Genomic DNA, 57,025 nt, shown 5'->3' with positions numbered 1-57,025 from the left:
TCGATGGTGGCATTCAGGGCCAGAAGATTGGTCTGACTGGCGATATCAGAGATCAACCCCGCGACATCACCGATCTTCCGCACGGCGTTGGACAGCCCCTCGATCACCCGACCGGTCTCCTCCGCCTGCCCCACCGCCTGCGCGCTGACGTCACTGGCCTGCGTCACCTGCCGGGAGATTTCAGAGATCGACGCCGACAGCTCTTCCGACGCTGCCGCCACGGTCTGCACATTGCCGGTGGCCTGCGTCGCGGCACTGGCGGCATCCCCACCCTGCCGGGTCACTTCCGCCGTGCTGCCGCTCATCGCCTCGGCATTGGCCTGCATCTGCACCGCCGCAGCCGAGACGGATTCCACCACTGCCTTGACCTTGTTTTCAAAGTCATACGCCATCCGGTGCATCAGGGCCCGCTTTTCCTGCTCCGCCCGGTGGCTGGCCGCTTCCTGCTCCGCCTCCATCGCCCGGGCCCGCAGGGCGTTGGCCTTAAAGACCGACAGACTGCGCGCCATGCCGCCCACTTCATCCCGGCGCTCCTCGCCTTCGACGGCAACGTCAAGATCACCGGCGGCAAGACGGTCCATGGTCGCGGACAGACGGACCAGCGGCGAAGAGATGTAGTACCGGGCGAGCGCATACCCCCCCAGTACCCCGATCAATACCGCCAGACCGCCGCCGATCACCCCCCGGTAGGTTTCTGCCCGGACATCCTGAGACACCTGCCCAGACCGCTGCGCAGAGGCCTTGGACACCGCATCCCGTATGCTGATGACCTTCTGACGGAGGTCGACCGCAACAGGATAAAAGCTGGTCGCCGCAGTGGCATTGGCTTCGACGTTCTCGTTTCTGGACGACAGCTCAAACACCCGGCCTGCGATCTGGTAAGCAGACCGATAGCTGGCCGCAATCGCATCAATGTCTGCCTTTTTATCCGGAACGGCAGCCACAGCGTCCTCAAGAAGCTTATAAAACGGCTTCTCCATCTCCAAAAATTCGGCCCGCATCTGCTCAACCTTGGCCAGATCGGTTTCCGCTATACCCCGGAAGACCATCATCCCCAAAGATACAACCTGCACATTGGCCCGGGTCAGGTAAACCTCTGCCTTTGCCTCCCCGGTCAGCAGGTCATTATAGGTCGCCTCGGTCCGGGTCAGGGCCGCAATCATTGAGGCCAGAAGACCAATCGCAACCGCCCCCAGAAGAAACAATACCGTGACGATTTTTGTACTGATACGCACATTTACGAATGACATATCCCCATCCCTGTTTTCTGGCGGCCTTTAGCGCAATGGCCGCGCATCCATCCCGTCCGTCCTGTAAACACCGTCCGCAGTGGATCCGGAACACCGACTTGAAGGGGCAGCCCCAATGGAAGATGATGCGGAGTTGGACTGACCCATATCGCCGGACGCAAACGATTATCAACCACAGGTAAACAATAGGAGACACCCTTCGGGGTCCTTTCCCCAGTCGGCTGCCCTGCATCAGGACCTAACGCCCGATGGCCACGCGACGCAGATCGGCACGGGGATAGCTTTTCAGAACCGCGAAAGCCCCCCTTATCCCGGGCCAACTCCGCTCAGGTACCCTGATCCAGACTTCCAGAGCAATCCCCCCCTCGGGACCTGACCAGATCTAGAACGAGCAAGATCATGAACAACTTTCTACCCACAGTCTACCCAAAAAAGAGAATAAAACGCCCCTTTCCACACATTACTATTGGAAATGGGAATGATTAACCTCATTTATAGAGTCCGCATTTATACGGCACTCCCTGCGGCAGGGAGTCTGCCATGACCGACAGCCTGAAGATCCGCCTGCGGAGAATCCGCCACCAAGCCGGGCTCAGCGCATCAGAAATGGCCAGACATGTCGGCCTGAAAGACCGGAAGTCCTGGGAAAATTACGAACGGGGCCAGACAACACCCAAGGCCGACGTCCTGACCCGGCTGGCCCAACTGGGTATTGATATCAACTGGCTATTGACCGGAACCATGGCAGACAGTCAGACGGAAAATCCATCCCCCCCTGCCGCAGGACCGTATCCTTCCCCTGAATCCGGCCCTGCTGGCCCACATTGGGGAAGAAATTACTCTTCTGCTTCAGGCAGAGCAGCAGGACGCCACCCCCGGACAGGTCGCCCCCCTACAGGCGCAGGCTTATGCGGATCTGGTCTCAACCTACGATACGGATCAGGAGCGCGCCGTAGGGCTGCGGCTGATCCTGCAACAGATCCGCCAGCGGCTGCGCAGCCGCCCGCCTGACGCCTGACGGCAAAAGGGGCCGCCCCATGGGAACGGCCCCTGCCCATCCCGACCGGTCGATCCGGTCAACCCGCCCGGATCTCGGCAATAAAGGTATCCACTTCCTGACTGAGGTAGGCCGACTGGCGGGCCAGCTCCGCCGACGCATCCAGAACCTGCGAGGCGATCTCGTTGGCCTCCCGCGAGGTGCGGGCGATCACATTGACACTGTTGGTGACCTGCTCGGTTCCGGTAGCGGCCTGTTCGGCATTGCGGGCAATTTCCTGCGTTGCCGCCCCCTGTTCCTCCACCGCGCTGGCGATGGTGGTGGAAATTTCGTTCATCTGCACAATGGTGCTGCTGATATCGCCAAGGGCCCCCACGGCTTCCTGTGTCGCCGCCTGCACCATACCGATCTGGCTGGTGATCTCACTGGTGGCGCGGGCGGTCTGGGTGGCAAGGCTTTTCACTTCATTCGCCACCACCGCGAACCCTTTCCCGGCATCCCCGGCCCGCGCTGCCTCGATAGTGGCATTCAGGGCCAGCAGGTTGGTCTGGCTGGCAATGTCGGAAATCAGGCCGACCACATCGCCGATTTTCTGCACCGCCCCCGACAGGCCCTGCACGACACCACCGGTTTTCTCAGCCTGCTCGACGGCCCGGCCGGTGATGCTGGTTGCCTGCGTCACCTGACGGGAAATTTCGAGGATCGAGGACGACAGTTCTTCCGACGCCGCCGCCACCGTCTGCACGTTGGAGGTGGCCTGACCGGCGGCGGCGGAGGCATCCACCCCCTGACGGTTGGCTTCATCGGAAACTGAGGTCATCGACCGGGCATTCGACTGCATCTGCGTCGCCGCCGCCGACACCGACTGCACCACACCCTTCACCTTGGTTTCAAAGGCATCGGCCAGACCGTGCATCAGATGGCGCTTATCGTCTTCCGCCTTCGCCTTCAGGACTTCCTGCTCACGTTCCAGCTCCAGCGCCCGCATCGCCTTGCTTTTCAGCACCTCGACACTGCGGGCCATCACTCCGACCTCGTCCTTGCGCTCCAGCCCCTGCACCGCCACCGAGAAATCATCGTTGGCCAGCCGGTCCATGATGTTGGTCAGCCCTCCCAGCGGGCGGGAGATGAAACGGCTGGCAACAAGGAAACCGACCGTAAGAGCCATCAGGATAGCAACCGCGCTGATGATCAGACTCTGCCAGTGCAGGGCCCCAACGGAGGACCGGAGCGCTGCCGCATCCCCGGTGCTTTCCTTGATCACCTCGTCAACCTTAAGGTCCATCGCCTTCTGCAAGGTTTCCATCAGCGGAACAAAATCATTCCGGGACAGATTCGTCGCTTCCTCATTTCTGTTTTGCAGAGCCAGCGCCGCCACGTCACGGGCCGCACGATAAGCCCGATCGTAGTCCGCTTGCAGGGCTTTCAGTTCCGCCGACCGCTGCGGCATCGTCCGGATTGCGTCCTGCATCATGGCGGCAAAGCGATCACGGGCCGGTTCAAACTGGTCATTCACCAGCTTCATCTCTGACTCGCTGGTTTCGGCGATCACACGGTAGGTCAGCTGGCCCAGCAGGGTAACCGCCCGGTTGGCCCGCACAACAGCAACCTGCCCGGTGCCGTTGCCCGCAATCAGGGCACCGTAATCGTCATCCACCTGTGAAATGCGGGAGGTCAGGAACAGCGCGATCCCGAAGGCAATCACTCCAAGAAGCGCGAGGACTGACAGAATTTTTGCGCTGATGCGGAGATTGGTGAATGACATGATCCTGCCCTTCCGACTGGTCTGTAGCCGGTGCGAACGCACCGTGGCGCCGGTTTCCTCTGCTGGGGGCGCCTCCTTGAGAATTTACTGTGATCCTGTCATCCAATCCGCTCAATAGTGCGTATTATTCACCGCATACAAATATCTTATGTCTTGAATAGTATTGATTTTATCGCTTCTACAATAAAGAGAGGCCATCTGCATCGCAGAATGCAAAAAGCCCTGCCGGAGATCTTCCGGCAGGGCTGATTGAGAGACGCAGGATGCGAAACACTTTGCGAAAACAGTTATCCGGCGCGGATCTCGGCGATAAAGGTATCGACCTCGCTGCTCAGATAGGCCGACTGCCGGGCCAGTTCCGCCGAGGCATCGAGAACCTGCGAGGCGATCTCGTTGGCCTCCCGCGAGGTACGGGCGATGGCATTGACGCTGGTGGTCACCTGCTCGGTTCCGGTGGCCGCCTGTTCGGCATTGCGGGCAATTTCCTGCGTTGCCGCCCCCTGTTCCTCCACCGCACTGGCGATGGTGGTGGAGATCTCGTTCATCTGCACGATGGTGCTGCTGATATCGCCCAGCGCATCCACCGCCTCCCGCGTTGCCGACTGCACCATGCCGATCTGGGTGGTGATTTCGCTGGTGGCGCGGGCAGTCTGGGTGGCAAGGCTTTTGACCTCATTCGCCACCACGGCAAAGCCCTTGCCGAGATCCCCGGCCCGCGCCGCCTCGATGGTGGCATTCAGCGCCAGCAGGTTGGTCTGGCTGGCGATATCGGAAATCAGGCCGACCACATCGCCGATCTTCTGTACCGCCCCCGACAGGCCCTGCACCACATGACCGGTTTTTTCGGCCTGCTCGACCGCCCGACCGGTGATATCCGTCGCCTGCGTCACCTGACGGGAAATTTCGAGGATGGAGGACGACAGCTCTTCCGAGGCCGCTGCCACCGTCTGCACGTTGGCGGTGGCCTGACCGGCGGCGGAAGAGGCATCCACCCCCTGACGGCTGGCCTCATCGGAGACCGAGGTCATCGACTGGGCATTCGACTGCATCTGGGTTGCCGCCGCCGAAACCGACTGCACCACGCCCTTGACCTTGGTTTCAAAGGAGTCGGCCATCGCCTGCATCATCCGGCGCTTATCCTCTTCGGCACGCTGCGCCGCTGCCGCCTGCTCCGCCTCCATCTCCCGGGTGCGGATGGCGTTGGCCTTGAACACCTCGACACTGCGGGCCATAGCGCCGACTTCGTCCTGACGCTCCAGCCCTTCAATCCGTACATCCAGATCGTTAGCGGCAAGACGGTCCATTGCATTCCCAAGCGCCCCCAGAGGCCGAGAAACAAAGCGGGTTGCAATCACGAGCCCACCAAGGACGGACGCGAGCACACCCACTCCCGCAACAACGGATGACAGGGTGATCCGTCCGGAAATCTTCTGCTCAACTTCTGCCAGAGTGGTCTTCACATTGTCGGCAGACTGCTCCCGGAGCCCGACCAGCTGTTTACGATAATCTTCCATTGCCGGGGTGAACTGCGTCGATGCCATATCATTGGCTTCAATATTCTGGTTCTTGCTGGCAAACGCATAAACATCCCGGGCAGCTTTCAGCACCTTGCCGTAACCCTCCTCCAATTGACGGGCTTTCTGAACCTCGTCAGGGGCGGCGTACTTATAATCATTTAACGCATTAAGAAAATTGTCTTTTTCCCGATCAAAGTCTTTCGCGATTGCGGCCAGCTTGGCATCATCCGTTTCCGCGATACTACGATAGGTTACGACGCCGAGGCTCAACAGGCGCGCGTTCATCAGGGTCAACGACAGCTGCTCACCAATCTCCCCATCGATGACCTGCCGGAAAATCGCATTCTCTTCCCTCAAGGCCTGCACCAGAAGAGCCACAAGACCCAAGGCAATCACGCCCAGAACGATCAATACCGATAAGATTTTTGTCCGGATACGGAGATTGGTGAATGACATGACTTACCCCCAGAGTGCCCAATCACGGGATGTCACCGCCTGCCCCGACGCAGCCAGCCCTGACACCATTAGTGGAAATACCGTGCCAAGGCATATGTATTTTTTCAATAGTACAGAAGTACTCATACAATGAGAATCAAGGCCCCACGAGGGTTAAAACTCTAGATTTTCTCATTTTGCAAAAAAATAATTACTTAAAATAAAAATGGATTCTGCATAATTATGCATAAATGAAAATAATAAAGGCACCCTTTACCGGGCAGGCTGGACTGTCCCATATGTCTTAAACTTCTCCAGAACCCGCTGCATTTCCTCCTCCGGCAGCACCGGCGGCTCCCCGATCTGCAAGGCCTGCCAGTAGACCTGCGCCAGTTCCTCCACCTCCACCGTCAGCTTCAGGGCTTTGGTCAGCGTCTCTCCGGCGGCAATCATCCCATGCTGCCCCAGCAGACAGGCCTTGCGGCCGTGCATGGCCTCCACCGCCCCGGCCGACAGCTCCGGGGTGCCGAAGGTGGCATAGGGGGCGCAGCGGATGTCACTGCCGCCCGCCACCGCGATCATATAATGGAAAGCCGGGATCCCCCGCCCCATCACCGCCAGCGTGGTACAGAACGGCGCATGGGTGTGAATCACCGCCCCCAGATCATCCCGCCCGATCAGAAGATCGTGGTGGAACCGCCATTCCGACGATGGCGCCCGGGTGCCTTCCACCCGGCCATCAAACCCGATCCAGACAATATCCTGCGGGGCCAGTGCCGCCGCCGGCATGCCAGACGGCGTCACCAGAAAGCCGTCGTCACAGCGCACGGAGACATTTCCGGCGGTGCCCTTGTTCAGGCCGAGATCGGTCAGGGAGCGGGCGGTCTTGATAACCTCCGCCCGCAGATGCGCTTCATTTTCCATTACACACCTTCAGGATACAGGCCCCGCAGCCCGGCCTCGCTGGCCGGACAGACGCCGCGTTCGGTGATCAGTCCGGTCACCAGACGGGCCGGAGTGACATCAAAACCCCAGTTGCCCGCCGGGCTGCCAGCGGGGGTGATGGTCACGGTTTCCACCCGGCCATCGGCGGTGCGGCCGGTCATCTGCGTCACCTCCAGCGCCGAACGTTCCTCGATGGGGATCTCCGCCACCCCGTCGGCCAGCGCCCAGTCGATGGTCGGGCCGGGCAGCGCCACGTAGAACGGCACCCCGGTGTCATGGGCCGCCAGCGCCTTCAGATAGGTGCCGATCTTATTGCAGACATCCCCTTGCCGGGTGGTACGGTCGGTACCGACGATACAGACATCAACCATGCCATGCTGCATCAGGTGGCCGCCGACGTTATCGGGGATCACCGTATGCGGCACGCCGTGGCTGTTCAGTTCCCACGCCGTCAGGCTGGCCCCCTGATTGCGCGGCCGGGTCTCATCCACCCAGACATGAACCGGCAGCCCCAGATCATGGAACCGGTAGATCGGTGCCAGAGCGGTGCCCCAGTCCACGGTCGCCAGCCACCCGGCATTGCAGTGGGTCAGCACGTTCAGGCGCTCCGCCCCTGCCGCCCGCCGCTGGTCCCACAACGTGCGGAACACCTCCAGCCCGTGGCCGCCGATGGCATAATTCATCGCCACGTCTTCATCGCACAACGCCGCCGCCTCGGCATAGGCCGCCGCCCGCCGCTGTGCCTGCGGCAGCGGCCGCAGCACCGCCAGCATGCGGTCCAGCGCCCACATCAGGTTGACCGCCGTCGGCCGGGTGCCGCGCAGCACCGCCGCCGCCAGCTCCAGCCCGGAATCGGAAGCATCGGTCTGCATCGCCAGCGCCAGACCATAGGCCGCCGTCGCCCCGATCAGCGGCGCGCCACGGACCCACATCTCTTTGATCGCCGTTGCCGCCTGCTGCCAGCTTGACAGGGTGATCACCTCAAACGCATGCGGCAGTCTGGTCTGATCGATGATGCAGACCGAGGCCCCATCGGCGGCCAGCCAGATCGTGCGGGTCGGGGTGCCGTTCACCTTCATCGCCGTCAGCCCCCCAGAACCCGGCCCGCGACAGCGCGCAGACGGGCCAGAACCTCGGGATCCCGGGCCTCCGGGGCGGTGATGATGGCGTGCTCCAGCGCGGTGTGGCAGCCCTTTTCACAGGGGGCCGCCCGGTCGCGGACCTTCGGGGCCACCGCCTTGACCAGCGCCCGCCCCTTGTCGGCATTCTCCAGCAGCACCTTGATCACCGCATCGACGGTGACGTGGTCATGATCCGGGTGCCAGCAGTCATAATCGGTGACCATGGCGACGGTGGCGTAGCACATCTCCGCCTCGCGGGCGAGTTTGGCTTCCGGCATATTGGTCATGCCGATCACATCACAGCCCCACGAGCGGTACAGCTTGCTTTCCGCCTGCGTCGAGAACTGCGGCCCTTCCATCACCAGATAGGTGCCGCCGCGCTGATACGGAATCGCCAGCTCCTTCAGCGCCGCCTCACAGGCATCCCCCAGACGGGAACACACCGGGTGGCCCAGTGCCACATGGGCGACGCAGCCGGTGGTGAAAAAGCTTTTGCTGCGGGCAAATGTGCGGTCGATAAACTGATCGACGATCACGAAAGTGCCCGGCGGCAGCTCTTCCTTCAGCGACCCCACCGCCGACACCGACAGGATTTCGGTGACCCCGGCCCGCTTCAGGGCATCAATGTTGGCACGGTAGTTCAGTTCACTCGGCGGAATGCGGTGGCCCCGGCCATGGCGCGGCAGGAACACCAGCGTCTGGCCGTCCAGTTCGCCGAACAGCAGCTGATCCGACGGCGCGCCGAACGGGCTTTCCACCGTCCGCCATTCGGTGTTGGTCAGGCCATCAATGCCATAGATGCCGCTGCCGCCGATAATCCCCAGAACCGGGGTCGCGTGCCCGTCCGCCATGCCGTTCTCTCCGCCGGAAGGTCAATGATCTGCCCGATCAATACGGGAGGACACCCGGCGGATCAAGGAGAGGATTGCCCCAGACCGCCGCCTCTGGCACCCTATGACGCAAACGTCACCCTTTTTACTTTTACGGAAAATCCGATGAAGGCCAGCACATTCCGCCGTCTGATCAATCTGTGGCCGCCGCTGCTGTGCGCCGGGATCCGCGCCGATCATATCAGCGGTGACTTCCGGCAGGTGGAGGTCAGCCTGACCCTGCGCTGGTTCAACCGCAACATCAACGGTGCCCATTACGGCGGCAGCCTGTTTTCGATGACCGACCCGTGGTACGGCCTGATGCTGCTGAAAGTGCTGGGAGAACGGGACTATATGGTCTGGACCAAGAACGCGTCGATTGACTACCTTGCCCCCGGGCGCGGCGTGGTCCGTGCCCGCTTCACCCTGACCGACAGCCTTCTGGCCGAAGCGCGGGACCATCTGTCGCGGGAGGATAAGCTGATCCGCCCCTTTGAGATCGACATCACCGACGCCGCCGGAACCGTGGTGGCGCGGGTGCTCAACACGGTTTATATCCGGCGGCGGGTGCCGCTGGCTGACGGAAACGCCGCCGCCGCTACTGGATGATGCCGTAACTCTGCACCAGCGAGCCGACCAGCAGGTGCCAGCCATCCACCAGCACAAAGAAAATCAGCTTGAACGGCAAGGCCAGCATCATTGGTGGTAACATCATCATCCCCATGCTCATCAGCACGCTGGCGATGGTCATGTCGATGATGATGAACGGCAGATAGATCAGGAAGCCGATCTCAAAGGCCCGCAGCAGTTCGGAAATCATGAAGGCCGGAATCAGGGCCCGCAGCGGCGTTTCCTCCGGGGCATCCACCGCCGGCAGCTTGGCCATATCCATGAACAGTTGCAGATCCTTCGGGCGGGTATGTTCCAGCATGAACATGCGGAACGGCATCATCGCCCGCTCAAAGGCCTCCATTTCGCCGATCTGCTCGTTGATCAGCGGCTCAACCCCCTGCTTCCACGACGCTTCCATGGTCGGCTGCATGATGAAGATGGTCATGAACAGCGCCAGACTGACCACCACCTGATTGGGCGGGGTGGTGCCGGTGCCCAGCGCATTGCGCAGCACCGAGAACACGATCAGCAGCCGGGTGAAGCTGGTGACCATCAGAATGAACGACGGTGCCAGCGTCAGCACCGTCATCAGCACGATCAGCTGAATGATGGTCGAGGTGGTGGACCCGCTGCCGCCCGGCCCGAGATCAAGGGAAAACTGCTGCGCCGAGGCCGCCGAGGCCGTCAGCAGAAACAGGCTGGCCAGACTGGCGGCGGGGAGCAGGCGGCGGCTCAGAGTGCGGATCATCAGACAGTCGCTCCGGACGCGGGCTGAGAAGCGGAAGAAGGGGCGGACGGAGCATCAGCCATCCGCACCGGCGGTGCCTGATCCTCCGGCGGCAAAGTAAAACGCGGCACCGGGCGGCCGGAATGAACCACGATATCGTGCGCCCCGCCCAGCAGCAGCAGGTGTTCCTGATCATCCTGCCGGACCAGCAGCAGCTTGCGGCGCGGATCCAGTTGCAGGACCTCCTGTACCGACAGGCGGGGGGCCGCCCCCCGTGGCCCGCGTGCCGTCAGCAGGCGGCCACCGAGCTTCCGCAGCAGGGCAGCGGTGCCGAAGATCAGCCCCAGAACCAGCGACAGCGACAGAAACAGGCGGATGTAGGTATCAAATTCCATGGAACCCCTGACGGCCACAGCCCGACGACATGCCCCGCATACTTGCCATGTTGCCGCGCCCCCCGCAACCGCCGAGGCAGCCTTGCCACAACCGCGTCAGGGGATCACCGGTCAAAGCGGCCTCCGGCCCGGCCCTTAAACCTCGTCGCTGGTCACCGGCGGACGGCGCAGGGGCTGCCGCCGGTAGGGGTCGGTGCTGCGCGGCGGGCCCTCCCCGCCATCCGTCACCGGCAGCAGTAACGCCGGATCCGGGGCTGAAAAGGCTTCCAGCAGGCCATCGTCGGCCAAAGGCACCTCCGGCGGGGCGCAGGCATCCGACGCCTCCGGGCGCAGGGCCAGCCCGCCGAACCGGGTGGTCAGATCCACTGTCAGCACATCCAGATCATACAGGACCGTTTCCAGATCATTGGCGGCCTCGTGCCGGTATTCCACCGGCAGATCCTGCGCAATCCGGCAGGCCCGGCGCACCACCTGATCCATCTCGTGCAGATTCGGCATACGGTCGGCATTCAGGGCCCGGCGGGCCTGAAGGATCACCGCCGCCACCTCACGCATGGCAACCCGCACCTGCGCCACCGTGGTCGGCGGCGGCACCGGCACATCGGGGTCCGGCCCCAGCAGGTCGGACAGGGATACATCAACAGTCTGTTCTGTACCGCCATCCCCCGTCAGCGGGCGGGGACGGCCCCTCTTCAGGATATCGTTCATCTCACACCGTCTCCGTGATACCGCACCCGGCGGCGCTGAGCCCCCTGCCTTAAAACGTTGCCCATCCCCTGTTTCAGGCGGCCCCCTTTCCGCCCCGGCAGCCCTCCGGCCCCTCCGATGCTACCCCCGGACTGTGACCGGATCATGGCGCGTCCTTGCCGGACAGGATCGGCGGGCTGAGCGGCCCGCCCGGATCCACCGCCGGGGCGGCGGCATTGGCGCGGTAAACATACACCAGAATTTCCGCAACGGCGGCAAAGGCCTCCGGCGGAATATCACTGTCCAGATCCAGCACCGCCAGAATCTGCGCCAGATCGGCATCCTGACGGACCTTGATGCCGTGGGCGAAGGCCAGTTCCAGAATCTGCTCCGCCACAAAGCCCCGGCCTGAGGCCACCACCTTCGGTGCTCCGCCCGCCGCCGGATCGTGCTCGATAGCGACAGCAACCGGCTTACCGCCGGGTGGGGCGACAGCAACCGGCTTACCGCCGGGTGGGGCGACAGCAACCGGCTTGCCGCCGGATGGCGCGACAGCAACCGCCTTCCCGCCGGGTGGCACCGCCTCGACGGGCTTGCCACCGGATGACCGGCCCGGCGTTCCACCGGCTGGCGTATCCCCCGGCTTTTTCATGACGACACCACTCCGCGCTCCGGCCCGGCAATTATTTCCTCTCAACTTTGCCAGAGAGTGGATTTAAGAATACTTAAGGGCAGCAGCCCCGATGCCAGCGCAGGCTTTACGTTTCCTTAAGCCGACTCTGGCAGAGTAGTGTTGTGTCACAAGGGTTTTTCACCCCCAACCCCGTGCCGTTTCAACCGACAGGACCCAACCGCAATGGATACGAGCAATCTGACCCTGTTTCAGATGGCGAAGACCAAGATGGACTGGATCGCACAGCGCCAGAAGGTGCTGTCGGAGAATATCGCCAACGCCGACACCCCGAACTACCGGGCCAAGGACCTGCGGGAAGTCAACTTCAGCCGCATGGCCGCCGATGCCATCGAACGCCCGGTCCGCCCGACCCTGACGCAGGCCGGGCACCAGACCACCACCCTGCCCCACGCCGGGCCGTTCCGCGAGGATACCACCCGCAAGACGTGGGAAACCTCAATCGACCAGAACCCGGTGGTGCTGGAAGAACAGGTGGAGAAGATGGCGCGGGGCCGGTCACAGTACGATCTGGCGCTGAACCTGATCCGTAAGAACATGTCGATGATCAAGCTGGCTCTGGGCAGCCGCGGGTAACGGAACGAGGACGCAGCAGCGATGGATGATCTTTCCAAGGCGACACGCATTGCTTCCAGCGGCCTGAAGGCGCAGGCCAAGCGCGTCCGGGTCATTTCCGAGAACATGGCGAACTCCGATTCGATCGCCAAGACCCCGGGCGGGGAACCCTACCGGCGCAAGCTGGTGGTGTTCCGCAACCAGCTCAGCCGGGAACTGGACGCCAAAACCGTCCGCGCCGACCGCACCACCCGCGACATGACCGATTTCGGCCGCAAATTCATGCCGGGTCACCCCGGTGCCGACGAAAGCGGCTATGTGATGACCCCGAACGTCAACCCGCTGATCGAAATGATGGACATGCGGGAAGCCCAGCGGTCCTACGAAGCCAACCTTCAGGTCATCAGCACCTCACGCGACCTGATGAGCAAAACCATTGAAATGCTGCGCTGAGGCCAGCCCTGACGTCTAACGGAGTCCGCCGCCATGGCCATTAACGTTTCCAGCGCCATCAACGCCTACCGCTCTGCGGCGGCTTCGGCGACGGAGTCGATGCAGTCCTCCTCCTCGCCCAAGCTGGCGGGAACCACCCAGAGCGGCGGCACCGGCTTCAGTGACCTGATCAAGGATTCCCTGAAGGAAGCGGTCTCCGTCCAGCGCAACGCGGAAGAGATCAGCCTGAAGGGCATCGCCGGGGATGCCGACATGCGTGATGTGGTGCTGGCGGTCAACAACGCCGAAAACACCCTGAACACCGTGGTCGCCATCCGCGACAAGGTGCTGAACGCCTATCAGGAAATTCTGAAGATGCCGATCTAAGGGGCGACGGGGCCAGCGCACCCAATCCCTGACCGCCGGTTGTCCCGGCAGGTACCAAAAAGCGGGTTGACCGGACGGAACAGGCGGATCACAACAGGGCAGCCATGGTCCGGCCCCCTTTATCCCCTGATGCGAGACACGGCCCCGATGGAAGAAGCACAGATCCTCGACGTCGCCCGCGACAGTATCATGGTGATGATCATTATCTCCGCCCCGATCCTGATCATCGGGCTGGTGATCGGGGTGGCGGTCTCGCTGTTTCAGGCCCTGACCTCGATTCAGGAAGCGACGCTGGTGTTCGTGCCGAAAATGCTGATCACCTTTGCTTCCATTGTCCTTCTGCTGCCGTTCATGCTGCGCCACCTGACGGACTTCACCCGCCAGATCATGGACACGATTATCGGCCTGCCATAGGGCGGCATGCGATGCTTTCAGAAATCCTCAGCCTCAACGTCTTCCATGTGCTGCTGGTGTTCGTCCGCCTCAGCGCGGCGTTCATGCTGCTGCCCGGATTCTCGGCCCACTACATCAACGTCAAGTCCCGGCTGCTGCTGGCGGTGGCAATCACACTGGTGATCACCCCGCTGCTGTCCCCCAATCTGCCCGCAGCCCCACAGCAGATGTCGGTTCTGGTGATGCTGATCGTTCTGGAAACCTTCTACGGGGTATTCTTCGGCCTGATCACCCAGGCGGTGATGGGGGCCATGCATCTGGCCGGGACCAACATCGGCCAGATGACCGGGCTGATGAACGCCATGGTGTTTGACCCGATCACCGAACAGCAGGGGGCGATGGTGGTCGGTGCCCTGTCCAACGTTATTCTGGTCAGCCTGTTCGTGATGGACCTGCATCACCTGATGATCGAGGCACTGATTGCCACCTACTCCCTGTTTCCGGTCGGCAGCATGCCGATTGCCGATGATCACCTGACCAGTTTTCTCGATATCTTTGCCCGCAGCTTTGCCATCGGGTTACAGATGTCTGCCCCCTTTGTGGTGGCGGGGATCGTGTTTCAGGTCGCCCTTGGCCTGATGGCGCGCCTGTCGCCGCAGATGAACGTCTTTTTTGTCGCCATGCCGTTGCAGATCCTGCTGGGGCTGGCGATGTTGTGGGTGGCGCTGCCCGGGCTGATTCTGATATTCCTGCATTACTTTGAGGGCACCTTGACCGCCTTCGTATACGGATAGCGCGATGGCGGACGAGGATCAGGACTCCAAGACAGAAGACCCGTCTGACCGAAAACTGGAACGGGCGCGGGAAGACGGCCAGATTCCGATGTCGCAGGAAATTAAAAGCCTGCTGATGATCGCCGGGATTCTGGCCTCCGTCATGGTAATGGCCCCGTGGATCATGGGTCAGATGACATCCCTCCTGAAGGGGTTCCTACAGAACATCCACCTGATACGGCTGGATGTTGACGGCTTCCGCGGGGTTCTGGTGCGGTTGATGCTGGATGTCGGCATTCTCCTGCTGCCGCTGGCCGGGCTGCTGTACGTGATGGCCCTGCTGAGCGGGATCGTGCAGGCAGGATTGATCTTCACCCCGAAAAAGCTGGAACCCAAGCTCAGCAACATCAGCCCGATCAGCGGATTCAAGCGGGTTTTCTCGAAGAATCAGCTGATGGAGCTGGCCAAAAGTGTCATCAAGATCGCGGTGGTCGGGGTGGTGCTGAGTTTTCTGGTCGTCCCCAAACTGAAGCACCCGGAACTTTATTCGGCGCTCGATTTCCGCTCGACCCTGCGTGACCTGTACGACCTGGTCCTGCTGGTGTTGTTCGGCACCCTGCTCAGTTTCGGCGCTGTGGCGGCGGCGGACTGGTGGTGGCAGCGCCACCGGCACCGCAGCCAGCTGAAAATGACCAAGCAGGAAGTGAAGGACGAACACAAGGAGACCGAAGGGAATCCGGAGATCAAGGCCAAGATCCGCAGCCTGCGCATTCAGAAATCCCGTCAGCGCATGATGCAGAATGTGCCCAAGGCCAGCGTGATCGTCACCAACCCGACCCACTACGCCGTCGCCCTGCAATACGACATGGACGATATGGCCGCCCCCAAACTGGTCGCCAAAGGGGTGGACAGTCTGGCCCGCAAGATCAGGGAAGTGGCGGAACAGCACGAGATCCCGATTGTCGAAAACCCGCCGCTGGCCCGCGCCCTGTACGCCTCGGTGGAGCTTGACCGCGAAATTCCGCCCGATCATTACAAGGCGGTGGCCGAAGTGATCGGCTTTGTGATGCGGATGAAAAAATCCGGTGGCCGGATCCCCAAACCCCGCCGCTGGGAAGAAACTCCGCCGGATCCTGACGGCGGCTGATCCATCCCCCGATGCCCCGCCAGTTTCCGTTTTTCTTCCGGCCCGACGAGGACCCCTGCCCATGTTGTTTGCCGACGGCCTCGTCGCCCTGAACGGAATTACGCTGACCCTGCCGCAGGCGCTGGCTCTGGCCTTCGGATCCGGCGTGGCAGTGGCCGCCGGGGGGGCCGCCCTGTATTTCCGGCAGCGGGCGCGCAGCCTGCACCAGAAGGCGGCGCTGGCGCTGGCCCTGACCGAGCAGGACGGCACCGCCCGGGCCATCACCGGCAGTGACGGAACGGTGCTGGCCGCCAATGCCGCCGCCCGCCAGCGCTGGCCCAATGCCTCCCCCCTGACCTATCTGGAACGGCTGACCCAGACCACCTCGCCGCTGGCGACCGATCTGGGGACGGACCTCGGCACCGGTCTGGAGGACGGCACCAGCCTGCCCCCGGAGACCGCCGCCGATTCCCTCGCCCGGCTGCTGGCGGCCGTCCACTCCGGCACCACCGAAAAAGTCGAACTGCCGGTGCAGGATGACGGCGGTGCCGAATGGCTGCTGGTGGAAACCCGCCCGGCGGAACCGGCCGGAGCCCCCGCCGGCCGCCTGTGGACCGCCACCGACATTTCCGCCCGCCGGATCATTGACGACATTCTGCGGCAGGAACGCGATGATCTCGCCGAATTCCTGTACCTGCTGCCGGTCGGGGTCTATTCCGCCGACTCAGCCGGACGCCTGCGCAGCGTCAACCAGCGCTTTTCCGAATGGCTGGGCTACACCCCGAAAGACCTGACCGGTCAGCCGCTGTCGGCCCTGCTGCATGACGGCGAGGTCCCCGACATTGAAGGAGCATGGCGGGGAGACCTGAACTTTGTCGACAGCCACGGCCGCCAGTTTCCGGCACTGGTGTTCCAGACCACCTATGACGATGGCGGAGAAACCCTGACCCGCAGTGTGGTGGTGCGCGAGGCGCTGACCCCGTCCCTGAGCGGCGGCGAAGAGGATCACCGCTACCGCAGCCTGTTTGACAATGCTCCGGTCGGCCTGTGTGTGCTGGACCCCGACGGGGTGATCACCGACTGCAATTCCACCTTCGAGAGCCTGTGCGGCAAAAGCCGCGCCGATGTGATCGACGGAACCCTGCTGGATCTGCTGACGGAAGAGGACCGGGCTGACGGTCAGGCCCTGTTTGACAAGACCCTGCTGGAACAGGGCCCTGCCGCCCAGCGGGAAGTCCGCTTTTCCGGCAACCCCGACAATGCCGCCATGCTGCGGTTCAGCCTGCTGGGCGGCGACGCGGTGGTGGCCTATCTGATCGACACCACTGCCCAGCGCAATCTGGAGGCCCAGTTCGCGCAGGCCCAGAAGATGCAGGCCATGGGGCAGCTGGCCGGGGGGGTCGCCCACGACTTCAACAACCTGCTGACCGCAATGATCGGGTACTGCGACCTGCTGCTGCAACGGCACGGTGCCGGAGACCCTTCCTTCGCCGATATCATGCAGGTGAAGCAGAATGCCAACCGCGCCGCCAATCTGGTGCGGCAGCTTCTGGCCTTCTCGCGCAAGCAACCCCTGAAGCCACGCCGCCTGACCGTCACTGATGCCCTGTCGGAACTCAGTCACCTGCTGCGCCGCCTGCTGGGGGAAAGCGTGCGGCTGGATCTGCGCCATGGCCGCGATGTCGGGCAGGTGCGGGTGGATCCCGGGCAGTTCGATCAGGTGATCATCAATCTGGCCGTCAATGCCCGTGATGCCATGCCCGGCGGCGGTTGCCTGACCATCTCCACCCGGCAGGAACAGCTGGAAGCGCCGCTGGAACGCGGGGCGGAGGTCATTCCGCCCGGCCCCTATGCCGTCATCACCGCCATTGATACCGGTGTCGGCATCCCGCGCGAAAATCTGGGCCGGATCTTTGAACCGTTCTTCTCCACCAAAACCGGGACTGTCGGGGCCGGGACCGGCCTTGGCCTGTCCACCGTCTATGGCATCATCCGCCAGACCGGCGGGTTCGTCTTTGTCGACTCGCGGATCGGGGACGGCACCACCTTCACCATCTACCTGCCGCGCCTGAACGACATGACCGACGCCACCGAGCCGGTGGTGCGCGCCATTGATGACCCGGCCCTGTCGGCGGCCCCGCCCCCGGCGGACAGCGCCGACCTGACCGGCGGCGGGACTATTCTGCTGGTGGAGGATGAAGACCCGGTCCGGGTGTTCGCCGCCCGCGCCCTGCGCAACAAGGGTTATACTGTGACCGAAGCCCGCACCGGGGAACAGGCGCTGGATCTGCTGGCCGAAAACCCGGCGATTGACCTGCTGATCACCGATATGGTGATGCCGGGGATCGACGGGGCGACGCTGGCCCGCACGGTGCGGGCCGACCGCCCCGGGCTACAGGTGATCCTGATTTCCGGGTATTCTGAAGAAGCGGCACGGGGGGAAATCGCTGATTCCACCGATTTCCACTTCCTGCCCAAACCGTTCAGCCTGACCCAGCTGGCCGCCCGGGTGAAGGCCCTGCTGGCGCAGGGGGGTGGCGAGGCAGGATCAAACCAGCCAGAAGCCTGACTCCCCATCACCATCGCAGCAGCCGGGCCGGAATCCGCACCAGCCCCAGCACCAACGCGCAGCCGGATACGATCACCGCCGCACCGGCCACCTGCATCAACGACAACTGTTCGCCCAGATGCAAAGCCCCGACCAGCACCGCCACCACCGTCACCGCAAATTCCACGCTGATGGCCCGGGTCGGGCCGATGGTCGAGACCAGACGGAAATACAGCACATAGGTCATGGCGCTCATCACGCAGCCCAGCACCAGCAGATAGGCGATATCGACCGCCATAATCTGCGGCGGCAGCGGCGAGATCAGACCCAGCGGCAGGGTCATCACCCCACCGGACAGGAACGCCCCGATGGTGACTTCCCAGCTGCCGGTCCCCTTGAGCGACCGGCTGGCATACAGGCTGCCGCAGGCGGCACAGACACAGCCGAACATCGCCGCCGCGCAGCCGAGCAGAAAGGTGGAGTCCACCGGCTGGGACGGAAAGCCGACCAGCATGACGATCCCGGCCACCCCCAACACCAGACCGACCACCCCATTGGGGGAAATCCGCTCGATCCCGGCAATGCGGCCAATCACCATCGACAGCAGGGGAATCGAAGCCACCAGAATCGCCGTCATCGCCGTCCCGATCATCGGGGTGGCGTAGGACAGGCCGATCAGCTGTCCGGCAACGGTGGTGGCCCCGACCACCACGAACGGCAGCCAGCGGCCCCCAAACCGCAGACGGCGGCGGGTGACGGCCGACAGCAGCAGCAGGGTCACCGCCGCGATCAGCGAACGGTAGGAAATGGTCCCGGCCAGCCCGAAGGTGTTCAGCACCCGCAGCAGGACGAGAAAGGACAACCCCCAGGCGAGGGCGAGAAAAGCGTAGGACGCCAGATCTTTGGGTTTCATCACACACCGGCTGCGCGTATGAGGGGGGAGTCCCCGCGACCGGCCCCGCGCATACCGGCCAGCCTCAGGCGGCGCGGATTGGACCACAGGCCCCCGGCGCTGGCAATCAGCGATCCGGCCCACCGGACCCAGCGTTTGTTCTTCCTATGTTCCAACCCCTCTTGCGCAGAAGAACAAATCATGTACTGTTGTGCCGGTTGCAGGTCCGCACCAGCTATGGAATAACGGGGGCATCGAATGACCCAGACCGCCTTACGACTCGTTGACAAGGACACCATGGACAAGCAGAAAGCTCTGGACGCTGCCCTCAGCCAGATTGAACGCGCCTTCGGCAAAGGCTCCATCATGCGGCTCGGCCAGCGCGAACATGCGGTGGACATCGACGCCGTCAGCACCGGCTCGCTCGGTCTGGACCTTGCCCTTGGCATCGGCGGCCTGCCCCGGGGCCGTATTGTCGAGATCTACGGCCCGGAAAGCTCCGGGAAGACCACGCTGGCCCTGCATGTGATCGCCGAGGCCCAGCGCAAGGGCGGCACCTGCGCCTTCGTCGACGCCGAACATGCCCTTGACCCGGCCTATGCCCGCAAGCTGGGCGTCAACCTCGACGAACTGCTGATCTCCCAGCCGGACGCCGGGGAACAGGCACTGGAAATCGCCGACACGCTGGTGCGGTCCGGCGCGGTTGATGTGCTGATCATCGACTCCGTCGCCGCACTGGTGCCGCGCGCCGAACTGGAAGGCGAGATGGGCGACAGCCACGTCGGCCTTCAGGCCCGCCTGATGAGTCAGGCCCTGCGCAAGCTGACCGCCTCCACCGCCCGTTCCAACACCCTGATCATCTTCATCAACCAGATCCGCATGAAGATCGGCGTGATGTTCGGCAGCCCGGAAACCACCACCGGCGGCAACGCGCTGAAGTTCTACGCCTCGGTGCGGATGGACATCCGCCGCGTCGGCCAGATCAAGGACCGGGACGAAGTGGTCGGCAACCAGACCCGCGTCAAGGTGGTGAAAAACAAGGTGGCCCCGCCGTTCAAGGTTGTCGATTTCGACATCATGTATGGCGAAGGCGTCTCCAAGATGGGCGAGCTGATCGACCTTGGCGTTAAGGCCGGGATCGTCGAAAAGTCCGGCTCGTGGTTCTCCTACAACTCCACCCGCATCGGTCAGGGCCGTGAAAACGCCAAGACCTTCCTGCGGGAAAACCCGACCATGGCCGCCGAGATCGAAAATGCGATCCGCGCCAATGCCGGCCTGATCAAGGAAGCCATGACCGCCAGCCCGGCGGAGATGGAAGACGCCGATACCGGCGACGCATAAGCCGGATCCGGTTTCTCCTTGCCGATAAGAATCGCGCGGGGCCTTCAGGTTTGCCCTGAAGGCCCCGCTGCCGTTCCGGCACAGGGCTCCGGCACAGGGCCATCAAAGCCCCCTCCCTTTTCCCATGCTGCCCCTTGCCGGACGCATACCGTCCGCCTTAGGGTCAGTCATCCCTTTCCTTGCCGAGGAACCTGCCATGTCGGTCCTGCTTCCGATGTACCAGAAGCCCCCCGCCGGTCCGCGCGCGGAATTCAGGCTGGCCTCGGACTACACCCCGGCGGGGGATCAGCCGACGGCCATCGCCACGCTGGTGGAGGGAATCGGGAGTGGGGAGCGCGATCAGGTTCTGCTGGGGGTCACCGGCTCCGGCAAGACCTTCACCGCCGCCAAGGTGATTGAGACGCTCGGCCGTCCGGCGCTGGTGATGGCCCCCAACAAGACCCTCGCCGCCCAGCTCTATGCCGAGATGAAATCCTTCTTCCCCGACAATGCGGTGGAATATTTCGTCTCCTACTACGACTACTACCAGCCGGAAGCCTACGTCCCCAAGACCGACACCTATATCGAGAAGGACGCCAGCATTAACGAACAGATCGACCGGATGCGCCATGCCGCCACCCGGGCGATTCTGGAACGGCGGGATGTGATCATCGTCGCCTCGGTGTCCTGCCTGTACGGTCTTGGCTCGGTGGAAAGCTATTCCGCCATGCGCCTGACCGTGAAGCAGGGCGACCGGCTGGACCGTGATGCCTTCCTGCGGCAGCTGGTGGACCTGCAATACCGCCGCAACGAGGCCGCCTTCCAGCGCGGGGCGTTCCGGGTGCGGGGCGACGTGATCGAAGTGTTCCCCGCCCACCAGGAAGACCGGGCGTGGCGCATTGACCTGTTCGGCGACGAAATCGACTCCCTGACCGAATTCGATCCCCTGACCGGGGAAAAGATGCTGTCGTTCACCGAGCTGACGTTCTACCCCAACAGCCACCACGTCACGCCGCGCCCGGCGCTGTCGCAGGCCATCAAGGGCATCAAGGACGAACTGAAGGTCCGGCTGGCGGAGCTGATCGAGCAGGGCAAACTGCTGGAAGAACAGCGGCTGCGCGAGCGCACCCTGTTCGATCTGGAGATGCTGGAATCCACCGGCTTCTGCAAGGGCATCGAGAACTATTCCCGCTGGCTGACCGGCCGCAGCCCCGGCGAGCCGCCGCCGACCCTGTTTGAATACCTGCCGGAAGATGCCATCCTGATCGTCGATGAAAGCCACGTCACCGTGCCGCAGGTCGGCGGGATGTTCCGGGGTGACTTCAACCGCAAGATGACCCTTGCCGACTACGGCTTCCGGCTGCCGTCGTGCGTTGACAACCGCCCGCTGAAGTTCGAGGAATGGGACACCATGCGTCCCACCACCGTCTTCGTCTCCGCCACCCCCGGTGACTGGGAAATGGAACGGACCGGCGGCGTCTTTGCCGAACAGGTGATCCGCCCGACCGGCCTGATTGATCCCACCTGCGTGATCCGCCCGGTGGAGCATCAGGTCGATGACCTGCTGGGCGAGGTCAAACAGGTTGCCGCCAAAGGACAGCGGGCCTTGGTGACGGTGCTGACCAAGCGGATGGCCGAGGACCTGACCGAATACCTGAACGAGCACGGTGTCCGGGTGCGCTACATGCATTCCGACATCGAGACGCTGGAACGGATCGAAATCATCCGCGACCTGCGGCTTGGCGCTTTTGACGTGCTGGTCGGCATCAACCTGCTGCGCGAAGGGCTGGACATCCCGGAATGTTCCCTTGTCGCCATTCTCGATGCCGACAAGGAAGGCTTCCTGCGCTCAACCCGGTCCCTGATCCAGACAATCGGCCGCGCCGCCCGCAATGTCGAAGGGCGGGTGATCCTGTATGCCGACAAGATGACCGACAGCCTGAAAAAGGCGCTGGACGAGACCGCCCGCCGCCGTGAAAAGCAGCAGGCTTACAACATCGCCAACGGCATCACCCCGGAAAGCGTCCGGTCGCGGATTGCCGATGTGCTGGGCGATGTGGCGGAACAGGATTACATGACCGTCGATACCGGCGTCAGCGGGGCCACCGAACTGGTCGGCCACAATCTGCGCAGCGTGATCGAGGATCTCGACAAGAAAATGCGCAAGGCCGCCGCCGATCTGGAATTCGAGGAAGCCGCCCGACTGCGCGACGAAATCCGCCGTCTGGAAGCCGCCGAGCTGGAGATGCCCGACGTCACCTATAAACCCCGCCTGACAGCGTCCACCGCCTCCGGCACCGCCCGCGCCGCCAAACAGGCCCGGCGCGGGGGCGGTCGCAAACGCGGGTAATGAAAACAACAAAGCCTCTTCCCGTTGCAATTCCCGACAGAAAAGGGATAAGCTGATTCTCAGATGGGAAGACGGTTGTCCACCGACCCTCCAATTCCCATCAACGGGCCTGTCGGGTGGATCAGACAGGCCCTTTCCTTTTTCAGCCCCTGACGCTCAGACGATCTTCAGCGCCCCCAGCACTCCGCCCACGGCAATCAGCCACAGCGGGTTGAGGCGGGTCCAGACCAGCACCGCCACCGCCGCCGCAAACAGGCCGATCTGGGGTATGGTCTGCACCGCCATCAGCGTCAGCGACCACGAGGTCGCCGCCATCATCCCGATCGACAGCGGCAGCACCGCCAGCCGGATCCGCGTCCCCAGACTGCGGCCAACCACCCGGTTGCCATAGCGCAGCGCCAGTACCGCCAGCAGGGCCGGTGGCCCGACCAGTGCCACCGTGGCCGCCACCGCCCCGATCACTCCGGCGGCGCGATAGCCGATGATGGTGGCAAACAGGAAGTTCGGCCCCGGCGCCACCTGTGCCAGCGTAAACGCCTCGACAAACACCTGATGGCTGACCCACTGGTGGGTCTCCGTCATAAAGCGCATCATTTCCGGGGACAGGGCAATCACCCCGCCGCCAATCGCCATCAGCGACAACAGGGCGAAATGCAACAGGATCTGCCCGGCAATACTCCACTGGCTGTCCATCACGCCTCTCCGCCACCGGGTTTCTTCTGGATCAGCACCGCCAGTCCGCCGAGCCCGAACATCACCGCCACCAGCGGCCACTTCAGCAGGGCAATGGCGGCAAACATCGCTCCGGCAAACGCCCCGGCCCGCAGGGTGCGCGGCATCCCCCGCGCCATTTTGACCGCCATCGAGCAGATCAACGCCACCGCCACCACCGACATTCCCCGCAGCACGTCGCTCACCACCGCTGTCCCGCCGTAGCGGTCATACAGCACCGCCAGCCCGAGCACACCGATCGCCGGAGGAACCACCATCCCGGTAACCGCCGCCAGCCCCCCCAGCGCCCCGCAACGGCGGTAGCCGACGATGATCGCCAGATTGCAGATGGTCGGCCCCGGCAGCAGCTGGGAAAAGGCGAAAATCTCGGCAAACTCCGCCTGCGTCAGGATCCGGCGGCGCTCCACCAGACTGCGGTGCACCCATGGCAGGACTCCGCCGAAGCCAATCATCGCCAGCGAAGAAAACAGCAGGAACAGGCCCCATGGCGTCACCGCCGCCGGAGGGGGCGGATCCCACTCCGGCAGGGTGTCCGCAACCGCAGGCAGGACGGCAGACGGGGCACCATCGGCCTCCGCCGGGATCACCGGGTCAGACAGGCCGCTGTCCGCCGGGGAAATACCGGTCTCACGGTCATCAGGGGGCATGCCGCAGCTCCTGCATCCGGAGGGCAGCGGGGATCAGGGGAGTCGTCACAGGGGGCACAGTTGGTCTCCCGACAGCAGAATGCCGGAATGGGGGTCTGGGGATCTTTCCTATGGAAGCAGACTGTCACCGATCTGTCATCCTGCGGCAGACGGTTGAGATCCGTGTTTTTTGCACGGCTGCCCCCGGGATTTACACAATGCTGCCCGAAACGCCGGAGCGCGACAGCGCCGGATCGAAGGGGTTAAGCTGGCGGCTGATCCCGGCGGCCTCGCGACGCAGGATATCAACCACCACGGTCAGCCGCTCATCGGTCAGCCGGTCCGTCGGGGTGCCGATCGACAGCGCCGCCACCGCCCGCCCCTGCCGGTCAAACACCGGCACCGCCACCCCCGACATCCCCGGCAGCAACCCGGAATGCTGGCTGGAATAGCCCTGCGCCTTCACCTTGGCGATGGCCGTCCGCAGATAGACCTCATCCAGAAAACCCATCCCCTGCATGCGCGGCAGATTGAAGCGGATCACCTCCTGCTGCTCATCCTCCGGCAGGTGGGCCAGAATGGTCAGGCTGCCCTGCCCGATGCCCAGCATCACCCGGCCGCCGATATCCCCGGTGAAGGAGCGGATCGGAAACGGCCCTTCCGCCCGGTCGAGACAGATGGCGTCAAAACCGTTGCGCACCAGCAGGAACACCGTCTCCCGCAGGGTGGCCGACAGCCGCAGCAGGATCGGGCGGGCCATGTCGCGCAGGGTGCCGCAGGATCCGGCCTGCGCCGCCAGCACGAACAAATCCAGCCCCAGCCGGTACCGTTTGCCCTGCGGGTCGTGGTCAATCATCCCTTCCGCCACCAGTGCCTTCAGCAGCCGGTGGACGGTCGGCGGTGTCATGCCCAGATCCCGCGCCAGATCGGTCAGGCGCGCCCCGGTACCACCATGGGCGGCGATAGCTCGCAGAATCGCGATCCCCCGCTGGAGACTGGTCTTGCTGCCCGCGTCGGCACCGGGGCGGCGGGGGTCATCGGCGGGCTCGGTCATCGTTTTCTCCTCCGGCAAAGGAATAGGTCATACCATTTCTCGATATTCCGTATGTTGGAATTTTTTGAAAATTTTTTCAACCATACGAAAACTGACGTTGACGCTGCCCCCGGTTCGGAAAACTCTGGATCCAACGGGCCGAAATGGCCTGCGGACCGGGTGCGGATCCCCCTTACCGCCCCGGTCCACCCCTTGGACAGACAGGCAATTTCTTTCCGCATAGCGGAATGAAAAACGGGAGACCCAGCTGTGCCCTTTCTTGAACTGGACGCCCTGAGCAAACATTACGGTCCGGTGAAGGCCGTCGATGACGTGTCCCTCAGCGTCGAGCAGGGTGAGTTCATTTCACTGCTGGGGCCGTCGGGCTGCGGCAAGACCACCACCCTGCAAATGATCGCCGGTTTCGTCGATGCCACCGCCGGGCGGATCCGCCTGCAGGGCCGCGACATCACCCACGCCCCGGCCAACAGCCGTGGTCTCGGCATCGTGTTCCAGAGCTATGCGCTGTTCCCGCATATGACCGTGGCCGACAACGTCGCCTTCGGCCTTGAGATGCAGAAGGTGGAGCGTGCCGAACGCGCCCGCCGGGTGGAACAGGCGCTGGCACTGGTGCATCTGGATGCCCACGCCGGACGGTACCCGCGCGAGCTCTCCGGCGGCCAGCGGCAGCGCGTTGCCCTTGCCCGCGCCATCGTCATCCGCCCGCCGCTGCTGCTGCTGGACGAACCGCTGTCCAACCTTGATGCCAAGCTGCGCGAGGCCATGCAGTTCGAGCTGCGGACCATCCAGCAGCAGGTCGGGACCACCACCATCATGGTCACCCACGATCAGGCCGAGGCCTTCTCGGTCTCCGACCGGGTGGTGGTGATGCAGAGTGGCCGGATCACCCAGATCGACACCCCTTACGAGGTGTATGAACATCCGGCCTCGGAGTTTATTTCCCGCTTCGTCGGCAAGACCAACCTGCTGCCCCCCGCCACCGACGGCGGCCCGCAACGCCATGTCCGCCCGGAAAAGCTGATGCTGAAGCCCGCCGGACAGGGCCGCGCCGATGCCACCATCGTTGACCGTTTCTTCCTCGGCAGTCAGTGGCTGTACCATCTGGAAAGCCCGCTGGGGCCGATGGTGGTGGTGCAGGTCAACGATGGCAGCCCGGCCCATCCCCCCGGCACCGCCGTGGCGCTGGACTGGGATGATGCCATCCTGCGGACCCTGCCGGAGGGCGGCCGATGAGCGACACCGCCTCTCCCCGGACCCGCTCGGCGGCGTGGCTGACCCTGCCGTCGCTGCTGCTGTTCGCCGTCATGCTGCTGACGCCGCTGTCCCTGACCCTGATGCTGTCGTTCAATGAATACGACGCTGCCCGTGGGGCCACCGGCGGTTTCACCCTCAGCCATTACGCCGCCATCGTCAGCGACGGCTATTACCTTGAGATCTTCCTGCGCACCCTGCGCATCGGGCTGATCACCACCCTGCTGTGCGTGGTGATCGGCGTGCCGGAGGCCTATATCCTGTCGCGGATGGCCGCGCCGTGGCGGTCGGTGTTCCTGATGATCGTGCTGACGCCGCTGCTGGTGTCGGTGGTGGTGCGCACCTTCGGCTGGTCGATGCTGCTGGGCATTGAAGGCCCGGTGAACATGCTGTTTCAGGCGATCGGCATCGGCAAAACCCGCATGCTGTATACCGAAGGGGCGGTGATCACCGCGCTGGTCCACGTCATGCTGCCGTTCATGGTGATCCCGGTGTGGACCGCCCTGCAGAAACTGGATCCGCAGGTGGAACAGGCTGCCCTGTCCTTCGGGGCCTCCCGCCTGACCGCCATTGTCCGGGTGGTGCTGCCGCAGATCATGCCGGGCATCCTGTCCGGCGGGCTGATCGTCTTCGGTCTGGCTGCCAGTTCCTTCGCCATCCCCGGTCTGCTGGGCGGACGCCGCCTGAAGATGGTGGCCACCACCGTCTATGACCAGTACCTGCACGAGCTGAACTGGCCGATGGGTGCCGCCATCGCCGTCATTCTGCTGATTGCCAACCTGATCGTGATGCTGACCTGCCACCGGGTGGTGGAACGCCAGTATCGCCGCCGACTGGGATAAGCCGCCATGCCCCGTAACGGATCCTTTGCCATCCTGTTCAACACGCTGGTGGTCATGTTCATGCTGGCCCCGCTGGTGATCGTCTGTCTGGTGGCCTTCACCCCGGAAAACACCCTATCGCTGCCGGGCTGGACCTGGTCGCTGCGCTGGTTCCGCAAGGTGTTTGAACACCCGGACTTTGTCACCTCGTTCATCAACAGCCTGTGGCTGGCCACCGTTTCCGCCTCTCTGGCGGTCGGTCTGGCGGTCCCGGCCTCGCTGGCGATCACCCGGGGCAACTTCCCCGGCCGTCAGGCGCTGGAAGGGCTGTTCCTGTCGCCGCTGGTGATCCCGCATCTGGTGCTGGGTGTGGCATTGTTGCAGATGTTCGCCCGCATCGGGGCCACCGGCAGCTTTGTCTGGCTGGCTCTGGCCCATGTGGTGGTGATCACCCCCTATGCCATGCGCCTGCTGATTGCCGCCATGACCGGTTATGACCGCTCGGTGGAACATGCGGCGCTGTCGCTGGGGGCCAGCCGGCTGACCGTGTTCCGGCGGATCACCCTGCCGATGATCCTGCCGGGTGTCAGCGGCGGCTGGCTGCTGTGCTTTATCAACAGCTTCGATGAAGTGACGATGTCGATCTTCATCACCGCGCCGTCCACCATCACCCTGCCGGTAAAAATGTACATGTACGCGACGGAATCGATTGACCCGATGATGGCCGCCGTCTCGGCCCTGATCGTCGGCCTGACCGCCGCCACCGCCCTGCTGCTGGATCGTATCTACGGGCTTGACCGGGTGCTGGTCGGCCAACGCTGACCACCCCCTTCCCTGCCTGCTGCGACCCTTTCTGAAAGGTCTGTCATGAGCCTGCTCGTCCGCTACGCGGAGCAGTCCCGCCCCCCTGTGCACTTTTTTCTGGACGGCCAGCCGCAGACGGCCCTGTCCGGGGACACGCTGCTGACCGCGATCCTGACCTGTGCCAACCGCCTGCGTCAGACTGAATTCACCGGGGAAAACCGGGCCGGGTTCTGTCTGATGGGGGCCTGTCAGGACTGCTGGATTCAGGTACGCCGGGGGACCGGGCCGGTGGAACGGCTGCGCGCCTGTTCCACCCTGCTGGAAGAGGGCATGAGCCTGTCAACCTCCGCCACCGTCCCCCCGGTGATGACGGGAGCGGCCTCATGACTGCCGCCGCAACCACCTCCCTGCGTCCGGTGATCGTCGGGGCCGGTCCCGCCGGGGTCCGCGCCGCCGTCACCCTCGCCGCCGCCGGGCTGAACCCGGTGCTGGTGGATGAAGCTGCCCGCCCCGGCGGACAGATTTACCGCCAGCCCCCCGCCGGTCTGACCCGCCCGCCGGAAGCCCTGTATGGCTTCGAGGCCGCCAAGGCCCGGGCCATCCATACCGCGCTGGCCCCCTATGCCGGGCAGATCGACCACTACACCGAAACGCTGGTGTGGAACATCGAACACGGCGCACTGGACCTGATGAACCGCGATGCCAGCGGCCAGCCGGTCAGCACCGTCCTGCCCTATGACAGCCTGATCCTTGCCACCGGGGCCACCGACCGCATCCTGCCGCTGCCGGGCTGGACCCGCCCCGGCGTCTACACCCTCGGCGGGGCCCAGATTGCCCTGAAGGCACAGGGCTGCGGCATCGGAAAGCGGGTGGTCTTCGCCGGAACCGGCCCGCTGCTGTATCTGATCGCCTATCAGTATGCCAAGGCCGGGGCCACGGTTGCCGCCGTGCTGGATACCGCCCCCTTCGTCAACCGCATCCACGCCCTGCCCGGCCTGCTCGCCTGCCCGGATACCCTGCTGAAGGGCCTGTATTACACCGCGTGGCTGAGCCTGCACGATGTACCGCTGCACAGCGGTGTCACCCTGCGCGAGATCAGCGGCCCCGACGGGACCGTCGCCGCCCTGCACTGGCGGGATGCCAAAGGCCGGGACCGGGAAACCGCCTGCGACGGCATCGGCCTCGGCTATGGTCTGCGCTCGGAAACCCAGCTGGCCGATCTGGCCGGGTGCCGCTTTGCCTTCAACGATCTGCACCGGGTCTGGCTGCCGGAGCGGGATGACGCCGGGCGTACCTCGGTCGCCGGGGTCTATGTCGCCGGGGATGGTGCCGGGATTGCCGGGGCCGACGCCGCCGAAGCCGCCGGAGAGCGGGCCGCGCTGGCCCTGTTGCAGGACCGGGGCCTGCCGGTTGACCCCACCCGTGTGACCGCGCTGGACAGACGGCTGGCCCGCTTCCGCCGCTTCAGCTCCGCCCTGTGGACCGCCTTCCCGGTTCCCGCCGGATGGGCGCACGACCTGCCGGACAGCATGACCCTGTGCCGCTGCGAGGAAATCACCGTCGGCACCCTGCGCCAGACCGTGCGGACCGACACCCCGACCGAACTGAACCGCCTGAAGGCGCTGTCGCGGATCGGCATGGGCCGCTGTCAGGGCCGGATGTGCGGGGTCGCCGCCGCTGAAGTTCTGGCCCATGAAACCGGCAGGCCGGTTTCCGCCATTGCCCGGCTGCGCCCGCAGCCCCCGATCAAACCCTTACCCGCCGCCACCCTTCCGGCGCCGGTTTCCGGGGAGGACACCCCATGACCCACCATCTGCGCGCGGATGTGGTGATCGTCGGCGGCGGGATCGTCGGCGGATCCGCGGCCCTGTTCCTGCGTCAGGCCGGGGCCTCGGTGATCCTGATGGAACGCGACCGCCCCGGCAGCCGGGCCAGTGGCGTCAACTACGGCGGGGTCCGCCGTCAGGGCCGCCCGCCGGAGCACCTGCCGCTGGCACAGCGGGCGCACGCCCTGTGGGCCAACCTGCGGTCCCTGATCGGCGAGGACGGGGAATATGTCCGCTCCGGGCATCTCAAGCTGGCCCGCTCCGCCGCCGATATGGCCTCTCTGGAAGCCTATGCCGCCCGGGTGGAAAACTTCGGCCTCGGCCTGCAACTGCTGGACACCGCCGACCTGCGCCGCCTGTATCCGATGATCGGCGACAGCGCCATCGGCGGGTCCCTGTGTCCGGAAGACGGCCACGCCAATCCGCGCCTTGTCTCCCCGGCCTTTTCACGGGCCGCGGCGGCAGCCGGGGCCACCATTCTGGACCGGGCCCCGGTCAGCGACATCCGCATCACCCCGGAAGGGTTTCACGTCACCAGTGCACAGGCCGAAATCACCGCCTCAGCCCCGGTTCTGATCAACTGCGCCGGGGCCTGGGCCGGGGAACTGGCCGCCGGAATCGGCGATCCGCTGCCGATTTCGGTGATCCATCCCCTGATGGCCGTGACCGAACCCCTGCCGCCGTTCCTGACGGTCAGCATCGGGGTGGAAGGCGGCGGCGTCTACGGGCGGCAGGTGGAACGCGGCAACTTCGTCTTCGGCGGCGGGCGCGGCTTTGCCCACCCGAAGGCCGATGCCCGCTCCGCCACCACCCCGCCTGATTTTGCCCGCCCGGAACGGCAGGCCGCCCTGCGGCTGCTGGCACAGGGCACCGGTCTGTTCCCGGCCCTTCAGGGCTGCACCATCATCCGCAGCTGGAGCGGGGTTGAAGCAGAAACCCCCGATCACGCCCCGATCATCGGGCCCAGCCGCATCCATCCCGGTCTGTTCCATGCCTGCGGATTCTCCGGGGCCGGATTCCAGATCGGTCCCGCTGTCGGCGCGGTGCTTGCCGACCTTGTGACCACCGGCCGCAGCGTGACGCCGATCGACGCGTTCCGCCCCGACCGTTTTTCCTCCCCTGCATGACCATACCGGTCTAACCATAATCTGATAACAGGAAGGATATGTGACGATGACCCTGATGAAATCCCTGATCGCCGCCACCAGCCTGCTGGCCCTGTCGGCCAGCGTCGCCACTGCCGCTGACAAGACCCTGTACGTCGGCATGAACGGCGGCACCATGGAAAAGACCTACACCGAAAAGGTGTTCCCGCTGTTTGAAAAGGAAACCGGGGTCAAGGTCGTGGTGGTGCCCGGCACCTCCACCGATATCCTCGCCAAGATGCAGGCGCAGAAGGAAGCGCCGCAGATGCACATCGCCTTCCTCGATGACGGCCTGATGTTCCGCGCCATCGGCATGGACCTGTGCGAACGCCTCCAGCCGTCTGATTCCTACCGTCAGCTGTATCCCGTCGCCCAGATCAAGGGCGGCATGGCTGCCGGGGTGAACATGGGCATGGTCGGTCTGGCCTATAACAAGAAGATGTTCGCCGAAAACAAGTGGGCCCCGCCGTCGTCGTGGCTGGACATGACCGACCCGAAGTTCAAGGGCAAGCTGGTGGTGCAGTCTGCCCCGTCCTCCAGCTTCGGCTTGCACGCCTTCCTGATGTTCAACCGTACCCAGGGCGGCAGCGAGGCTGATGTTGAGCCGGGCTTCAAGAACTGGAAGACCAAGGTCGGCACCAACGTGCTGGAATACATCCCCAGCTCGTCGAAGATCTCGGAAATGGTGCAGACCGGCGAAGCCGCCCTATTCCCGCTGACCCCGACCGGCGTCGGCGCCCTGAAGGAAAAGGGCATCGATGTTGAATACGCCCAGCCGAAGGAAGGCTCCGTGGTGCTGATGGTCGGCGAATGCGCGATCAAGAACAACAGCGAACCGGAACTGACCCAGAAGCTGGCCGCCTTCCTGCTGTCGGTCCCGGCGCAGGAAGCCGCCATGCAGTACGGCAGCCAGATTCCGTCCAACCGTCAGGCCAAGGCCACCCCGGATAAGCAGGCAGAACTGGAAACCTTCCAGGCCAACATGGCCAATGCCACGCTGGTCAACTGGGACGTGATCAACGAAAAGCGTCCGGAATGGAACGACCGCTGGAACCGTGAAGTCGAACGGTAAACAGTCCTCTGGCAACAGTCCGGAGCGTTTTCAGCAAAAGCGGACCCCGGTTCTGCAGTTGAAAACGGTCTGGCCTGTGCCTGATCTGTTTCTGACCTGTTTCTGAAAGGGCCGGTTGCCCCCTGCCGGAGGGGGGCACCGGCCTTTTTGGCGTCAGCCCCCACGCCTGCGGCCCGCGCCGGTCAGGAAGACATCAACGGCAACCCCGACCCGGTAGGCCATTTCCTGTTCCTCAATCACCGGGGCCAGTCCCAGCGTCCGGCGGACGTGAAAGTCACTGAACAGGGTGCCGATGAAAATCTGCGCCATCAGCCGGGCATCCCCGTCCATCAGCAGGCCCTCCGCCTGCCCGCGCCGGAACACGGCGGTCAACCGGTCCGTCAGCAGTTTCGGGCCTTCATCATAAAACTGCCGGGCGATATCGGGGAACCGGGTGCCCTCCGCTGCCATGATCCGGTAGACGGCAATCGACCCCGGACTCATCACCGTGCGCAGGAAATGCAGCCCGAACGCCGTTAAATCCTCACGGGTCGCCGACACCCCCGGACAGTCTTCACCATCAGCTCCCGGGTCGACGGTATCCCACACCCGGTGGCAGGCTTCCCGCACCATGGCGCGCAACAACCCTTCCTTGTTTCCAAAAGCCTCATACAATGTGCTGCGGGATCCCTTGGAATGACGCAGAATATCCGACAGACTGGTGCGTTCAAATCCCTGCTCCAGAAACAGGGTCATCGCCGCCTCCAGAATAGCCTGTCTCCGGGCTTCTCCCCGGCTCGGTTTTTCGGGCGGTTGCGGCATTTCAGTCACGGTCGGTTCCTAAAAAATCAGACGGCGTTCATCTCACGCTTGCGATTGTATCAAACTGTACAGTACAGTACAGCACTTTCGCCCCGGGCCCCCGAGTCACCCGTGGGCCTCCCCACCGGAGCTGACACCCCGATGCATGCCAAACGCCCTCTCTTTCCGGTTGCCATCCCCCTTGCCCTGGCCTCAGCCCTGATTTTGGCCGCCTGCGACGAAGCCCCGAAGCAGCAGGCCGCCGCCCCCGGTGGCGGGATGCCGCCGGTGGAAGTGGCGGTAATCACCGCCACCCCGTCCAACGTGCCGGTCACCACCGACCTGCCGGGCCGCACCACCGCTTTCCGCGTCGCTGAAGTGCGCCCGCAGGTCAGCGGCATCGTCCTGAAGCGCCTGTTTGAGGAAGGCAGCGACGTTCAGGCCGGTCAGCAGCTGTATCAGATTGACCCCGCCCCCTATCAGGCGGTGGTGCAGAGTGCGCAGGCCGATCTGGTCAAGGCCCGCGCCAGCCTGAAATCGGTGGAGGCCAAGGCTGCCCGCTACGCCGAACTGGTCAAGATCAACGCGGTTTCCCGTCAGGATTATGACGACGTGATCGCCAGCCTCGATCAGGCCAAGGCGCAGATTCAGGTGGCACAGGCGGCGATTGACACCGCCCGTATCAATCTGGACTACACCAAGGTCTATGCCCCGATCGCCGGGCGCATCGGCAAATCCGCCGTCACCGAAGGGGCGCTGGTGACCGCCAATCAGACCACCTCGATGGCGCTGATCACCCAGCTTGATCCGATTTACGTCGACCTCAACCAGTCCAGTGCCGATCTGATGCGGATGAAACAGGCTGCCGCCGCCGGATCGGTGCAGCGCAAGGACGCCGCCCCGGTGACCCTGCTGCTGGATGGGGTGTCCAAGCCCTATGCCCATACCGGCGAACTGAAGTTCTCCGACGTCACCGTTGATGAAAGCACCGGATCGGTGCAGGTCCGCGCCGTGTTCCCCAACCCGGACCGCGACCTGTTCCCCGGCCTGTTCGTCCGCGCCCGCATCGAGCAGGGTGTGCGTGACAACGTCTTCCTGATTCCGCAGCAGGCGGTGGTCCGCACCCCGGCCGGGGCCACCCAGGTGTGGGTGGTCAACGCCGACAACACCGTTGCCCCCCGTCCGGTGGAGACCACGCAGGCCGCAGGCGACTCGTGGATCGTTACCGGCGGCCTGACCGCCGGGGACAAGGTGGTCACCGCCGGTATCCAGAAAATCAAGCCCGGCGCGACGGTCCGCGTTGCCGCCCCGGCGCAGCAGCAGTAAGCGGGGACCCCTATGTCACGCTTTTTCATTGATCGCCCGATCTTTGCATGGGTGATCGCCATCGTCATCATGCTGGCGGGGGCGCTGTCCATTCTGGCGCTGCCGATCGAGCAGTATCCGCGCATTGCGCCGCCGACCATCCAGATCAGTGCGTCTTACCCCGGCGCTTCGGCGCAGACGGTGGAAAACACCGTGACGCAGGTGATCGAGCAGAAGATGAACGGCCTCGATTACCTGCGCTATATGTCCTCGACCAGTGACTCGGCGGGGAACATCTCGATCACCCTGACCTTCGAGTCCAAGGCCAACCCCGACATCGCGCAGGTGCAGGTGCAGAACAAGCTGCAACTGGCGATGCCGCTGCTGCCGCAGGAAGTGCAGGCGCAGGGTGTGCGCGTTGCCAAGGCGACCAAGAACTTTCTGGTGGTGGCGGCGCTGGTGTCCAAGGACGGCCGCTATGATCAGGCCTATCTGGCCGACCTTCTGGTTTCCAAGGTGCAGGATCAGCTCAGCCGCGTCTCCGGCGTCGGTGAAGTCACCGTGTTCGGCTCCCAGCGTGCCATGCGCATCTGGCTGAACCCGGACCGGCTGATCAGCTACAAGCTCTCCACCGCCGATGTGGTCGCCGCCGTGAAGGCGGAAAACGCGGAAGTCTCCGTCGGGCAGCTCGGCGGCCAGCCCGCCCTGCCCGGTCAGCGCCTGAACGCCACCATCATGGCCCAGAGCCGCCTCCAGACAGTGGACCAGTTCGGGGCGATCCTGCTGCGCGTCAACGCCGACGGTTCGCAGGTGCGCCTGCGCGATGTCGCCCGCCTCGAGCTGGGCTCGGAAAGTTATGAAATCGACGCCCGTTACAACGGCATGCCCGCCGGGGCGCTGGCCGTCAAGCTGGCGACCGGGGCCAACGCCCTGACCACCGCCGATCTGGTCCGGAAAGAATTCGAGGCGATGAAAGCCTTCTTCCCGGAAGGCGTCGAGGTCGTCTACCCCTATGACACCACCCCCTTCGTCCGCCTGTCGATTGAAGAAGTGGTGAAAACACTGGCCGAAGCCATCGTGCTGGTGTTTGTGGTGATGTTCGTCTTCCTCCAGAACTTCCGCGCCACGCTGATCCCGACCATAGCCGTGCCGGTGGTGTTGCTCGGCACTTTCGGCGTGCTGGCGGCCTGCGGATTCACCATCAACACCTTGACCATGTTCGCCATGGTGCTGGCCATCGGCCTGCTGGTCGATGACGCCATCGTGGTGGTGGAAAACGTCGAACGCGTGATGTCGGAAACCGGCCTGCCGCCGAAGGAAGCCACCCGCCGCTCCATGGAGCAGATCACCGGGGCCCTGATCGGCATCGCGCTGGTGCTGTCAGCGGTGTTCGTGCCGATGGCGTTCTTCACCGGATCCACCGGGGCAATTTACCGCCAGTTCTCGCTGACGCTGGTGTCGGCGATGGCCCTGTCGGTGGTGGTGGCCCTGATCCTGACCCCGGCCCTGTGCGCCACCATGCTGAAGCAGGTCCATCAGGGCCACGGCTGGTCGGACAAGGGATTCTTCGGCCTGTTCAACCGCGGCTTCAACCGCAGCCGCAGCGCCTATGTCAGCTCCGTCCGCTATGTGGTCCACCGCGCCGGGCGCATGCTGCTGATCTATGTCGCCTTCGTCGGGCTGCTGGGCTTCCTGTTCGTGCGGATGCCGACCGCCTTCCTGCCGGACGAGGATCAGGGCATCATGTTCGTGCAGGTCGCCACCCCGGCCTCCACCACCCGCGAACAGACCGCCGAGGTGATGACCCGGGTGCAGACGTATTTCCTGGAGCAGGAAACCGGCACCGTGGACAGCGTGTTCACCCTGTCGGGCTTCAACTTCTCCGGCCGGGGACAGAACGCCGGGATGGCCTTCGTCCGCATGAAGGACTGGTCCCTGCGCAAGGAGCCGTCGCAGAAGGTGCAGGCGGTTGCCGGGCGGGCCATGCGGGCGCTGTCCCAGATCAAGGAAGCGATGGTGTTCGCCTTTGTGCCGCCGTCGGTGATCGAACTGGGCAATGCCAGCGGGTTTGACTTCCAGTTGCAGGACCGGGGCGGTGTCGGCCATCAGGCCCTGATGGCGGCGCGCAACCAGCTTCTCGGCATGGCGGCACAGAATCCGGCCCTGATGGCAGTCCGTCCCAACGGTCTGGAAGACACCCCGCAGTACCGGGTGTCGGTGGACCGCGAGAAGGCGCAGGCCCTCGGCCTGTCGCTGTCGGATATCAACAGCACGCTGTCGGCGGCGTGGGGCTCGTCCTACGTCAACGACTTCATCGACAAAGGCCGCGTCAAGAAGGTCTACCTTCAGGCTGACGCCCCGTACCGCATGACCCCGGATGACCTCAACCGCTGGGAAGTGCGCAACAAGACCGGCGAGATGATCCCGTTCGCCACCTTCGCCACCGGCTCGTGGAGCTACGGGTCGCCGCAGCTGGAACGCTTCAACGGTGTGCCGTCGCGCAACATCAACGGCGCTCCGGCCCCCGGCCACAGCTCCGGCGAGGCGATGGCGGTGATGGAAGAGCTGGCCTCCAAACTGCCCGCCGGGATCGGCTTCTCGTGGAACGGCCTGTCCTATGAAGAACGGCTGGCCGGATCACAGGCCCCGGCCCTGTATGCCCTGTCGATCCTTGTGGTGTTCCTGTGTCTTGCCGCCCTGTATGAAAGCTGGTCGGTGCCGTTCGCGGTGATGCTGGTGGTGCCGCTGGGCGTGCTGGGGGCGGTCGCGGCCGTCACCGTGCGCGGGTTGACCAACGACATCTATTTTCAGGTCGGTCTGCTGACCACCATCGGTCTGGCGGCGAAAAACGCCATCCTGATCGTGGAATTTGCCAAACACCTGCACGATAACGGCCGGGCCCTGCGCGGCGCGATCATCGAGGCGGCCCAGCAGCGTCTGCGGCCGATCCTGATGACCTCGCTGGCCTTCATCCTCGGCGTGATGCCGCTGGCGATTGCCAACGGTGCCGGATCCGGGGCGCAGAATGCCATCGGGATCGGCGTGATGGGCGGGATGATCGCCTCCACCTTCCTCGCCATTTTCTTTGTGCCGGTGTTCTACGTCGTGGTGCAGCGCTGGTTCGGCAAAAAGCCGAAGCGCCTGCATCTGGTCGCGGAGGCTGAATGATGGCCGTCCGTTCCCTTCAGCCCCCTGTCCGCGAGACAACCATGACCTCTTTGCGTATGCCGCTGATGACGGCCGCCGCCGCCCTGCTGCTGGCGGGCTGCTCCCTCGTCCCGGACTATGACCGTCCGGCCGCGCCGGTCCCGGCCGCCCTGCCGCAGAACGGTGCCACCCTCGCCGGGGTCGGGCCGACTGCCGCCGATGCCCCGGTGTGGGCCGATATTCCGTGGCAGCAGTTTTTCACCGATCCCACCCTGCAAGGTTTGATCCGGCAGGCGCTGGAAACCAACCGCAGCCTGCGGGTGGCCGCCCTGAACGTGGAGGTGGCCCGCGCCACCTACCGCGTGCGGGAAGCCGACACCCTGCCGGAGGTCAACGCTACCGCCGGGGAAAGCGTCCAGCGGACCCCGCGCAACGCCAGCACCGCGACCCCGGCGCGGGATATGATTTCGCGTAAGTACTCCGCCAATCTGGCGGTGACCTCGTTCGAGCTGGATCTGTTCGGGCGGGTGCGGAGTCTGGAAAGCGCGGCGCTGGAAAGCTACCTCGCCACCGAGGAAGCCCGCACCGCCGCCCAGATTTCGCTGATCGCTGAAGTCGCCAACGCCTACCTGACCCTGCTCGGCGACCGCAAGCTGCTGGCCCTGACCGAAGAGACCCTGCAAAGCCGCCAGCAGTCGCTGCAACTGATTGAACGCAGCTTCCAGCTGGGGGTCGGATCGCAGCTGGATGTGTCGCAGGCCCGCTCCTCGGTCGAAACCGCCCGCGCCAGCCGTCTGCGCTATCTGCGTCAGGTGGAACAGGACCGTAACGCCCTCAGCCTGCTGGTCGGCGAGCCGGTGGATGTGGCGGTGCCGGGCGATCTGCGTACCGTGAAGCTGGTGGAAGATATCCCGGTCGGCCTGTCGTCTGACGTGCTGCTGCGCCGCCCGGATATCGCACAGGCCGAACATACCCTGAAGTCGGCCAATGCCAACATCGGGGCGGCCCGCGCCGCCTTCTTCCCGACCATCTCGCTGACCGGGTCGTTCGGCCTGTCCAGCAGCACCCTGCAAAACCTGTTCAAGGCCGGGTCCGGGGCCTGGGCCTTTGCCCCGTCGCTCAGCCTGCCGATCTTTGATGCCGGGAAGAACGAGGCGGAACTCGACAGCGCCAAGGCCACCAAGGACATCGCCGTCGCCAACTACGAGAAGGCGATCCAGACCGCCTTCCGCGAAGTGGCGGACTCGCTGGCCGCCCGGGGCACCTACGGCGAACAGCTACAGGCCCAGAACGCGCTGGTCGATGCCTATTCCAACAGCCTGCAACTGTCGCAGGCCCGCTATGACCGGGGCATCGACAGCTACCTGAGTGTTCTGGATGCCCAGCGCTCGCTGTTCTCTGCCCAGCAGGAACAGGTGACGACCGAAGTCGCCCGCCTGTCAACGCTGGTCACCCTGTACAAGACCCTCGGCGGCGGCGTGAAGTAAGCACGTCCTGCGCTTAACGCCCCGCCCCTGCAACGCCCGGTTCTCTGGACCGGGCGTTTTCTTTTGGAACTGCGGAACGCCTTGACCACGGTCAAGGCAATCAATTGATAGTGACTCTCATTATCACCGTCAATTCAGGCCGGACCTCCCCGGCTGCCCGTTCCGGAGATCCGGCCATGTCTGCCCTGTCCCGCCGCGCCCTGCTGTCCGGTCTGACCGCTCTGGCGGCGTCTTCCCTGCCGTTGCCCCGCCGGGCCCGTGCCAGCCAGCCCCGGTCCACCCCCCTGACGATCTGGGGACCGCCCGCCGGGCCGACAATCACGCTGGCCCACGGGGCCGCCACCGGGGCCTTCAGCCCCCTTGCCGACAGAACCGAGATCCGGGTGTGGCGGACCCCCGATGACCTGCGGGCCGGGCTGACCTCCGGCACCATGGACATTATGGTGCTGCCGACCCAGACCGCCGCCTCGTTATACCAGCGCGGGCTGAGGGTGCGGCTGGTGTCGGTGATGACCACCGGCCTGCTGTACATGGTATCCGCCGATCCGGGGCTGACCACCCTGCCCGCCCTGCGCGGCAGGACTGTGGCGGTGCCGTTCCGGAACGACATCCCCGATCTGCTGCTGCATCATCTGCTGCGCCACCATGGCCTGACGCCGGGACAGGACCTGACCGTACAGGTCACCGCCTCACCGGTGGAGGCGGTGCAGATGCTGCTGACCGGACGGGCCGACTGCGCCCTGCTGCCGGAACCCGCCGCCAGCGCCGCCCTGCTGAAAGCCGCCCAGCTGTTCGGCAAGACCCTGCACCGGATGATCGACCTGCAACAGGCGTGGGCCAGCGCCACCGGCAGCGATGCGGTGCTGCCGCAGGCCGGGCTGGGGGCGACCCCGTCCGGGCTGGACCGTCTTGGCCCCGACGCCGCCCTCCGTCTGCAACAGGCCATCGCCCGCGCCACCGCCGACACCCTTGCCAATCCCGATGCCGCCGCCCGCCATGCCAGCGATCTTCTGGGCTTCCCCGCCGATGTCCTCAGCCGGTCAATCGCCACCTCCAACCTGTCCGCCCTTCCGGCCCGGCAGGTCCGCCCGGCACTGGAACGGCTGTTTTCCCTGCTGCCGCCCGATGCCAGCACAGACCGCTCCCGGCCCCTTGATGCGGAGTTTTACCTATGACGGCGACACCCCCGGCTCTGAACGCCCTGCTCCGGGCCGCCGGGCTGCGCCTGTCCCGGATCGGACGCAGCCTGTGGGGCGGCTGGGCCGGACTGGCCGGACTGGCCCTGATCGCCGCCCTGTGGCAGGCCGGGCACGAACACTATGGGGCCTTTATCCTGCCCGCCCCGCTGGAGACCGCCCGCACCGCCCTCCGGCTGCTTGGCACCCCGGCGTCGTGGCAGATCATTGCCGAAACCCTGCTGCGGGCCGGGGCGGGCTTTTGCGGGGCGGTCTGCCTCGGGGTCAGCGCCGGAATCGCCGCCGGGTATTCTCCGGCCACCCTGCGGCTGGCCCGCCCGGTGCTGACGGTGATCACCGGGGTGCCGCCGATTGCCTGGCTGGTGCTGGCCATGCTGTGGCTGGGTCCGGGCGACGGCACCGTGCTGTTGACCGTGCTGATCGCCGCCCTGCCGGTGATTTTTGTCGCCGCAGCGGAAGGGATCGGCACCCGTGACCGTGGGCTGGATGCGATGGCCACCGCCTTCGGGGCCACCGCCCTGCACCGCCTGTGGCTGCTGGGGCTGCGCCACTGCCTGATACCGCTGTTTCCCGCCCTGACACTGGCCCTTGGCGGCGCGGTGAAGGTTGCGGTCATGGCCGAGCTGCTGTCCAACGCCGGAGGAATCGGCGGGGCGCTGGCCCTGTCCCGCGCCGCGCTGGATGTGCCTGCGGCACTGGCGTGGGTGGTGATCGCCGTCGCCAGCCTGATCACCCTTGAATACGCCGTCCTGCGGCCGTTGCAGGCGGAAACCGAGGTCTGGCGGGACGCTGCCCGCCCATGGGGGGTGCGCCGCGCCGCCCTGCCCCCTGCCCCTTCCCGACCATAACAGTCCGATCTTCATACGAGGTTTTGCGATGTCCTTTCGCCCGCCCCTGCGTTCCCTGCTGCTGGCCTCCGCCGCAGCGGTTCCATCCCTGCTGTCCGCCGCCCCGGCGCTGGCCCAGTCTGCCGCCCCCGGCGCGGCGGTGGCCCTGCCTGCCGTCACCGTCACCGCCCCGACGCCGGAGGAAGACGCCCGCCGGCGGCTTCAGGCCATCCCCGGCGGGGTGGCGGTGACCGGGCCGGAGGACCACCCCGACACCGCCACCCGCACCATCGCCGATGCCCTGAAGGGAACGCCGGGTGTGGTGGTGCAGACCTTCTTCGGCGGCAATGATCAGCCCCGGATCCAGATCCGGGGCTCCGGCCTGCAACAGAACCCGGTGGAACGCGGCATCCTCGCCCTTCAGGATGGCCTGCCGCTCAACCGGGCCGATGGATCTTACATTGCCGGGTTCGCCACCCCGGCGGCGGCGGCCACCACCGAGATCTACCGGGGCTATACCGCCAACCGGCTGGGGGCGACGGTGCTGGGCGGGGCCATCAACACCGTTTCCCCCACCGGCAGCAGCCATCCCGGCAACACCGTCACCCTTGAAGGCGGCAGCCACGGGCATCTGGCCACCTCGGTCCGCTCCGGGGCCAGCGCCGACGGCGTTGACGGTCTGGCACAGGTGACCCACGCCCGCCGGGACGGTTACCGCGACCACAACAGCGGCGACCGCACCACCTTCGACCTGAACGCCGGGGCAGTGCTGAGTGACCATGTCAGCACCCGCTTCTTCCTTGGCTATACCGATCTGGCCTTTGACGTTTCCGGTCCGCTGACGAAACAGAGGCTGGACAGCAATCCGCAGCAGGTGCACGGCGGGCCGGTGATCGTCGGCGGCATCGCCACGCAGGCCGGGCCCAATGTCCGCCGCGACCGCCCGCAGCGGGAGGCCACACAGGTCCGCTTCGGCAACCGCACCTCCTTCGAGACCGGAGACCACCTGTTTGATGTCGCCGTCGGCGTCACCAACACCGAGGACAGCTTCCGGTTTCCGGTCAGCTCCGGCATCCGCGAGATCAGCGGCAGCGATGCCACCCTTGTCGCCCGCCATGCCTATGATCCCGGCGGGAATGATCTGCCGCTGGTGGAAACCACCCTGCGCTATGTGATCGGCAGCGCCGAGCGGAGCGATTACCTCAACCGCTCCGGCAGCAAGGGCCAGCTGTTCGGCCGCAATGATCTGGACGCCACCACCCTGTCCGCCACCAGCACCGTCAATGTGCCGGTGACAGACACCCTCACCCTGTCGCCGTCGCTGACCTATTCCTATGCCACCCGTACCAGCGAAGACATCTACGGTGCCGCCACCCGGCCAACGCTGGCCTACAATCCGGCCAATCCCGGGGTGGCCCTGCCCGATGGGGCGGTGCCCACCCGCTCCACCAGTTACGACCGCAGCTACAGCGCCGTCAGCCCGTCTCTGGGCCTGAGCTGGCAGCCCGCCGCCGGGCACCGGCTGTTCACCGCCGTCAGCCGCAGTTTCGAGCCGCCGACCCACGATGATCTGCTGGCAACCGTCAACGGCACCCCCAACAGCAGCCCCGGCCGCCCGACCCCCGGCAACCCGGCGCTGGCGGCCGATGCCTACCGGACCCCGGACCTGAAGGCCCAGACCGCCACCACGCTGGAAGCCGGGTGGCGCGGCCCGGTCGGCGCGGTCACGGTGGACAGCACCGTCTATACCGCGTGGGTGAAGAACGAACTGCTCAGCCTGCGCGATTCCACCGGGGCACCGCTGGGGGCGGTCAATGCCGGGGACACCCGCCACAGCGGGCTGGAGCTGGGGCTGTCCGCCCGCCTGAGTGACGGTCTGGACGCCCGGCTTGGCTACACCCTTCAGGAATTCCGCTTCGTCAACGATCCGCTGCGCGGCAACAACCGGCTGGCCGGAGCCCCGCCGCATGTGGTGTCGCTGTCAGTCAATTACGCCCTGACCGGGGCGTGGTCGGTGGGGTCGGACCTGGACTGGATCCCGGTCAAAACACCGGTGGACAACATGAACACCCTGTACAACGACCCCTATGCCGTGGTCAGCCTGCGCACCGGATATCAGCTGACCGACAGCGTCCGCCTGTTCGGCGAGGTGCGGAACCTGTTTGACACCGCCTATGCCGCCTCCACGCTGGTGGTTGATGCCGCACAGGCGACACAGGCGGTCTACCTGCCCGGTGACGGGCGGTCCTTCTACGCCGGGCTGAAGGCCACCTTCTGATGGCGGCAGCCCTGACCCTGACCGGCATCGGCCACGCCTTTCTCGGCCGGACCATCCTTGACGGCATCAGCCTGACGGTGAACCCGGGCGAGGTGGTGGCCCTTGCCGGACCCTCCGGCTGCGGCAAAAGCACCCTTGCCCATATCGCCGCCGGGGTGCTGGCCCCGCTGCGCGGCCACCGGGATCTTCCCGGCGGCCGGTGCGGCATGGTGTTTCAGGATCCCCGGCTGCTGCCATGGGCCACCGCCGCCGATAACATCGCCCTCCCCCTGCGCCTGTCCGGGGTGCCCCGCCGGGACCGCCGGAGCAGGGTGGAGGCGGTGGCCCGGCAGGTCGCCCTGCTGCCGGAGGATCTGGACCGCTATCCGGCGGAACTGTCCGGCGGCATGCGGCAGCGCACCGCCATTGCCCGGGCTCTGGCCGATGGCCCGCCGGTGATCCTGTTTGACGAACCGTTCACCGCCCTTGATCCGGCCCTGAAGCGGCGGATGCAGGATCTGGTGACCGACGCGGCGGCCACCGCCCGCTTTGCCGCCCTGTTCATCACCCACGACCTTCAGGAAGCCGCCCGCATCGCCCACCGCATTGTGGTGATGAACCCGGACGGGCGCGGCCTGACCGGCGAATGCCGCCCGCCGGGTCAGCCCGGCCAGCGCGACGACGGCGCGGTGTTCGCCTTTGTCCGCGCGGCCCTGTCGTCCTCCCCCCTATTCGCCCATCTCAATGACCTTGATGAACGGCGCCTGCCATGACCTCCTGCCCCCCGCCCCTGCAACCGGACCTCTTCCGGCGTCTCAGCCGGGAAGGATTGCGCCTGTTCTTTCCGCTGGCCGCCCTGCACGGGGCGCTGTGGCCGCTGCTGTGGGTGGTGGCCGCGGGGCTGTCGCTGCCCGCCAGCCGGATCTCCCCATCCCTGTGGCATGGCAGCGAAATGCTGCTCGGCACCTTCGGGGCGGCGCTGATCGGCTTCCTGACCACCGCCCTGCCGGAATGGACCGGCATCCCGCGCTGGCAGGGCCGCAGGCTGGGCACTCTGGCCCTGCTGTGGGCGGTCGGGCGGCTGGCCGGGCTGATCGGGTCCTCCCCTCTCGGCTGGCTGTCAGGACTGGCGGATCTGGCGTGGCTGGCCGCCCTGATCTGGCAGGCCGGTCAGGGGTGGCGGCGGCACCCGGACCGCGCCCGGGCGGTGCTTCTGTGGCTGGCGGTGCTGGCCGGGGCCGCCGCCGCCCTGCGCTGGGGACTGGCCAGCGGTCAGGAGGATCTCAGCCGTTCCGCCCTGTGGGCCGTAAGCCTCAGTTACCTCGGGCTGCTGGGGCTGGTGCTGGCGCGGGTCTCGGTACCGGTGACCAATCTGTGCCTTGATCCCGGCGAAACCACCACGCCGTTCCGGCCGCATCCGGGGCGGATTTCCCTTGCCCCCGGCCTGACCGCCCTGTGTCTGGCGGCGTCGCTGGCCGGGATGTCTCCGGCGGTGTCGGCCTATCTGCTGATTGCCGCCGGGGCCGCCTTCCTTGACCGCTGTGGCGAAACCTTTGTCGGCCCGGAGTTCCGCCGCCCGGAGCTGTGGGGCCTGTGCCTGAGCAGCGCCGGGGCCGGAACCGGCCTGATCCTGACCGGAGCCGCCGGGTTGGGGCTGCCGCCGCCCCCGGTGGCCGGGCTGCATGTTGCCCTGATCGGCGGGCTGGGGATGGGGGTGCTGATGGTGTTTTCCATCGCCGGGCTGTTCCACACCGGGCGCTCCCTGCCCTTTCCCCGCACGGTGCCTGCCCTGCTGCTGCTGACCGCCGGGGCCGCCGCCGCCCGGGTGCTGCCCGATGCCGGGCTGATGCCGCATCCCCCCGGCCCGCCCTACTGGCCCGCCGCCACCCTGTGGGCGCTGGCGCTGGGCGGCTGGCTGCGGCTGTACCTGCCCCTGCTGCTGACCCCACGCGGGCCTGACAGCGGCTGCGGCTGAAAGGAATTCTGGCAGGGATTCTGAAAGGCAAACGGGGCGGGAACCACCGGTCCCCGCCCCATTTTCAACCATCACAGTACGCTTCAGGCCGCTTTCTTCTTCAGCAGGCGCAGCAGCACCGCCGTCACCACCGTTCCGGCCACCAAGGCCAGCACATAGCCGCCCAGATGGGTCACCGCGTTGGGGATCGGCAGCACGAAAATCCCGCCGTGCGGCACCTTCAGCTCCACCGCGAAGGCCATCGAAATCGCCCCGGCCAGTGCCGACCCGGCGATCAGCGCCGGAATCACCCGCAGCGGATCCTTGGCCGCGAAGGGGATCGCCCCTTCGGTGATGAAGGAAATGCCCAGCACCGCCGCCGCCTTTCCGGCCTCGCGCTCATCGGTGGTGAAACGGTCCTTGAACAGCAGGGTCGCCAGCGCGATGCCCAGCGGCGGGGTCATCCCGGCCGCCATCGCCGCCGCCATCGGCATATAGACGCCGGTGCCGACAAGGCTGGTGGAGAAGGCATAGGCCGCCTTGTTGACCGGGCCGCCCATGTCGAAGGCCATCATCGCCCCCAGCAGCACGCCCAGCAGCACGGCACTGCTGCCCTGCATGTTCTTCAGCCACTCGGTCAGCGCCGCCAGCAGGCTGGCCACCGGGGTGCCGATGACATAGACCATCAGCAGACCGGTCAGCAGCGACCCGAGGATCGGCAGGATCAGTACCGGCTTCAGGCCTTCAAGGTTGCGGTGCAGGCGGATGTGACGGTTGAGGAACTCAACGCCATATCCGGCGATGAACCCGGCGGCGATCCCGCCGAGGAACCCGGCCCCGATATTGGCGGCAATCATCCCGCCGATCATGCCCGGCGCAATGCCGGGGCGGTTGGCGATGGAATAGGCGATATACCCGGCCAGTGCCGGGACCATCAGCGCGAAACCACCCTTGGCCCCGATAGTGAACAGGGTATAGGCCAGCGTGCCCTTGTACTGTTCGTCAAAGGCGTAAATGCCGCCCAGCGCGAAAGCGATGGCAATCAGCAGCCCGCCGGTGACCACAAACGGCAGCATGAACGACACACCGGTCATCAGGTGCTTGTACGGGCCGCTGCGCTGGGCATTCAGGTCCGCCTTGGCGGCGGCGACACTGTCGGTCAGCGCCACATGCTGTGTCGTCCCATCGGCCTGCCCGGACAGCACGCTGGCCTCCGCCGCCGCTTTGGCGATCAGGGCCTTACCGTCGTTGATCGCCGGTTTGGTGCCGGTCTGATAGACCCGCTTGCCCTGAAACCGGGTCAGGTCCACCTGCGTATCGGCGGCGATGATCACCAGATCCGCCGCCGCAATCTCCTGCGCCGTCAGGGTGTTCTGCGCCCCGACCGAGCCCTGTGTTTCCACCTTGACCGCATGGCCGAGGGCCTGTGCGGCGGCGGTAATCCCTTCCGCCGCCATAAAGGTATGGGCAATCCCGGTCGGGCAGGAGGTGATCGCCACCAGCCGCAGCGCCGCCGGCGCGGTAACAGCCGCCGGGACAGGCGCCGGAAGGCGCGCCAGCACCGCCGCCGCATCGGCCAGAACGTCGTCCACCCGCACGGTGACGACCGGCAGACCGGCGAACCGGCTGGCATCCCCGGCATCGGCCCCGACAAGGATCACTCCGGTGGCGGACGCCAGCGCCGCGCCGGAAAACGGGGTGCTGACGGCACCGCCGCCACTGAGTTCCACATGCAGGGACAGCCCGGCGGCGGACGCGGCCTTGCGCAGCGCCTCGCTGGCCAGTACACCGAGCGTCGCTTTCGGCCCGGCGTTGATGACAGCAAGAATGGTGGTCATGGTTTCCTCCTGACGGGGGGATCCCCGCCGTTTTCCCCGAATGGGCTTTGCCCGTCTGTTATCCCAAAGACTGAACCCGGCCGCTCAGGCCAGAACGGTTGTCTCGGCGGCGGCGGCAAGGGCCTCCACCACCGTCCGCTCCGGCAGATGCGGCCCGACCTGCGCCAGCTTGGCGCAGGCAAAGGCCGCCGCCAGACGCGCCGTCTGCTCCAGCGGCAGACCGGCCAGCGCGGCGGCGGTCAGGCCCGCCACCATGGCATCCCCGGCCCCGACGGTGCTGACCGCCTGCACCGGCGGCAGCCGGACCTGCACCGCCTGCCCGCCGTCGATGAACAGCGCCCCGTCCGCCCCCAGCGAGATCACCACCTGCCCCAGCCCCAGCGCCAGCAGATCCGCCGCCGCATCCAGCAGCGCCGCCCGGTCCGGCAGCGGCCGCCCGGCCCAGCCTTCCAGTTCCGCCCGGTTGGGTTTGATGCACCACGGCTTTGCCCCGGCCGAGGCCAGCGCCGCCGTCAGCGGAGCCCCGCTGGTATCCAGCACCACCCGCGCTCCGGCAGCCGTCAGCAGATCACAGAGATCAGCATAGGCATGGTCCGGCAGTCCCGGCGGCAGACTGCCACCCAGCACCACCAGCGCCCCCGCCGGAACCATCTGCGACAGCCCCTTGGTCAGGGCAGCCCAGTGCGTACCGCTGGCGGTCAGGCCGGGCAGGTTGATATCCGTGGTGTCCCCCGCCGACAGATCGGCGATCTTGATGTTGGTGCGGGTCTCCCCCGGCACCCGGATGAAGTGATCGGCAATCCCCTTGGCATCGAGGAACGCGGTAAACGGGGCCTGATTGTCGGCCCCGAGAAAGCCGGTGGCCGCCACCGGCACCCCCCAGTCGGCGAGGCAACCGGCGACATTCACCCCTTTGCCCCCGGCGTTGTGCTGCACCGCCTTGGCACGCTGCACATGGCCGACCGACAGCCGGTCCAGCGTGATGGTCTGGTCAATCGCCGGGTTCAGGGTCACGGTGATGACGGAGGGGCCGGGACTCATGACTGCCCCCCGGCGGCACCGTCCAGCGCCCGCACATCCGCCGCCGTCTCACAGCTCAGGGCCCGCAGGGCCAGCGCCGTCAGATCCGCCTGTGCCGAATGGCGCAGCCGGGCCTTCACCGCCGGAATATCACGCGGGGTCATCGACAGTTCCTGCACGCCAAGGCCGGTCAGCAGGGCGGCCCCGAACGGATCCCCGGCGATGCCGCCGCAGACGCCGACCCAGCGGCCATGGCGGGAGGCCCCCTCCACCGTCTGGCGGATCAGACGCAGCACCGCCGGATGCAGGCTGTCGGCCTCCGCCGCCAGATCCGGGTGCTGACGGTCAATCGCCAGCGTGTACTGGGTCAGGTCGTTGGTGCCGATCGAGAAGAAATCGACATGGCGGGCCAGCACATCGGCCTGCACCGCCGCCGCCGGAACCTCCACCATGATGCCCAGCGGCACCTTCGGGGCGTTCAGTTCACCCCGGATCCGCTCACACAGGGCGGTCAGGGCCTGAATTTCCTCGACGCTGGTGATCATCGGGAACATCACCGACAGCGCCCCGCCATCGCGGGCGGCGCGGTACAGAGCCCGCATCTGCGGTTCCAGCAGATCCAGACGGCGCAGCAGCAGACGCGCCCCGCGCACCCCAAGGAAGGGGTTGTCTTCCTTCGGCAGGTTCAGGTGGGCCACCTGCTTGTCACCGCCGATATCCAGCGCCCGCACGATCAGCGGCCTGCCGTCCAGCGCCTGCGCCATCGCCCGGTAGGCGGCATACTGTTCCTCCTCATCCGGGGTCGCCCCGCGTTCGAGGAACAGGAACTCGGTGCGCATCAGGCCGACGCCTTCCGCCCCCTGCGCCACCGCCATCGCCACCTGATCGGCACTGTTGATGTTGGCGGCGATTTCAACGGTATGGCCATCGGTGGTGCGGGCAGGCAGGCCGCGTTCTCCGGCCTCGCGCTCCTGCCGGGCCAGCCGGTCCTGCCGCCAGCGCTCCGCCGACGCGGTGTCGGCGGCCCCGGGGTTGAGGTACAGCCGCCCGCCCTGACCGTCGAGGATCACCGGGGTGCCGGACGGCAGATCCAGCAGCGCCGCCCCCCCGGCCACCAGCGCCGGAAGCCCCAGCGTGCGGGCCAGAATGGCGGTGTGGGAGGTCGGGCCGCCATGGGCGGTGGCCAGACCGACCACCCGGTTCATGTCCAGCGCCGCAGTGTCCGACGGTGACAGGTCGGGGGCGACCAGAATGAACGGGGTTTCCGGCAGGGTCGCCAGCGACGACGCCCCCAGCGCCGGATCGATACGGGCCAGCACCCGGCGGCCGACATCGCGCAGATCGGCGGCCCGGGCGGCCAGCACCGGATTGCCCAGTGCGGCAAGGCTGCCCGCCTTACGCTCAATCGCCTCGTGCCAGGCCCACGCCACCCCATGGCCTTCCACCATCAGCTGACAGGTCAGGGTGATCAGATCGGTGTCGTTCAGCAGTTCCGCCTGTGCGGTGAAAATTCCGGCCTCCGCCGCGCCCAGACGGCGCCCGGTATCATCGGCCAGCGCCCGCAGCTGCTGGCGGGTGGCGGTCAGGGCATCATCCAGCAGGGCACCGCCTTCGGTCAGCGACACCGGATGGTCCGGCACCGCCGCATCCACCGGCAGCAGCACATGCACCGGGGCCAGCGCCAGACCGGGGCTGGCGGGCAGACCGGCAATCACCGGCAGGGCCGACGGCGGAGTCCAGCCTGCCTCCACCGGGGCCACCTTGCGGGCCGCAGCGGCGGCATCAGCCTTTTCCTGCGCACTCAGGCCGGTGATCACACTCTTCAGCTTTGCCACCGCCGCCACCGCATCACGGCCCTCCGCCGAGACCACCACCGCATCGCCGCAGGACAGCCCCAGTTGCAGCAGCGACACCAGCGCCTTGGCATCGCCGACCCGGTCTCCGCTGCGCACCTGCACCTGCGCGGCAAAGGGCCGGACGGCTTCCACCCACGCCGACGCCGGGCGGGCATGCAGGCCGGTCGGATAATCGACCACCCAGTCAAACCGGGCGGACCCGTCACCCAGATCCGTCGCCGGGCCCGTGGCGGCCGGGGCGATGGGCGGGGCGTCATTCAGGGCAGACAGCAGGGCGGCGGGATCACGGGTTTCACACAGGGCGGCCAGACCGGCCTCATCCTGCAACAGCCGGGTCAGACGCCGCAGCACGGCGATATGGGTATCGGAACGGGCGGCAATCGCCACCACCAGCCGGGCCGACTGCCCGGCATTCCATTCCACGCCGCCCGGCACCTGCACGATGGCAATACCGTCCTTCAGCACCAGCGCCCGGTCTTCCACCATGCCATGGGGGATCGCCACCCCGTGCCCGAGGAAGGTGTTGGCCACCTGCTCCCGCCGCAGAACACTGGCGGTGAAGCCGGGGGCAACGTATCCGGCATCGATCAGCAGCTGGCAGGCGGCGGCGATGGCAGCCCCCTTGTCCGCCGGGGCGGCACCCAGGCAGATCAGGGCGGGGGTCAGCAGCGGGCTGGTTTGCGAAGACAGGTCCATGGCGCTTCCTCGTGCGATGCGTCGGCACCGTTCCACCCCTGAAACCGCCACACTCCGGCGCGGGTGTTTCGCTGCCTGTTTCGATGATTGAAAACGTTTACACAAAAATTGTCAATCCACCGCCATCGTCATCGTGCAGACATGGCTTGAAAGCTTGTTTTCTTGGCCTATTATGGATCAATAATGATTGGAAACGTTATCATAAACCCCACCGACTCCTGCCCTGAAAGGACCCGGGGATGAGCGTCAGCATCAAGGATGTGGCCCGCCATGCCGGGGTCTCGGTGGCGACGGTATCCCGCACCCTCAGCAACGGGCCGGTCAGCGGCGAAACCCGCCTCCGGGTGGAGGAGGCCATCCGGGCCACCGGATACCGCCCCAATCTGTCCGCCCGTCGCCTGCGGTCCCAGCACAGCCAGACCATCGGGCTGGTGGTGTCGGATATCCGCAACCCCTTCTTCACCGCCGTCAGCCGGGCGGTGGAAGAGGCCGCCTATCACGCCGGGATGCGGGTGATTCTGTGCAATACCGATGAAAACCCCGACCGGGAAGAACTGTACCTGCGCCTGATGCAGGAAGAACGGGTGACCGGACTGATTTTCGCACCAACCCGCACCACCTGTGAAGCCCTGCATCGCTTTGCGCTGGATTTTCCGGTGGTGCTGATTGACCGCAGCGGCCCCCCCGGCCTGCACGATGCCGTGGTGCTGGACAATGCCGGGGCCAGCACCCTGCTGGTCGATCATCTGGTGGCACAGGGCTACCGCCGGATCCACGGGCTGTTCGGCAACACCAGCACCACCGGGGTGGAACGGCACGATGGTTACGCCGCCGCCATGCACCGCCACGGGCTGACCCCGGAGGCCACCTTCATCGCCCCGCAGGCGGCGGCGGCGGAAGCCCATGTCACCGCCCTGCTGGAGGGCACCGACCGGCCCGAAGCGGTGGTGGTCAGCAATGGTCAGCTGTTGCTGGGGGCAACCCGGGCCGTGCGCGCGGCCGGGCTGACGATGCCGGACGGGCTGGCGGTGGCCGGGTTTGACAACGAAACATGGACCGAACTGGTCGGCCCCGGCCTGACGGTGATTGAACAGCCGGTGCAGGAAATCGGCGCCACCGCCATGGCCCTGCTGTTTGAACGGCTGGAGCGGGACGACCTGCCGGTCCGCAAGATCGTCCTCAGCGGCCGCTGTGTGATCCGGGGGTCAACCGCCGCCCGCAGTTGACCCCCAAAACCCTCTGCCCTTATCGCAGGGCAAACAGTTCCTGATGGAACCGGCTGTCCGGCAGGCCGCAGGCCGAGAAATCGGTCCGCAGGGCCTGCCCGAACCCCGCCGGGCCACAGAACCACAGGCTGGCCTGACGCCACCCCGGCACCCGCGCCCGGATCGCTGCCCCATCCAGACGGCCGTCGCGGCTGTCGACCAGAATATGCAGGGTCACCCCCGCCGCCGCCGCATCGGCCCGCAGCTTCGCCAGCGCCGCCTCGTCATGGTCGGCAGTGGTGTGGAACAGATGCACCGTCCGTGGGGCCGCCCCCGACCGCGCCGCCAGATCCTTCAGGCGGGCCACAAAGGGGGTGATGCCGATCCCGCCACCGACCCAGATCTGTTCCGGAGCGTCGTCCTCAAAGGTGAAGCAGCCATAGGGGCCTTCCACCGTCACCGGCAGCCCCGGCTGCACCGTCTGCCGCAGACGGGCGGTATGATCGCCCAGTTCCTTGACGATAAAGGTCAGCCGGTTGTCACTGCCCGCCCAGGCCGAGGCAATGGTATAGGGATGTGGCCCATCCGCCGGATCGGTGGTGACAAAGGCAAACTGCCCGGCCTTGTGGCCCGGCCAGCCCTCCGGCACCGCCACCGCCATTTCCAGCGTGCGGACGCCGGGGTAATAGGTGACATCGGCCACCGTTGCCTCCACCTTGCGGGTCACCGCCACGCGGCGCAGCAGCACGATCACCGCCGCCACCGAACCTGCCGCCAGCTGCGCCGCCATCAGCAGCCCCAGCGGGGTCAGCCAGTCGACAAAGTTCAGCAGCACCACGGCATGGAACACCAGCACCAGATAGCTGATGGCCAGAATGCGGTGGGTTTTGAAGAACCAGCGGTAGGGGAACCACTTGATCAGGGCCAGCACCATCAGCGCCGCCGCCCCGTAAAAGGCCCATTCCCCGACCCCTTCCGCCGTGCCGCGCAGGGATTGCAGGGTCTGCTCCACCACCCCGTCCGCAACCGGACGCGGCCCGCGCTGCGGGCGGTCCAGCAGGCCGAAACCCACCGCCCATTTCGGCCCCTTGGCCCACAGCCAGTGGGTCACCGCCAGAACCAGCGCGCTGATGCCCAGCCATTTATGCAGCCGGTACATGCGGTCCAGCCCGCCGAACCAGCGTTCCGGCCAGCGGGGACGCACCGCCAGCACCATCGCCACCGACATACAGGTGATCGCCAGCACCCCGGTCAGCTGCGCCATCGCATTGCGCAGCGGGAAAAAGCCGGTGAGATGAAACACCCCGGGCTCTGCCGCCAGCCACAGCAGGGCAACCCCCGCCAGCAAACCGGACAGAAAGATTTTAATGGTACGCATGACACGGCCCCCACACATTTATAAATCTCTGATCCTGATACGCCTGACCGGGAAGTTTCCTGCAATCTCTGCTGTTTTCCGGCGCTTTCATCAGTCTGCACAGAATGCCAGAGGCCAACTGAACAGCGTTTGAATACACCGCTCAGAATTCCTTATTTTTCATAAGGACAACTTTTTCTCAGCTGGCAGCGGAGAAATCACCGCCCATACCGCCTCCGGCACGGGCTGCACGACAGCCAGAAACCATGAAACACTGCGCGCTGACAGATCGCCCCCGGCAGAGACCATCATGGAGGAAACGGCAATGATTACGGTGTATGGCCGCCCGTCTTCAATCAATGTGCGCAAAGTGCTGTGGCTGTGCGATGAACTGGGGCTGACCATTGCCCGCGCCGCCCAGAACTACGACGCTCCGGGGCCGGAGCCGGTGCCCGAAGTGCTGGCCCTGAACCCCAACGGCCTGATCCCGGTGCTGACCGATGACGGTCATGTCCTGTGGGAATCCAACACCATCTGCCGCTATCTGGCCGGCAAGGCCGGTCGGACCGACCTTCTGCCAGCGGACATCACCGCCCGGTCACGGGTGGAGCAGTGGATGGACTGGCAGGCGACCGAGCTGAACACCTCCTGGCGCACCCCCTTCATGGGGCTGATCCGCAAAAGCCCGGCCCACAGCGACCCGCAGGCGCTGGCCGCAGGCATTGCCGGATGGAACCGCACCATGGGTCTGCTGGACGACCAGATCAGCCGCACCGGGGCCTATGTCACCGGGGAGACGTTCACCCTTGCTGATGTGGTGCTGGGGGTTTCGGTGCACCGCTGGCTGCACATGCCGATGCAGCGCCCGGACCTGCCCGGAATCACCGGCTATTACCGGCGTCTGCTCAGCCGTCCGGCCTTTCCGGCCCATGCCCGGCCCGATGTGCCCTGAGCGCCCCTTCTGTCGCCGAGTCCGTCAGGCCGCAATCACCCGGTTGCGGCCTGAAGCCTTGGCGCGGTACAGGGCCGCGTCGGCCCGCAGCTGCACACCGTCAAATCCGGTGTCGCTGTCCTGAAGATCGGCCACGCCGATGCTGACGGTAATCCCCTGCGCCCCGCCACTGCCAGCGTCAAAGCGGGCCTCCGCCACTGCCTGCCGCAGCCGTTCCGCCACGGCGACAGCCTGTGCCCGCTCCAGCCCCGGCAGCAGAACGGCAAATTCCTCGCCCCCCAGACGGCCGATGGTATCTTCCGGGCGGACGTGGGTCGCCATCTCCTGCGTCAGCAGGCAGATGGCCCGGTCCCCCACCGGATGCCCCCAGCGGTCATTGACCTGTTTGAAATGGTCGATATCCAGTTGCAGCACCGACAGCGGGGTTCCGTCCCGCCATGCCTGATGCACGGCCTGTTCCGCAGCTTCCAGCAGATGGCGGCGGTTGGCAATGCCGGTCAGCGGATCGGTGACGGCCAGACGGTGCATCATTTCCCGCTGCCGCAGGGCCACCCGGTGCGCCCGTATCAGGCCGAACACCAGCCCGGTCAGAACCAGATACCCCGCCCCCACCAGCACCGCACGGTGCCGCCAGTCCGCCAGCACGTCCTCGCGGTCCAGACCGACGATCACCAGCAGGGGGATCCGTTCAATCTTGCTGATACCAAAGATGCGCGCGCGCCCGTCAAACGGCGAGGTGGCGAGAAAGCTGGCACTGCCCCGGGTTTCGCCAAAGGACGGTTGCCCCGGCGGGGCCGGGGCCCGGCGGCCGATCACATCGGGGATCAGCGGGTTGCGGGCCAGCAGCGTATCCTCGCCATCAACAACCGCCAGCACATCACGCGGGCCGACCGGAAAACCGTTCAGCCAGTTCTGAGCGAAACTCAGGTCAATCGCCGCCAGCGCCCCGGCCACCAGCTTCCCGTCGGCATCCACCATATTGCGGGACACCAGCAGCACCGGACGGTGACTGGCTGAGCGTTCGGTCGGCATATACTGAACGACCGTCTCGGTGGAAACCGGCACCGACGGATCCCGGCAGAACGACTGATTGCTGCGGAACCCGATCACTCTGGGATCAGCCGCGACCAGAAACACACAGTCCGGCCCATAGACGGAAAGTCCTTCCAGAGCCTCCAGCGACTGCTTTTTTTGCTGCAACAGGCGGTTCATCTGCTCCCGCCAGTGTGGCGTCCCCGCCTGCGGTCCCAGTCCGGACGGGGCCACCCGCCCCAGAATATCCCGCAGCACATAATCGGCGGACAGAATGGTCGTTCCGAACCACTGGCTCATGAACTGGCTCTTCTGCTGCACCAGATCCCGCTTTTCCGTCAGGATGCTTTCGCGGCTGGCGTAAAGGTCCAGCCCCAGCCAGACGGCTCCGGCCAGCATGACCACAGCCGTAACCATCCGGACGGCAACGGTCCGGATTGCCCCTGAAAAAGCCCCGCCCTGCATGCCGTTCACGCCTTCCTGTAATCAGAAGAAGTCTAACGGACTCCCCCCTCTCTGTGAAGAGCATACCCCCCCCCCCGGAAAGCCCTACCTGAAAAACAGGAATGGCCCCGCCTTGCAGCAGGGCCATCCCGTCCAGTCCGGAAAAACCGGATCAGAAAATACTGCGGTAGATCGCCTCAACATCCGCCTGCGTCATGTCACGCGGGTTGCAGTCGATCAGACGACGGATCCCGATCACCACCTCTTCCGCCATCGACGGAATGGCGTCCGCCGCCACCCCCAGTGCCGACAGACGGGTTTCCAGCCCGGTGGCAGGCACCAGCGCCTCAATCTCCGCCACAAAGGCCTCCGCCGCCTGTTCCGGCGTCGCGAACTGCTGCCCCGGCAGCAGGCAGTCGGCCAGCTCCGCGTACAGCGGCAGGGCGGCGGGCAGGTTGAAGCGGATCACCTGCGCCATCACCAGCGCGTTGGAATGGCCATGCGGAATGTGGTAGCGCGCCCCCAGCGGATAGGCCAGCGCATGGATCGCCGCCACCGAAGCGTTGACGAAGGCCATCCCGGCCATCAGCGAGCCCTGCAACATCGCCGCCCGGGCGGCAAGATTGCTGCCATCCGTCACCACGGTGCGGATATTCCCCGCCAGCAGCCGCAGGGCCGAAGTGGCCAGACCGTCGGCAATCGGGTTCTTGCGGGTGCGGCTGGTATAGGCCTCGATAGCGTGCACCATGGCGTCCAGACCGGTCGCCGCCGTCACCTTCGGCGGCAGGCCGACGGTCAGGGTCGGATCCAGCAGCGCCACGTCCGGCAACAGCTGCGGCGCGTAAATGGCCTTCTTCTGCTGGGCCTCGTCAGTCACCACCGACACCCACGTCACTTCCGACCCGGTCCCGGCGGTGGTCGGCACCTGCACCAGCGGCAGGCGCTTGCCCTTCGCCAGATCGTGACCGTACATCTCCGCCAGCGGCTGATCATTCGGCACCATCAGCGCCACCAGCTTGGCGGTATCGAGCGAACTGCCGCCGCCCAGACCGACCACGCCATCGGCCCCGAACGCGCGGGCCGCCGCCACGGCTGCTTCCACCACCGTGGTCGGCGGGTCCGCCGACACATCACTGTACACGCTGACCCGGCATCCGGCGGCGGTCAGCGACCGGATCGCCCGGTCGGCAAACCCCAGCGTCACAATCCCCGGATCGCAGACAATCACCACCGCCGTCGATCCCAGCCCGGTCATCACCGCGCCCAGACCGTCCAGCGCATCAACCGCACACAGGATACGCGGCGGGCAACGGAACACACTGTTGATATGGCTCATTGTTTTAATCCTGTTTGTTTGGCCCCTCAGACGCCGGGCGCGGACATCCGTCCGCTTGGCTTACGTCCGCACGGGCGGACGGGCCCTCAATGGGCCAGTCGGGCCGCCATGCGGCCCTTGGTTGTTTGGCCCCTCAGACGCCGGGCGCGGACATCCGTCCGCTTGGCTTACGTCCGCACGGGCGGACGGGCCCTCAATGGGCCAGTCGGGCCGCCATA

At 65.6% G+C, this 57,025-nt stretch carries 49 protein-coding genes (1 of these 49 cut by a window edge); 28 read left to right on the top strand and 21 right to left on the bottom strand.

From position 1 onward, the window contains the following. Positions 1-1,250, bottom strand: the 5' portion of a protein-coding gene (locus tag FHS48_RS04120; RefSeq protein WP_184261699.1) for a methyl-accepting chemotaxis protein. 436 nt of this gene lie to the left of the window's left edge; 1,250 of the gene's 1,686 nt are visible here — the first part of the coding sequence; the start codon lies at positions 1,248-1,250; its stop codon lies off the left edge, out of view. A gap of 540 nt (positions 1,251-1,790) precedes the next feature. On the opposite strand from FHS48_RS04120, the gene FHS48_RS20595 reads away from it, so the two are divergent. Continuing rightward, the gene (locus FHS48_RS20595) at positions 1,791-2,261 is read left to right on the top strand and encodes a helix-turn-helix domain-containing protein (RefSeq protein ID WP_184261697.1); all 471 of its coding nucleotides are present in this window, start codon (positions 1,791-1,793) and stop codon (positions 2,259-2,261) included. A 65-nt stretch (positions 2,262-2,326) separates the two neighbouring features. Here FHS48_RS20595 and FHS48_RS04110 read toward each other — a convergent pair whose 3' ends face one another. The 5 genes from FHS48_RS04110 to FHS48_RS04090 form a co-directional block, all read right to left on the bottom strand. Continuing rightward, the gene (locus FHS48_RS04110; protein WP_184261695.1) at positions 2,327-4,012 is read right to left on the bottom strand and encodes a methyl-accepting chemotaxis protein; all 1,686 of its coding nucleotides are present in this window, start codon (positions 4,010-4,012) and stop codon (positions 2,327-2,329) included. 287 nt (positions 4,013-4,299) lie between these two features. Continuing rightward, the gene (locus tag FHS48_RS04105) at positions 4,300-5,985 is read right to left on the bottom strand and encodes a methyl-accepting chemotaxis protein (RefSeq protein WP_184261693.1); all 1,686 of its coding nucleotides are present in this window, start codon (positions 5,983-5,985) and stop codon (positions 4,300-4,302) included. A gap of 252 nt (positions 5,986-6,237) precedes the next feature. Continuing rightward, positions 6,238-6,888, bottom strand: a complete 651-nt coding sequence (locus FHS48_RS04100) for a class II aldolase/adducin family protein (protein WP_184261691.1) — start codon at positions 6,886-6,888, stop codon at positions 6,238-6,240. Continuing rightward, positions 6,888-7,988 carry an S-methyl-5-thioribose-1-phosphate isomerase gene (gene mtnA, locus FHS48_RS04095; protein ID WP_184261689.1) on the bottom strand — a complete coding sequence of 367 codons (1,101 nt, stop codon included), beginning with the start codon at positions 7,986-7,988 and terminating at the stop codon, positions 6,888-6,890. The genes FHS48_RS04100 and mtnA overlap by 1 nt, the downstream gene beginning before the upstream one ends. Before the next feature lie 5 nt (positions 7,989-7,993). Next, the gene (locus FHS48_RS04090; RefSeq protein WP_184261687.1) at positions 7,994-8,881 is read right to left on the bottom strand and encodes an S-methyl-5'-thioadenosine phosphorylase; all 888 of its coding nucleotides are present in this window, start codon (positions 8,879-8,881) and stop codon (positions 7,994-7,996) included. 144 nt (positions 8,882-9,025) lie between these two features. Between FHS48_RS04090 and FHS48_RS04085 the strand changes: the two genes are divergently transcribed. Continuing rightward, the gene (locus tag FHS48_RS04085; protein ID WP_184261685.1) at positions 9,026-9,508 is read left to right on the top strand and encodes a DUF4442 domain-containing protein; all 483 of its coding nucleotides are present in this window, start codon (positions 9,026-9,028) and stop codon (positions 9,506-9,508) included. Here the strand turns inward: FHS48_RS04085 and fliP are convergent. From fliP to FHS48_RS20590, 4 genes are all read right to left on the bottom strand, one after another. Then, positions 9,498-10,259 (bottom strand): flagellar type III secretion system pore protein FliP, encoded by a 762-nt coding sequence (gene fliP, locus FHS48_RS04080; RefSeq protein ID WP_184261683.1) that lies wholly within the window; start codon positions 10,257-10,259, stop codon positions 9,498-9,500. The two genes, FHS48_RS04085 and fliP, sit on opposite strands and share 11 nt — an antisense overlap. Beyond that, the gene (locus FHS48_RS04075; protein ID WP_184261681.1) at positions 10,259-10,633 is read right to left on the bottom strand and encodes a flagellar biosynthetic protein FliO; all 375 of its coding nucleotides are present in this window, start codon (positions 10,631-10,633) and stop codon (positions 10,259-10,261) included. The genes fliP and FHS48_RS04075 overlap by 1 nt, the downstream gene beginning before the upstream one ends. Positions 10,634-10,768: 135 nt before the next feature. Next, on the bottom strand, positions 10,769-11,341 hold the full coding sequence (locus FHS48_RS04070) for a hypothetical protein (protein ID WP_184261679.1): 573 nt from the start codon (positions 11,339-11,341) through the stop codon (positions 10,769-10,771). 142 nt (positions 11,342-11,483) lie between these two features. Beyond that, a complete protein-coding gene (locus tag FHS48_RS20590) occupies positions 11,484-11,972 on the bottom strand; it encodes an EscU/YscU/HrcU family type III secretion system export apparatus switch protein (RefSeq protein ID WP_184261677.1) in 489 nt (162 codons plus the stop codon). Between the two features lie 204 nt (positions 11,973-12,176). Here FHS48_RS20590 and FHS48_RS04060 point away from each other — a divergent pair, with 204 nt between their 5' ends. The 7 genes from FHS48_RS04060 (at position 12,177) to FHS48_RS04030 (ending at position 18,246) form a co-directional block, all read left to right on the top strand. Next, on the top strand, positions 12,177-12,587 hold the full coding sequence (locus FHS48_RS04060; RefSeq protein ID WP_184261675.1) for a flagellar basal body rod protein FlgB: 411 nt from the start codon (positions 12,177-12,179) through the stop codon (positions 12,585-12,587). A gap of 21 nt (positions 12,588-12,608) precedes the next feature. Then, complete coding sequence (gene flgC / locus FHS48_RS04055) at positions 12,609-13,019, top strand: flagellar basal body rod protein FlgC (RefSeq protein WP_184261673.1); 411 nt, start codon at positions 12,609-12,611, stop codon at positions 13,017-13,019. Positions 13,020-13,052: 33 nt separating this feature from the next. Then, on the top strand, positions 13,053-13,385 hold the full coding sequence (locus FHS48_RS04050; protein ID WP_184261671.1) for a flagellar hook-basal body complex protein FliE: 333 nt from the start codon (positions 13,053-13,055) through the stop codon (positions 13,383-13,385). A 147-nt stretch (positions 13,386-13,532) separates the two neighbouring features. Further along, entirely contained in the window at positions 13,533-13,799 is a 267-nt protein-coding gene (gene fliQ, locus FHS48_RS04045; protein ID WP_184261669.1) for a flagellar biosynthesis protein FliQ, read from the top strand. 11 nt (positions 13,800-13,810) lie between these two features. Next, entirely contained in the window at positions 13,811-14,572 is a 762-nt protein-coding gene (gene fliR, locus FHS48_RS04040) for a flagellar biosynthetic protein FliR (protein ID WP_184261667.1), read from the top strand. Positions 14,573-14,576: 4 nt separating this feature from the next. Continuing rightward, a complete protein-coding gene (gene flhB, locus FHS48_RS04035) occupies positions 14,577-15,698 on the top strand; it encodes a flagellar biosynthesis protein FlhB (RefSeq protein WP_184261664.1) in 1,122 nt (373 codons plus the stop codon). A gap of 61 nt (positions 15,699-15,759) precedes the next feature. After that, a complete protein-coding gene (locus tag FHS48_RS04030; RefSeq protein ID WP_184261662.1) occupies positions 15,760-18,246 on the top strand; it encodes a PAS domain-containing protein in 2,487 nt (828 codons plus the stop codon). Between the two features lie 7 nt (positions 18,247-18,253). Here FHS48_RS04030 and FHS48_RS04025 read toward each other — a convergent pair whose 3' ends face one another. After that, on the bottom strand, positions 18,254-19,138 hold the full coding sequence (locus FHS48_RS04025) for a DMT family transporter (RefSeq protein ID WP_184261660.1): 885 nt from the start codon (positions 19,136-19,138) through the stop codon (positions 18,254-18,256). A 237-nt stretch (positions 19,139-19,375) separates the two neighbouring features. On the opposite strand from FHS48_RS04025, the gene recA reads away from it, so the two are divergent. Both recA and uvrB read left to right on the top strand, forming a co-directional pair. Beyond that, positions 19,376-20,458 (top strand): recombinase RecA, encoded by a 1,083-nt coding sequence (recA, locus tag FHS48_RS04020; RefSeq protein WP_184261658.1) that lies wholly within the window; start codon positions 19,376-19,378, stop codon positions 20,456-20,458. A 196-nt stretch (positions 20,459-20,654) separates the two neighbouring features. Beyond that, complete coding sequence (gene uvrB, locus FHS48_RS04015) at positions 20,655-22,787, top strand: excinuclease ABC subunit UvrB (RefSeq protein WP_184261656.1); 2,133 nt, start codon at positions 20,655-20,657, stop codon at positions 22,785-22,787. Positions 22,788-22,943: 156 nt separating this feature from the next. Here uvrB and FHS48_RS04010 read toward each other — a convergent pair whose 3' ends face one another. The 3 genes from FHS48_RS04010 to FHS48_RS04000 form a co-directional block, all read right to left on the bottom strand. Continuing rightward, complete coding sequence (locus FHS48_RS04010; RefSeq protein ID WP_184261654.1) at positions 22,944-23,480, bottom strand: chromate transporter; 537 nt, start codon at positions 23,478-23,480, stop codon at positions 22,944-22,946. Beyond that, the gene (locus FHS48_RS04005; RefSeq protein ID WP_184261652.1) at positions 23,480-24,166 is read right to left on the bottom strand and encodes a chromate transporter; all 687 of its coding nucleotides are present in this window, start codon (positions 24,164-24,166) and stop codon (positions 23,480-23,482) included. Before FHS48_RS04005 ends, FHS48_RS04010 begins: the two co-directional genes overlap by 1 nt. A gap of 190 nt (positions 24,167-24,356) precedes the next feature. Then, positions 24,357-25,199 (bottom strand): IclR family transcriptional regulator, encoded by an 843-nt coding sequence (locus FHS48_RS04000; RefSeq protein WP_184261650.1) that lies wholly within the window; start codon positions 25,197-25,199, stop codon positions 24,357-24,359. A 249-nt stretch (positions 25,200-25,448) separates the two neighbouring features. Between FHS48_RS04000 and FHS48_RS03995 the strand changes: the two genes are divergently transcribed. The 7 genes from FHS48_RS03995 to FHS48_RS03965 are packed head-to-tail and all read left to right on the top strand — an operon-like array spanning position 25,449 to position 32,118. Beyond that, on the top strand, positions 25,449-26,432 hold the full coding sequence (locus FHS48_RS03995) for an ABC transporter ATP-binding protein (RefSeq protein WP_184261648.1): 984 nt from the start codon (positions 25,449-25,451) through the stop codon (positions 26,430-26,432). Next, complete coding sequence (locus tag FHS48_RS03990) at positions 26,429-27,292, top strand: ABC transporter permease (RefSeq protein WP_184261646.1); 864 nt, start codon at positions 26,429-26,431, stop codon at positions 27,290-27,292. Before FHS48_RS03995 ends, FHS48_RS03990 begins: the two co-directional genes overlap by 4 nt. Before the next feature lie 6 nt (positions 27,293-27,298). Continuing rightward, a complete protein-coding gene (locus tag FHS48_RS03985) occupies positions 27,299-28,093 on the top strand; it encodes an ABC transporter permease (RefSeq protein WP_184261644.1) in 795 nt (264 codons plus the stop codon). Positions 28,094-28,138: 45 nt separating this feature from the next. After that, positions 28,139-28,462, top strand: a complete 324-nt coding sequence (locus tag FHS48_RS03980) for a (2Fe-2S)-binding protein (RefSeq protein ID WP_184261642.1) — start codon at positions 28,139-28,141, stop codon at positions 28,460-28,462. After that, positions 28,459-29,880 (top strand): FAD/NAD(P)-dependent oxidoreductase, encoded by a 1,422-nt coding sequence (locus FHS48_RS03975; RefSeq protein ID WP_184261639.1) that lies wholly within the window; start codon positions 28,459-28,461, stop codon positions 29,878-29,880. The genes FHS48_RS03980 and FHS48_RS03975 overlap by 4 nt, the downstream gene beginning before the upstream one ends. Beyond that, complete coding sequence (locus FHS48_RS03970; RefSeq protein ID WP_184261637.1) at positions 29,877-31,028, top strand: NAD(P)/FAD-dependent oxidoreductase; 1,152 nt, start codon at positions 29,877-29,879, stop codon at positions 31,026-31,028. Before FHS48_RS03975 ends, FHS48_RS03970 begins: the two co-directional genes overlap by 4 nt. Positions 31,029-31,074: 46 nt before the next feature. Then, positions 31,075-32,118 carry an ABC transporter substrate-binding protein gene (locus FHS48_RS03965; RefSeq protein WP_184261635.1) on the top strand — a complete coding sequence of 348 codons (1,044 nt, stop codon included), beginning with the start codon at positions 31,075-31,077 and terminating at the stop codon, positions 32,116-32,118. 153 nt (positions 32,119-32,271) lie between these two features. Here the strand turns inward: FHS48_RS03965 and FHS48_RS03960 are convergent, their stop codons facing one another. Further along, positions 32,272-32,919 (bottom strand): TetR/AcrR family transcriptional regulator, encoded by a 648-nt coding sequence (locus FHS48_RS03960; protein WP_260402345.1) that lies wholly within the window; start codon positions 32,917-32,919, stop codon positions 32,272-32,274. A 141-nt stretch (positions 32,920-33,060) separates the two neighbouring features. Here FHS48_RS03960 and FHS48_RS03955 point away from each other — a divergent pair, with 141 nt between their 5' ends. The 8 genes from FHS48_RS03955 to FHS48_RS03920 all read left to right on the top strand — a co-directional run bounded on the left by FHS48_RS03955 (position 33,061) and on the right by FHS48_RS03920 (position 45,092). Continuing rightward, entirely contained in the window at positions 33,061-34,224 is a 1,164-nt protein-coding gene (locus tag FHS48_RS03955; RefSeq protein ID WP_184261631.1) for an efflux RND transporter periplasmic adaptor subunit, read from the top strand. Positions 34,225-34,236: 12 nt separating this feature from the next. Continuing rightward, on the top strand, positions 34,237-37,371 hold the full coding sequence (locus tag FHS48_RS03950; RefSeq protein WP_184261629.1) for an efflux RND transporter permease subunit: 3,135 nt from the start codon (positions 34,237-34,239) through the stop codon (positions 37,369-37,371). Beyond that, positions 37,368-38,837, top strand: a complete 1,470-nt coding sequence (locus tag FHS48_RS03945) for an efflux transporter outer membrane subunit (protein ID WP_311769075.1) — start codon at positions 37,368-37,370, stop codon at positions 38,835-38,837. The genes FHS48_RS03950 and FHS48_RS03945 overlap by 4 nt, the downstream gene beginning before the upstream one ends. Before the next feature lie 176 nt (positions 38,838-39,013). Next, the gene (locus FHS48_RS03940; protein ID WP_184261627.1) at positions 39,014-40,012 is read left to right on the top strand and encodes an ABC transporter substrate-binding protein; all 999 of its coding nucleotides are present in this window, start codon (positions 39,014-39,016) and stop codon (positions 40,010-40,012) included. Beyond that, a complete protein-coding gene (locus FHS48_RS03935; protein ID WP_184261625.1) occupies positions 40,009-40,881 on the top strand; it encodes an ABC transporter permease in 873 nt (290 codons plus the stop codon). The genes FHS48_RS03940 and FHS48_RS03935 overlap by 4 nt, the downstream gene beginning before the upstream one ends. Before the next feature lie 28 nt (positions 40,882-40,909). Next, positions 40,910-43,138, top strand: coding sequence for a TonB-dependent receptor family protein (locus FHS48_RS03930; RefSeq protein ID WP_184261623.1), 2,229 nt, complete (start codon positions 40,910-40,912; stop codon positions 43,136-43,138). Then, positions 43,138-43,890 (top strand): ABC transporter ATP-binding protein, encoded by a 753-nt coding sequence (locus FHS48_RS03925; protein ID WP_184261621.1) that lies wholly within the window; start codon positions 43,138-43,140, stop codon positions 43,888-43,890. Before FHS48_RS03930 ends, FHS48_RS03925 begins: the two co-directional genes overlap by 1 nt. Next, positions 43,887-45,092, top strand: a complete 1,206-nt coding sequence (locus tag FHS48_RS03920) for an NnrS family protein (RefSeq protein WP_184261620.1) — start codon at positions 43,887-43,889, stop codon at positions 45,090-45,092. Before FHS48_RS03925 ends, FHS48_RS03920 begins: the two co-directional genes overlap by 4 nt. Positions 45,093-45,175: 83 nt before the next feature. Here FHS48_RS03920 and FHS48_RS03915 read toward each other — a convergent pair whose 3' ends face one another. From FHS48_RS03915 to ptsP, 3 genes are all read right to left on the bottom strand, one after another. Next, positions 45,176-46,909 (bottom strand): fructose-specific PTS transporter subunit EIIC, encoded by a 1,734-nt coding sequence (locus FHS48_RS03915; RefSeq protein WP_184261619.1) that lies wholly within the window; start codon positions 46,907-46,909, stop codon positions 45,176-45,178. An 84-nt stretch (positions 46,910-46,993) separates the two neighbouring features. Next, entirely contained in the window at positions 46,994-47,950 is a 957-nt protein-coding gene (gene pfkB / locus FHS48_RS03910) for a 1-phosphofructokinase (RefSeq protein ID WP_184261618.1), read from the bottom strand. Next, complete coding sequence (ptsP, locus tag FHS48_RS03905; protein WP_184261617.1) at positions 47,947-50,481, bottom strand: phosphoenolpyruvate--protein phosphotransferase; 2,535 nt, start codon at positions 50,479-50,481, stop codon at positions 47,947-47,949. The genes pfkB and ptsP overlap by 4 nt, the downstream gene beginning before the upstream one ends. Positions 50,482-50,720: 239 nt before the next feature. On the opposite strand from ptsP, the gene FHS48_RS03900 reads away from it, so the two are divergent. Further along, positions 50,721-51,707: a LacI family DNA-binding transcriptional regulator gene (locus tag FHS48_RS03900; protein WP_184261616.1), complete on the top strand. Its 987-nt coding sequence runs from the start codon at positions 50,721-50,723 to the stop codon at positions 51,705-51,707. Between the two features lie 19 nt (positions 51,708-51,726). Here FHS48_RS03900 and FHS48_RS03895 read toward each other — a convergent pair whose 3' ends face one another. Further along, positions 51,727-53,064: a ferredoxin reductase family protein gene (locus FHS48_RS03895; RefSeq protein WP_184261615.1), complete on the bottom strand. Its 1,338-nt coding sequence runs from the start codon at positions 53,062-53,064 to the stop codon at positions 51,727-51,729. Positions 53,065-53,368: 304 nt separating this feature from the next. Here FHS48_RS03895 and FHS48_RS03890 point away from each other — a divergent pair, with 304 nt between their 5' ends. Continuing rightward, entirely contained in the window at positions 53,369-53,995 is a 627-nt protein-coding gene (locus tag FHS48_RS03890; RefSeq protein ID WP_184261613.1) for a glutathione S-transferase family protein, read from the top strand. Positions 53,996-54,019: 24 nt separating this feature from the next. On the opposite strand, the gene FHS48_RS03885 is transcribed toward FHS48_RS03890, so the two are convergent. Further along, positions 54,020-55,444 carry a sensor domain-containing diguanylate cyclase gene (locus FHS48_RS03885; protein ID WP_260402327.1) on the bottom strand — a complete coding sequence of 475 codons (1,425 nt, stop codon included), beginning with the start codon at positions 55,442-55,444 and terminating at the stop codon, positions 54,020-54,022. A gap of 199 nt (positions 55,445-55,643) precedes the next feature. Further along, positions 55,644-56,807 (bottom strand): iron-containing alcohol dehydrogenase, encoded by a 1,164-nt coding sequence (locus FHS48_RS03880; protein ID WP_184261611.1) that lies wholly within the window; start codon positions 56,805-56,807, stop codon positions 55,644-55,646. Between the last annotated feature and the right edge of the window lie 218 nt (positions 56,808-57,025).

The organism is Novispirillum itersonii (genome assembly GCF_014205675.1).
GTDB classification, from domain to species: Bacteria; Pseudomonadota; Alphaproteobacteria; order Rhodospirillales; family Rhodospirillaceae; genus Novispirillum; species Novispirillum itersonii_A.
The sequence above is the reverse complement of the archived record's forward strand: the minus strand, read 5'-3'. Positions and strand labels throughout refer to the sequence as shown.

What these genes read in the sequence shown, in the direction of transcription:
- FHS48_RS04085 (WP_184261685.1), top strand. Translation starts at nt 9,026, where the DNA reads ATGAAGGCCAGCACATTCCGCCGTCTGATCAATCTGTGGCCGCCGCTG.
- FHS48_RS03950 (WP_184261629.1), top strand. Translation starts at nt 34,237, where the DNA reads ATGTCACGCTTTTTCATTGATCGCCCGATCTTTGCATGGGTGATCGCC.
- FHS48_RS04000 (WP_184261650.1), bottom strand. Translation starts at nt 25,199, where the DNA reads ATGACCGAGCCCGCCGATGACCCCCGCCGCCCCGGTGCCGACGCGGGC.
- FHS48_RS03975 (WP_184261639.1), top strand. Translation starts at nt 28,459, where the DNA reads ATGACTGCCGCCGCAACCACCTCCCTGCGTCCGGTGATCGTCGGGGCC.
- FHS48_RS03915 (WP_184261619.1), bottom strand. Translation starts at nt 46,909, where the DNA reads ATGACCACCATTCTTGCTGTCATCAACGCCGGGCCGAAAGCGACGCTC.
- FHS48_RS04025 (WP_184261660.1), bottom strand. Translation starts at nt 19,138, where the DNA reads ATGAAACCCAAAGATCTGGCGTCCTACGCTTTTCTCGCCCTCGCCTGG.
- FHS48_RS04010 (WP_184261654.1), bottom strand. Translation starts at nt 23,480, where the DNA reads ATGGACAGCCAGTGGAGTATTGCCGGGCAGATCCTGTTGCATTTCGCC.
- pfkB (WP_184261618.1), bottom strand. Translation starts at nt 47,950, where the DNA reads ATGAGTCCCGGCCCCTCCGTCATCACCGTGACCCTGAACCCGGCGATT.
- FHS48_RS03925 (WP_184261621.1), top strand. Translation starts at nt 43,138, where the DNA reads ATGGCGGCAGCCCTGACCCTGACCGGCATCGGCCACGCCTTTCTCGGC.
- FHS48_RS04050 (WP_184261671.1), top strand. Translation starts at nt 13,053, where the DNA reads ATGGCCATTAACGTTTCCAGCGCCATCAACGCCTACCGCTCTGCGGCG.
- FHS48_RS20595 (WP_184261697.1), top strand. Translation starts at nt 1,791, where the DNA reads ATGACCGACAGCCTGAAGATCCGCCTGCGGAGAATCCGCCACCAAGCC.
- FHS48_RS03935 (WP_184261625.1), top strand. Translation starts at nt 40,009, where the DNA reads ATGACGGCGACACCCCCGGCTCTGAACGCCCTGCTCCGGGCCGCCGGG.
- fliP (WP_184261683.1), bottom strand. Translation starts at nt 10,259, where the DNA reads ATGATCCGCACTCTGAGCCGCCGCCTGCTCCCCGCCGCCAGTCTGGCC.
- FHS48_RS03955 (WP_184261631.1), top strand. Translation starts at nt 33,061, where the DNA reads ATGCATGCCAAACGCCCTCTCTTTCCGGTTGCCATCCCCCTTGCCCTG.
- FHS48_RS04090 (WP_184261687.1), bottom strand. Translation starts at nt 8,881, where the DNA reads ATGGCGGACGGGCACGCGACCCCGGTTCTGGGGATTATCGGCGGCAGC.
- FHS48_RS03990 (WP_184261646.1), top strand. Translation starts at nt 26,429, where the DNA reads ATGAGCGACACCGCCTCTCCCCGGACCCGCTCGGCGGCGTGGCTGACC.
- FHS48_RS03890 (WP_184261613.1), top strand. Translation starts at nt 53,369, where the DNA reads ATGATTACGGTGTATGGCCGCCCGTCTTCAATCAATGTGCGCAAAGTG.
- flgC (WP_184261673.1), top strand. Translation starts at nt 12,609, where the DNA reads ATGGATGATCTTTCCAAGGCGACACGCATTGCTTCCAGCGGCCTGAAG.
- FHS48_RS03920 (WP_184261620.1), top strand. Translation starts at nt 43,887, where the DNA reads ATGACCTCCTGCCCCCCGCCCCTGCAACCGGACCTCTTCCGGCGTCTC.
- ptsP (WP_184261617.1), bottom strand. Translation starts at nt 50,481, where the DNA reads ATGGACCTGTCTTCGCAAACCAGCCCGCTGCTGACCCCCGCCCTGATC.
- mtnA (WP_184261689.1), bottom strand. Translation starts at nt 7,988, where the DNA reads ATGAAGGTGAACGGCACCCCGACCCGCACGATCTGGCTGGCCGCCGAT.
- FHS48_RS04105 (WP_184261693.1), bottom strand. Translation starts at nt 5,985, where the DNA reads ATGTCATTCACCAATCTCCGTATCCGGACAAAAATCTTATCGGTATTG.
- recA (WP_184261658.1), top strand. Translation starts at nt 19,376, where the DNA reads ATGACCCAGACCGCCTTACGACTCGTTGACAAGGACACCATGGACAAG.
- FHS48_RS03880 (WP_184261611.1), bottom strand. Translation starts at nt 56,807, where the DNA reads ATGAGCCATATCAACAGTGTGTTCCGTTGCCCGCCGCGTATCCTGTGT.
- FHS48_RS03895 (WP_184261615.1), bottom strand. Translation starts at nt 53,064, where the DNA reads ATGCGTACCATTAAAATCTTTCTGTCCGGTTTGCTGGCGGGGGTTGCC.
- FHS48_RS03945 (WP_311769075.1), top strand. Translation starts at nt 37,368, where the DNA reads ATGATGGCCGTCCGTTCCCTTCAGCCCCCTGTCCGCGAGACAACCATG.
- FHS48_RS03885 (WP_260402327.1), bottom strand. Translation starts at nt 55,444, where the DNA reads ATGGTTACGGCTGTGGTCATGCTGGCCGGAGCCGTCTGGCTGGGGCTG.
- FHS48_RS03965 (WP_184261635.1), top strand. Translation starts at nt 31,075, where the DNA reads ATGACCCTGATGAAATCCCTGATCGCCGCCACCAGCCTGCTGGCCCTG.
- FHS48_RS04030 (WP_184261662.1), top strand. Translation starts at nt 15,760, where the DNA reads ATGTTGTTTGCCGACGGCCTCGTCGCCCTGAACGGAATTACGCTGACC.
- FHS48_RS03960 (WP_260402345.1), bottom strand. Translation starts at nt 32,919, where the DNA reads ATGCCGCAACCGCCCGAAAAACCGAGCCGGGGAGAAGCCCGGAGACAG.
- FHS48_RS03985 (WP_184261644.1), top strand. Translation starts at nt 27,299, where the DNA reads ATGCCCCGTAACGGATCCTTTGCCATCCTGTTCAACACGCTGGTGGTC.
- fliR (WP_184261667.1), top strand. Translation starts at nt 13,811, where the DNA reads ATGCTTTCAGAAATCCTCAGCCTCAACGTCTTCCATGTGCTGCTGGTG.
- FHS48_RS03970 (WP_184261637.1), top strand. Translation starts at nt 29,877, where the DNA reads ATGACCCACCATCTGCGCGCGGATGTGGTGATCGTCGGCGGCGGGATC.
- FHS48_RS20590 (WP_184261677.1), bottom strand. Translation starts at nt 11,972, where the DNA reads ATGAAAAAGCCGGGGGATACGCCAGCCGGTGGAACGCCGGGCCGGTCA.
- FHS48_RS03900 (WP_184261616.1), top strand. Translation starts at nt 50,721, where the DNA reads ATGAGCGTCAGCATCAAGGATGTGGCCCGCCATGCCGGGGTCTCGGTG.
- fliQ (WP_184261669.1), top strand. Translation starts at nt 13,533, where the DNA reads ATGGAAGAAGCACAGATCCTCGACGTCGCCCGCGACAGTATCATGGTG.
- FHS48_RS04110 (WP_184261695.1), bottom strand. Translation starts at nt 4,012, where the DNA reads ATGTCATTCACCAATCTCCGCATCAGCGCAAAAATTCTGTCAGTCCTC.
- FHS48_RS04100 (WP_184261691.1), bottom strand. Translation starts at nt 6,888, where the DNA reads ATGGAAAATGAAGCGCATCTGCGGGCGGAGGTTATCAAGACCGCCCGC.
- flhB (WP_184261664.1), top strand. Translation starts at nt 14,577, where the DNA reads ATGGCGGACGAGGATCAGGACTCCAAGACAGAAGACCCGTCTGACCGA.
- FHS48_RS03930 (WP_184261623.1), top strand. Translation starts at nt 40,910, where the DNA reads ATGTCCTTTCGCCCGCCCCTGCGTTCCCTGCTGCTGGCCTCCGCCGCA.
- FHS48_RS03980 (WP_184261642.1), top strand. Translation starts at nt 28,139, where the DNA reads ATGAGCCTGCTCGTCCGCTACGCGGAGCAGTCCCGCCCCCCTGTGCAC.
- FHS48_RS03940 (WP_184261627.1), top strand. Translation starts at nt 39,014, where the DNA reads ATGTCTGCCCTGTCCCGCCGCGCCCTGCTGTCCGGTCTGACCGCTCTG.
- uvrB (WP_184261656.1), top strand. Translation starts at nt 20,655, where the DNA reads ATGTCGGTCCTGCTTCCGATGTACCAGAAGCCCCCCGCCGGTCCGCGC.
- FHS48_RS04075 (WP_184261681.1), bottom strand. Translation starts at nt 10,633, where the DNA reads ATGGAATTTGATACCTACATCCGCCTGTTTCTGTCGCTGTCGCTGGTT.
- FHS48_RS04005 (WP_184261652.1), bottom strand. Translation starts at nt 24,166, where the DNA reads ATGCCCCCTGATGACCGTGAGACCGGTATTTCCCCGGCGGACAGCGGC.
- FHS48_RS04070 (WP_184261679.1), bottom strand. Translation starts at nt 11,341, where the DNA reads ATGAACGATATCCTGAAGAGGGGCCGTCCCCGCCCGCTGACGGGGGAT.
- FHS48_RS04060 (WP_184261675.1), top strand. Translation starts at nt 12,177, where the DNA reads ATGGATACGAGCAATCTGACCCTGTTTCAGATGGCGAAGACCAAGATG.